The 57671-nt window shown below is 66.5% G+C and carries 47 protein-coding genes and 1 pseudogene (2 of these 48 only partly in view); 24 read left to right on the plus strand and 24 right to left on the minus strand.

Annotated features, from left to right (window positions below; all coding sequences use genetic code 11):
- Positions 1-3806, minus strand: partial view of a fibronectin type III domain-containing protein gene (locus OXG79_08685; GenBank protein ID MCY3783846.1) — the 5' portion only. 310 nt of this gene lie to the left of the window's left edge; the window shows 3806 of its 4116 coding nt (coding positions 1-3806); it begins with the start codon at positions 3804-3806; the stop codon falls past the left edge of the window.
- Positions 3807-4301: 495 nt separating this feature from the next.
- Positions 4302-5129 (minus strand): aldolase/citrate lyase family protein, encoded by an 828-nt coding sequence (locus OXG79_08690; GenBank protein ID MCY3783847.1) that lies wholly within the window; start codon positions 5127-5129, stop codon positions 4302-4304.
- Between the two features lie 113 nt (positions 5130-5242).
- Here OXG79_08690 and OXG79_08695 point away from each other — a divergent pair, with 113 nt between their 5' ends.
- Both OXG79_08695 and OXG79_08700 read left to right on the plus strand, forming a co-directional pair.
- Positions 5243-6184 (plus strand): D-2-hydroxyacid dehydrogenase, encoded by a 942-nt coding sequence (locus OXG79_08695; protein MCY3783848.1) that lies wholly within the window; start codon positions 5243-5245, stop codon positions 6182-6184.
- A 73-nt stretch (positions 6185-6257) separates the two neighbouring features.
- Positions 6258-7289: a Gfo/Idh/MocA family oxidoreductase gene (locus OXG79_08700; protein ID MCY3783849.1), complete on the plus strand. Its 1032-nt coding sequence runs from the start codon at positions 6258-6260 to the stop codon at positions 7287-7289.
- Positions 7290-7297: 8 nt separating this feature from the next.
- Here the strand turns inward: OXG79_08700 and OXG79_08705 are convergent, their stop codons facing one another.
- The 3 genes from OXG79_08705 to OXG79_08715 form a co-directional block, all read right to left on the minus strand.
- Positions 7298-8950, minus strand: coding sequence for a sulfatase-like hydrolase/transferase (locus tag OXG79_08705; protein ID MCY3783850.1), 1653 nt, complete (start codon positions 8948-8950; stop codon positions 7298-7300).
- Positions 8951-8961: 11 nt separating this feature from the next.
- On the minus strand, positions 8962-11547 hold the full coding sequence (locus OXG79_08710) for an alpha-L-rhamnosidase N-terminal domain-containing protein (protein ID MCY3783851.1): 2586 nt from the start codon (positions 11545-11547) through the stop codon (positions 8962-8964).
- A gap of 79 nt (positions 11548-11626) precedes the next feature.
- Positions 11627-13231 carry a sialidase family protein gene (locus OXG79_08715; protein ID MCY3783852.1) on the minus strand — a complete coding sequence of 535 codons (1605 nt, stop codon included), beginning with the start codon at positions 13229-13231 and terminating at the stop codon, positions 11627-11629.
- Between the two features lie 111 nt (positions 13232-13342).
- Between OXG79_08715 and OXG79_08720 the strand changes: the two genes are divergently transcribed.
- Positions 13343-14281, plus strand: coding sequence for a dihydrodipicolinate synthase family protein (locus tag OXG79_08720; protein ID MCY3783853.1), 939 nt, complete (start codon positions 13343-13345; stop codon positions 14279-14281).
- Between the two features lie 143 nt (positions 14282-14424).
- Here OXG79_08720 and OXG79_08725 read toward each other — a convergent pair whose 3' ends face one another.
- Both OXG79_08725 and OXG79_08730 read right to left on the minus strand, forming a co-directional pair.
- Positions 14425-15396, minus strand: coding sequence for an ABC transporter permease (locus OXG79_08725; GenBank protein MCY3783854.1), 972 nt, complete (start codon positions 15394-15396; stop codon positions 14425-14427).
- Positions 15397-15415: 19 nt separating this feature from the next.
- Complete coding sequence (locus tag OXG79_08730) at positions 15416-16384, minus strand: ABC transporter permease (GenBank protein ID MCY3783855.1); 969 nt, start codon at positions 16382-16384, stop codon at positions 15416-15418.
- Positions 16385-16632: 248 nt separating this feature from the next.
- On the opposite strand from OXG79_08730, the gene OXG79_08735 reads away from it, so the two are divergent.
- The 8 genes from OXG79_08735 to OXG79_08770 all read left to right on the plus strand — a co-directional run bounded on the left by OXG79_08735 (position 16633) and on the right by OXG79_08770 (position 25777).
- Entirely contained in the window at positions 16633-17841 is a 1209-nt protein-coding gene (locus tag OXG79_08735) for a sialidase family protein (GenBank protein MCY3783856.1), read from the plus strand.
- Between the two features lie 12 nt (positions 17842-17853).
- Entirely contained in the window at positions 17854-19053 is a 1200-nt protein-coding gene (locus OXG79_08740; protein ID MCY3783857.1) for a sialidase family protein, read from the plus strand.
- A gap of 54 nt (positions 19054-19107) precedes the next feature.
- Positions 19108-20274, plus strand: a complete 1167-nt coding sequence (locus tag OXG79_08745; protein MCY3783858.1) for a sialidase family protein — start codon at positions 19108-19110, stop codon at positions 20272-20274.
- Positions 20275-20557: 283 nt separating this feature from the next.
- Complete coding sequence (locus OXG79_08750; protein MCY3783859.1) at positions 20558-21757, plus strand: sialidase family protein; 1200 nt, start codon at positions 20558-20560, stop codon at positions 21755-21757.
- A gap of 32 nt (positions 21758-21789) precedes the next feature.
- Positions 21790-22788 (plus strand): sugar phosphate isomerase/epimerase, encoded by a 999-nt coding sequence (locus OXG79_08755; protein MCY3783860.1) that lies wholly within the window; start codon positions 21790-21792, stop codon positions 22786-22788.
- Between the two features lie 120 nt (positions 22789-22908).
- A complete protein-coding gene (locus tag OXG79_08760) occupies positions 22909-24036 on the plus strand; it encodes a Gfo/Idh/MocA family oxidoreductase (protein MCY3783861.1) in 1128 nt (375 codons plus the stop codon).
- 60 nt (positions 24037-24096) lie between these two features.
- A complete protein-coding gene (locus OXG79_08765; protein ID MCY3783862.1) occupies positions 24097-24708 on the plus strand; it encodes an ureidoglycolate lyase in 612 nt (203 codons plus the stop codon).
- A gap of 43 nt (positions 24709-24751) precedes the next feature.
- Positions 24752-25777 carry a Gfo/Idh/MocA family oxidoreductase gene (locus OXG79_08770; protein MCY3783863.1) on the plus strand — a complete coding sequence of 342 codons (1026 nt, stop codon included), beginning with the start codon at positions 24752-24754 and terminating at the stop codon, positions 25775-25777.
- A gap of 173 nt (positions 25778-25950) precedes the next feature.
- Here the strand turns inward: OXG79_08770 and OXG79_08775 are convergent, their stop codons facing one another.
- Positions 25951-26703 (minus strand): ankyrin repeat domain-containing protein, encoded by a 753-nt coding sequence (locus tag OXG79_08775; protein ID MCY3783864.1) that lies wholly within the window; start codon positions 26701-26703, stop codon positions 25951-25953.
- A gap of 617 nt (positions 26704-27320) precedes the next feature.
- Between OXG79_08775 and OXG79_08780 the strand changes: the two genes are divergently transcribed.
- Together OXG79_08780 and OXG79_08785 are read left to right on the plus strand one after the other, a co-directional pair.
- Positions 27321-28553 carry a pentapeptide repeat-containing protein gene (locus OXG79_08780; protein MCY3783865.1) on the plus strand — a complete coding sequence of 411 codons (1233 nt, stop codon included), beginning with the start codon at positions 27321-27323 and terminating at the stop codon, positions 28551-28553.
- A gap of 13 nt (positions 28554-28566) precedes the next feature.
- Positions 28567-28914: a type II toxin-antitoxin system HicB family antitoxin gene (locus OXG79_08785; GenBank protein MCY3783866.1), complete on the plus strand. Its 348-nt coding sequence runs from the start codon at positions 28567-28569 to the stop codon at positions 28912-28914.
- Positions 28915-28932: 18 nt separating this feature from the next.
- Here OXG79_08785 and OXG79_08790 read toward each other — a convergent pair whose 3' ends face one another.
- Both OXG79_08790 and OXG79_08795 read right to left on the minus strand, forming a co-directional pair.
- Positions 28933-30699 (minus strand): family 10 glycosylhydrolase, encoded by a 1767-nt coding sequence (locus OXG79_08790; protein MCY3783867.1) that lies wholly within the window; start codon positions 30697-30699, stop codon positions 28933-28935.
- A 13-nt stretch (positions 30700-30712) separates the two neighbouring features.
- A complete protein-coding gene (locus OXG79_08795) occupies positions 30713-32506 on the minus strand; it encodes a family 10 glycosylhydrolase (GenBank protein MCY3783868.1) in 1794 nt (597 codons plus the stop codon).
- Between the two features lie 122 nt (positions 32507-32628).
- On the opposite strand from OXG79_08795, the gene OXG79_08800 reads away from it, so the two are divergent.
- The 3 genes from OXG79_08800 (at position 32629) to OXG79_08810 (ending at position 36140) form a co-directional block, all read left to right on the plus strand.
- On the plus strand, positions 32629-34134 hold the full coding sequence (locus OXG79_08800) for an MFS transporter (protein ID MCY3783869.1): 1506 nt from the start codon (positions 32629-32631) through the stop codon (positions 34132-34134).
- 253 nt (positions 34135-34387) lie between these two features.
- A complete protein-coding gene (locus tag OXG79_08805; protein ID MCY3783870.1) occupies positions 34388-35185 on the plus strand; it encodes a site-specific DNA-methyltransferase in 798 nt (265 codons plus the stop codon).
- Positions 35163-36140, plus strand: a complete 978-nt coding sequence (locus OXG79_08810; protein MCY3783871.1) for an XcyI family restriction endonuclease — start codon at positions 35163-35165, stop codon at positions 36138-36140. The genes OXG79_08805 and OXG79_08810 overlap by 23 nt, the downstream gene beginning before the upstream one ends.
- A 181-nt stretch (positions 36141-36321) precedes the next feature.
- Here OXG79_08810 and OXG79_08815 read toward each other — a convergent pair whose 3' ends face one another.
- The 5 genes from OXG79_08815 to OXG79_08835 form a co-directional block, all read right to left on the minus strand.
- Positions 36322-37722, minus strand: a complete 1401-nt coding sequence (locus OXG79_08815; protein ID MCY3783872.1) for a hypothetical protein — start codon at positions 37720-37722, stop codon at positions 36322-36324.
- Positions 37723-37881: 159 nt separating this feature from the next.
- Positions 37882-38769, minus strand: coding sequence for a dihydrodipicolinate synthase family protein (locus tag OXG79_08820; GenBank protein MCY3783873.1), 888 nt, complete (start codon positions 38767-38769; stop codon positions 37882-37884).
- A 17-nt stretch (positions 38770-38786) separates the two neighbouring features.
- Entirely contained in the window at positions 38787-39674 is an 888-nt protein-coding gene (locus OXG79_08825; protein MCY3783874.1) for a dihydrodipicolinate synthase family protein, read from the minus strand.
- Positions 39671-40528, minus strand: a complete 858-nt coding sequence (locus OXG79_08830) for a dihydrodipicolinate synthase family protein (protein MCY3783875.1) — start codon at positions 40526-40528, stop codon at positions 39671-39673. The genes OXG79_08825 and OXG79_08830 overlap by 4 nt, the downstream gene beginning before the upstream one ends.
- A gap of 128 nt (positions 40529-40656) precedes the next feature.
- Entirely contained in the window at positions 40657-41655 is a 999-nt protein-coding gene (locus OXG79_08835) for a GDSL-type esterase/lipase family protein (protein ID MCY3783876.1), read from the minus strand.
- A gap of 150 nt (positions 41656-41805) precedes the next feature.
- On the opposite strand from OXG79_08835, the gene OXG79_08840 reads away from it, so the two are divergent.
- The 3 genes from OXG79_08840 to OXG79_08850 are packed head-to-tail and all read left to right on the plus strand — an operon-like array spanning position 41806 to position 44628.
- Positions 41806-42882, plus strand: coding sequence for a hypothetical protein (locus OXG79_08840; GenBank protein ID MCY3783877.1), 1077 nt, complete (start codon positions 41806-41808; stop codon positions 42880-42882).
- Positions 42883-42888: 6 nt separating this feature from the next.
- Entirely contained in the window at positions 42889-43530 is a 642-nt protein-coding gene (locus tag OXG79_08845; GenBank protein MCY3783878.1) for a dienelactone hydrolase family protein, read from the plus strand.
- A 51-nt stretch (positions 43531-43581) separates the two neighbouring features.
- Positions 43582-44628, plus strand: a complete 1047-nt coding sequence (locus OXG79_08850; GenBank protein ID MCY3783879.1) for a Gfo/Idh/MocA family oxidoreductase — start codon at positions 43582-43584, stop codon at positions 44626-44628.
- A 178-nt stretch (positions 44629-44806) separates the two neighbouring features.
- On the opposite strand, the gene OXG79_08855 is transcribed toward OXG79_08850, so the two are convergent.
- The 3 genes and pseudogenes from OXG79_08855 to OXG79_08865 form a co-directional block, all read right to left on the minus strand.
- Complete coding sequence (locus OXG79_08855; GenBank protein MCY3783880.1) at positions 44807-45301, minus strand: VOC family protein; 495 nt, start codon at positions 45299-45301, stop codon at positions 44807-44809.
- A gap of 101 nt (positions 45302-45402) precedes the next feature.
- Positions 45403-46188: pseudogene (gene moeB, locus OXG79_08860) on the minus strand (molybdopterin-synthase adenylyltransferase MoeB).
- Between the two features lie 45 nt (positions 46189-46233).
- The gene (locus OXG79_08865) at positions 46234-46575 is read right to left on the minus strand and encodes a rhodanese-like domain-containing protein (GenBank protein ID MCY3783881.1); all 342 of its coding nucleotides are present in this window, start codon (positions 46573-46575) and stop codon (positions 46234-46236) included.
- Positions 46576-46779: 204 nt separating this feature from the next.
- Here OXG79_08865 and OXG79_08870 point away from each other — a divergent pair, with 204 nt between their 5' ends.
- Positions 46780-48351: an AAA family ATPase gene (locus tag OXG79_08870; protein MCY3783882.1), complete on the plus strand. Its 1572-nt coding sequence runs from the start codon at positions 46780-46782 to the stop codon at positions 48349-48351.
- Between the two features lie 211 nt (positions 48352-48562).
- Positions 48563-49438 carry a DUF3179 domain-containing (seleno)protein gene (locus tag OXG79_08875; protein MCY3783883.1) on the plus strand — a complete coding sequence of 292 codons (876 nt, stop codon included), beginning with the start codon at positions 48563-48565 and terminating at the stop codon, positions 49436-49438.
- Between the two features lie 83 nt (positions 49439-49521).
- Here the strand turns inward: OXG79_08875 and OXG79_08880 are convergent, their stop codons facing one another.
- The 3 genes from OXG79_08880 to OXG79_08890 are packed head-to-tail and all read right to left on the minus strand — an operon-like array spanning position 49522 to position 52528.
- Complete coding sequence (locus OXG79_08880; GenBank protein MCY3783884.1) at positions 49522-50127, minus strand: GNAT family N-acetyltransferase; 606 nt, start codon at positions 50125-50127, stop codon at positions 49522-49524.
- A 55-nt stretch (positions 50128-50182) separates the two neighbouring features.
- On the minus strand, positions 50183-51247 hold the full coding sequence (locus tag OXG79_08885; protein MCY3783885.1) for a Gfo/Idh/MocA family oxidoreductase: 1065 nt from the start codon (positions 51245-51247) through the stop codon (positions 50183-50185).
- A gap of 57 nt (positions 51248-51304) precedes the next feature.
- A complete protein-coding gene (locus tag OXG79_08890) occupies positions 51305-52528 on the minus strand; it encodes a Xaa-Pro peptidase family protein (protein ID MCY3783886.1) in 1224 nt (407 codons plus the stop codon).
- Between the two features lie 166 nt (positions 52529-52694).
- Here OXG79_08890 and OXG79_08895 point away from each other — a divergent pair, with 166 nt between their 5' ends.
- Complete coding sequence (locus tag OXG79_08895; protein ID MCY3783887.1) at positions 52695-53294, plus strand: hypothetical protein; 600 nt, start codon at positions 52695-52697, stop codon at positions 53292-53294.
- 286 nt (positions 53295-53580) lie between these two features.
- Entirely contained in the window at positions 53581-54183 is a 603-nt protein-coding gene (locus tag OXG79_08900; GenBank protein ID MCY3783888.1) for a hypothetical protein, read from the plus strand.
- A gap of 47 nt (positions 54184-54230) precedes the next feature.
- Here OXG79_08900 and OXG79_08905 read toward each other — a convergent pair whose 3' ends face one another.
- The 3 genes from OXG79_08905 to OXG79_08915 form a co-directional block, all read right to left on the minus strand.
- Entirely contained in the window at positions 54231-55322 is a 1092-nt protein-coding gene (locus OXG79_08905; GenBank protein ID MCY3783889.1) for a sialidase family protein, read from the minus strand.
- 268 nt (positions 55323-55590) lie between these two features.
- A complete protein-coding gene (locus OXG79_08910) occupies positions 55591-56691 on the minus strand; it encodes a phytanoyl-CoA dioxygenase family protein (protein MCY3783890.1) in 1101 nt (366 codons plus the stop codon).
- Positions 56692-56735: 44 nt separating this feature from the next.
- Positions 56736-56963, minus strand: a complete 228-nt coding sequence (locus OXG79_08915; GenBank protein ID MCY3783891.1) for a hypothetical protein — start codon at positions 56961-56963, stop codon at positions 56736-56738.
- Positions 56964-57067: 104 nt separating this feature from the next.
- Here OXG79_08915 and OXG79_08920 point away from each other — a divergent pair, with 104 nt between their 5' ends.
- Positions 57068-57671, plus strand: partial view of an aldo/keto reductase gene (locus OXG79_08920; GenBank protein MCY3783892.1) — the 5' portion only. 404 nt of this gene lie beyond the right edge of the window; the window shows 604 of its 1008 coding nt (coding positions 1-604); its start codon is at positions 57068-57070; its stop codon lies beyond the right edge, outside the window.

Below are 57671 nucleotides of genomic sequence, written 5' to 3' on the forward strand. Positions count from 1 at the left end.
CTTGTCGTAGATCCGTACTTCTCCGCCTGCGCACACCCGCCCTCGCAGCCGCCGAGGCCAATCTGTCCGCCAAATTTCAAGAATGCAAACACCACGTGATCTTCGTCAGACCAATCACCATCTCGTATCATCATAATTTCACTCATCTGTGCATCAGACACAGAGTCTTGACCGAGCTTGGTTCCATCGATACCAGTGTCTTTGAAGCTTTTAATAAGCTCTTTGCCATCTACAGTTATCCTACTCCTAATAGCCTCAACTATCTGTTCTGGCGTAATTCCCCTTGGTGTCAGCGCGGCAACTAAGTCATCGGCAATGCCGCGCGCTTCCTCTACTAGATCATCAAGGAAAATAGTGTAGTCGATACATTCATTTCTCGCATATTTCATCTTCACCAACTCGTCAGTCGCATGCTGCCATTGGAGCATGGCGTGATTGATAAACGGCACCCAATCGTCTTCTGGATCAGACGAAGGGAATGTATCAGTACAGATGTGATAATGGAATTCCATACTTCTGCCATCACTCGACTTGGTCGTAAGCGGATAGTCATCAACCGGAAATGTCGCAATGCCTTCTGACCCAAACGAATCGTCCGATGGCCACACATAGCTATCGCGCACGGAAAATACCGTGCGACCATCTTTTTCGTAGAGGAGCTGAATGGCGTAGATGGAATCACGCGTGAGACGAGTGAAGGTGTGTGACGTGGGTGAGCTGGCCGCTATTTCTCCACGACTTGCCGGATCAGCAGCGGAATCAAATGCTCCAGGATCCCATCCAGAAAAGAAGTATGGGTACATGGATCGTCGATACCTTAGCTTATAAGTTCCTCCAGAAAACAAAGACCCGGTATGCAACGTATCCAGACTTGTCCATGTGATAGCCGCCTTACCTGATGTGGCGCCGGTTCCGGGGCTATGTCCGTTGGCGGAAGTTATCGGCGTGTCGATGATAATCACATGCCGGCTGTGACCACTTGGGGCAAAGTTGTTAGCCGTTGCTTGCACCCTGAACTCAAAGGCCGGCTCATCCCCGAGGCCCTTATGCGGGACAATCTTGGGGTTCAGAGGATCCGAACGATCGATTATCTGCAAGATGCCATCGAGATCAATCTCGATAGAAGATGTGGCTACGGTTCGGTTGTCAACTGTCACTGACGCGGGCCACGCCGACCCACGTTCTCGAAGCTGAACGATATATCCGGTGGCGTCTGGGACCGCGTCCCATTTCAGGAGCGCTTTACGCTGGGGCAACGGCACCACGTCGAGGTTCACGGGCGTCGGTAACTGACGTTCCGACGGCGTGCCTTTCGCTTTGTCGGATGGCGCGGACCAGTCGCCGCATTGGTCGTTGGCTGGTGTTCTGGCCGTGTTGCAGGCGCGCACCCGCACCAGATACGTGGTGCCATTGGTCAGCGATCCCAGTTCCTTCTCGGTGGTGCCGGCGAGAACCTCCTCGCCGCGAATCGGCCACGCCGGCGACGCCGGTGGGGTTGGGTCTTCTGCCGCCTGCACCTCGTAATGCGTGAGCGCCGAGACGCAGGCCGGCGGGGCCCACGTCACCGTCAGAGTCTCACTGCGGCTGGTGACACTCTCAACGGCCAACTGCTCCGGTTTCGTCGTGGTTCCCGGCCTGCCGCAGACCGGCCCCGTCCATTCGCCGCAATCGTCCCCATTGCAGGCTTGCACCTGCACGTCATACTTCGTGCCATTGGTGAGCCCGGAGATGTTCTTTTCCGAGGCGGTGACGGGCGTCGAGGTGCTCGGCCAGGAGCTGCCGGATTGCCTGGACTGCAACTTGTAGCCCGTCACCGCGTCGCTGGGACTGGCTGGAGGCTTCCAGTCCACGGTCAGCGTGCCGTCCCCGACACCCGTGATCTCCAGATCGCGCACCGGCCCCGGGGTGTCGTCGGGCTCGCTACTGGTGCCAGTCGTCTCAAACTCGAGTGCGTCGGTCCAGGGTGAGCAGCTATCCGTGCCGTTGCAGGTCTGGATGCTGACTTCATACATCGTGCCGCGCACCAGCCCCGTTATGACGTAGTTCCGCGCGTTCTGGTCCACCACTCCCTGGGCCTCGGTCGGCCAGTCGTCGCCCACCTCCCGCCACCGGATGCCGAAGCCGGTGATCGGGCGCCCCCCCGTGTCCGCGTCGGGACTCCAATTGAGGCGCGCCGTGGTGTCCGTCACCTGATCCACGCCGATCGTGTGCTTCCCCGTCGGCGGGCCCACCGCCCGGGTCGTCACCTTGTTCCCGTCCACCCACCCCGAGCAGCGGTTCTCGTCGTCGTCGTTGCAGGCCCGGATGCGGATCTCATAGGTCGTGTTGGCACTGAGCCCGGTGAAGGTGTACTCCCGGCGGTCGGCCCCCACCACCGCCCGGTGGGAGTCCGGCGGCCACGACGTGCCCTCGGTGCGCCGCATCAGCAGGAAGCCGGTCAGCGGCGCGCCCCCCGTGTCCCCGGGGGCGCGCCACGTCACCGTGACCTTCGTCGGCTTCCGCTTGTCGTCGGGAAACTCGATCGTATGCGGCTTGCCGGGGGGACGCACAGGCAGCGTCTTGAACTCAAGCTTTTGGGTCCAGGCCGAGCAGCTATCCGTGCCGTTACAGGCCTGGAGGCTGACTTCATAGGTCGTGTCGGCGGTCAGCGGGCTCATGGTGTAGCGCTTGTCGCCCGGGGGGACATTCGGCGCTTGGGCCCGGCTCGGCCAGGACGTCCCCTTCACCCGCCACCGGATGCCGAAGCCGGTGAGCGCGCGTCCCCCCGTGTCGGCGTCCGGGCTCCACCTGACCCGCGCCGAGGTCTGCTCGATCTCATCCACGCGGATCGTATGCGGCTTGGCCGGACGCCCCACGTGCGGCTTTGTGGTCACCTCCTTGGCCGGGTTGGTCCAATAGCCGCAGCTGTCCCGCCCGTTGCACGCGTGGATGCGGAACCGGTAGGTCGTGGCGGGCTGCAGCCCCGTATACGTATGGCTCCGCGCCCCCGCCCCCTTCACCAGCGCGCGGTTGTACGCCGGCGGCGTGTCGCCTTTGCGCCAGAACAGCAGCCCAAACCCCGTCAGCGCCCGCCCGCCGTTCGGGGTCTCGCCCCACGTCACCTTCACCGACGTGGCTTTGCGGTCGGCCTCGGGAAAGCTGATCCCCCGCACAAAGTCCGGGCGCCCCACCTGCTGCGCCCCCTGCGCCGTCGCCGCCTGCGCCCCCTGCGCCGCCGCCTCCGTCGTCCGAATCCGCTCCCCCGTTGGCCCAATCACGATCTCCGGCAGCGCCTCCACCGTCACGCCCCGGCTCACCGACGCCTCCGCGGCATTGGCCCCCGCCCGCCGCACCGCCGCCGTCACCGTCCCCTCACCCACCGCGCAGGCATGCATGATGAACGTGAGGTCCCGCGCCGTCGCACCCGTCACGGTCCGCATCTGCACCGCCCCGCATCCGCCGATCCCGAGGGCGGCGCTGTCGCTCGACACGAGGACCTGATAGTCCTCGGTCGCGGTCAGATTGGTCAGCTCCACCGTGAATTGGTGGATAATCGTTCGGGTGATCCGGTCGACCATGCCGCTGAGCCGGATCTCGGCCCCCGCGCCCTCCGTCTCCTGCGCCCCCGCCGGCGCCCCACCGCCGATGACGACCACGGCCAGCAGAAGCAGCGCCGCCGGCGCCGCGCCGGTCACCCGCAGCGCCCGCCCGTGGCGCCGGATCAGGCTCCGCATCCCCGCCAGCCACAACCCAAATGCCGCATGGCGGGCCCGCTCCAGAACGGGACGCACGGCGTTTCGGCCCCAACGACGATCAATGAAGAACATTACATATCAATTCTTATACCTGAATTGATCGACATGATTGTTCTGGAATGCCGCGGATGTCAACTGGCGATGTCGTCGCAGGTGTGGCGGTCCTGAGTGGCCCGCGGCGCTCATCGGGGTCACCGTCGTGATCAGCGTCAAGCGGCGGCCGCTGCCTGACCTCGACCAGACCGCGGTGCGGTGTCTCCCAGGTGGGCGGCAGTGCGACGTCGCTGGCGACCACCGCGGGACTGGGTCGTGGAGCCTGGTTGCGGCCCCGACGTCTGATAGTGAAACTCTTAAATGTCAGCGAAGTGACGCGAATATTTCAGCATATTCATCCGCAATGACTTCAGGTGTTATGCGCAGGGATCGCCGTAGGCCCCCATGTCCCGGTACGCCTGCCGCAACCCGCTCACGTTGGCGATGCGCGGGGTCGCGTGCGCGTCGCTCCGGGGTTGCAGCACCTCGCCCCATGCAGGTCCGTGTCAACCGGCATGTAGGCAAGACATCGAGCTAGCCGTCCAGCAGCCGGTCTCCCAGCAGGTCGCGCACGCCGCCGACGAACTGCTTCGACGCCTGCATGAGCATGTCGCCGTCGTACCCATAGCTCATGAAGGTCGCGCCCTTGTCGGCCCATTCGAGCGACTCATCGATCGACCCGATGTGTGGACCGCCGGCGATGCCGTGGCGCTTGACCGCGTCGAGCATACGCTCGACGGAGTTCCTAACTTCCGGGTGGTGAATCTGTCCCGGAATACCGATGGTGGCCGAAAGGTCGGTGCGGCCGATGAGGATGGCGTCCAGGCCGGGCGTCGCGGCGATCTCGTCAATGTTCTCGATGCCGAGGCCGCTCTCCACCTTCACGGCGGTCAGGACCTCGCGGTTCTGCCCTGCGGTCAGCTCGGCGCAGTCCGGCTCGGCGAACTCCGTGTGCACGCCGGCCGTCAGCACGCCGCGCTTCCCCTCGGGCGGGTACTTGCTGTAGCGCACGGCCATGGCCGCATGCTCGGCCGTCTCGACGTGCGGCACGATCACCCCCATGGCCCCCGCGTCTAGCGGGCGGGCGATCAGGTGGTCCTCCACGCAGGTCGTGCCGGCAATCGGAACCATCCCGGTGAGCTTCGACGCCATGCAGATCGTCGCCAGCTCCGGATAGCCCGGCTGCCCGTGCTCCATGTCGATGTAGTAGAAGTGGAATCCCGCCGACCCGAAGATCTGGGCCACGGGCGGGGACGCAAACGAGATACTGCACGCCCCCAGGACCACGCGGCCTTCGCGCAGGGCCCGCGTCACGGGGTTTGATTGATGGTTGATCGCGGGTCGGACGGCGTAGCTGCTCATGGAGGTCCTCGACGGCAAGGGCTCAAACCGCGTCAATGTATCGCAGCACCGCAATCGGGCAGCGGGCCACCACGCGATACGATCATGCGTGCCTTCTCATCCCGGGGTCCCGCATGATTGATCCACCGCTCCAAGTCGTCGCCACCTTCGATGCGCACGGCGTGGCCGAGGCGCTGGAGGACGTGCCGGGCGTGCGTCTCGCTGCCGTGGGGGATGTGGACGCCGTCGGGCCCCACGTCCCGACGGCCGACGTGCTGCTCGTCGGGGACTTCGACGCAGCCATGCTCGCCCGGGCCGAACGGCTGCGCTGGGTGCACGCGGCCTCGGGCGGCGTCGAGAGCATGTTGTTCCCGGCGTTTGTGGACAGCCCCATTCCCTTCTCCTGCTCCAAGGGCGTGTTCGACACGCCGGGCGCCGAGCACGCCCTGGCCTCGATGCTCGGCTTCGCCCGCAACCTGATCTACGACGTGCAGCACCGCCCCGCGCGCGACTACGTCTACGGCTCGCCGACCGAGCTGCGTGGCAAGACTCTCGGGATCGCCGGGCTCGGTCGCATCGGGCGCGAGCTTGCCCGCCTGGCGCAGGCCTTCGGCATGCGCGTGATCGCCCTGCGTCGCTCCGACGGTGTCGAGCATCCGCACGTTGACGAGATGCTGCACCGGGACGAGTTGCCGCGCCTGCTCCGCGCATCCGACTACGTCGCGGTGGCGGTCCCAAACACGCCTGAGACCCGGCAGTTGATCGGCGCGGCGGAACTCGCGCTGATGAAACCCACGGCCTATCTGATCGACGTTTCCGGGCGCGACGCCATCTACGACCTGGACGCCCTGGCCGACGCCCTGCGCGGCGGGCGACTCGCCGGCGCCAGCCTGCAGATCGCCCCGCCTCCGGACGACTCGCCACTCTGGGACATCGACACGTTCCACCTCTCGTTCCACCGGGCCACCTCGTCGGAAGAAGAGCGTCGCTGGCTCGATCTCTTCACCGAGAACATCCGCCGGTTCCAGGCTGGCGAGCCGCTGCACAGCCTGGTCGACAAGCACGCGGGGTACTGAGCGCCTAGCTCCGGTTGCCACCGCGGGGGCTGGCCGACACAATCCGCCAACGTCACCGCAAGGATCCTTCCTCATGAGCGACCAACTCCGCCTGGCCATGCTCGGCGCCAAGCACGGGCACGCGCGCACCAAGACGCGTTGGCTGCGAGACACCCCCGACATCGACCTGGTCGGCATCTACGAGCCCAGCCTCGAGTTCCGCGCCGACCGCGAGACCACGCCCGAATACCAGCACATCACCTGGATCGACGACATCGACGACGTGCTCGGCGATGCGTCCATCGATGGCATTGTCATCGGCGGGGCCGAGGTCGAGAATCCGTCCTACGCCCGCCGGTCCCTCGCCGCCGGCAAGCACGTCCTCATGGAGAAGGCCTGCGGCTGGACTAAGGCCCACGCGGACGAGCTCATCGGCACGGCCCAGCAAAAGGGCCTGCTTTTCCAGGTCGGCTACAACTTCCGTCCGCTGCCGCCGTTTCGCCGCGTGATCGACATGGTCCGCGCCGGCGATTTCGGCACGGTGCACCTCGTGCGCGCGCACATGGGCTCGCCGTTCAGCGCCGACGTGCTCCCGCGTCAGCTTGGCGGTCCCTACTTCCGCGGCGGCGCCTTCTATAACCTCGGCTGCCACGCGCTCGACATGGTGATGGCCGTCGCCGGCACGCCCGACGCCGTCCACCCGTTCAGGCGCCAGGTGCGGTCCGAGTCCCAGGCGCAGGACTACTACGACCTCAACATCGTCGTGCTGGAGTATCCCAAGACGCTCGCCTCGATCGAGCTGAGCTTCCTGGAGACCGAGAACCGGCGTCCGCGCAGCTTCGAGGTCTACGGTTCGGAGGCCCAGGCCATCGTGACGCCGTTCATGATCGCCGGCGACCGCGTGCCGTCAGCGGCGATCCACACCGGCGGCCCCGGTGCCGGTGCCGACGGCTGGCACATCCACGGCGCCGATCCCTTCGAGCCGTTCCGGGCCGACATCGACGAGTTTGCGGCGTGCATCCGCGGCGAGAAGGAGCCGTGGATCGACTACGCGCACGACCTGGCCGTGCAGCACACGCTCATGGACATTTGCGGCGAGAGCGACGTGGAGGAGCTCCACAGCTAGCGCCGCGTCTACATGCCGCGCGTGCGACCCTCCAGCGAGGCGCGCGCCTCGGGCTGGCCCTCGACGAGGCGCTGATCGCGTAGCGCCCCGCCCAGCGCCTGCGCCTTGCGAATCGCCGCGGCGTCGCCCAGCTCCGAGTCGATCAGCTCCGCCAACAGGCGGTCGGTTAGCTCGCGCCGCACGTCCGCGTACTCGGGCTCGTCCCACAGGTTGTTGATGTCCTCCGGGTCGTTGACCACGTCGTAGAGCTCGCCGTAAGGCTGCCCGCCGTAGTGCAGCAGCTTCCAACGGTCGGTCACCAGCATCTTGACCCGAATCTCGAACGGCTGGTCGTGGCTCTGCGGCCAGCTGCCGACGCCCGGACCGCGACTCGGTTGCTTCGAGTCCAACAATCGCCGGCCGCCGCCGCCCATCACCGTGATGCGCTCCACGATCACCGCGTCGCGGTGGGTGTCGGTTTCGCCGCGCAAGAGCGGTGCGAACGAGCGGCCTTCCATTCCGAGCAACGGTTCGGCCCCCGCGAGATCGAGCACGGTTGGGGTGATGTCGAGGTGCGTCGTCACGCTGTCGTACTTGCTGCCCGCAGCCACCGTCGGTGGGTGCCGCCAGAGGAAGGGCACCCGATTGACGGCCTCGTAAGACATCATCGGCTTCGCCGCCACGCCGTGGTCATTGAGACCTTCGCCGTGATCCGAGGTGAACACGACGTGGGTGGAGTCGCGCAGACCCAACCGGTCGAGTTCCGCCAACACGCGGGCCATCACGTCGTCGATGAAGGTGGTGAGACCGTAGTAGTGCGCCACGATCTCGCCGAAGTGGTCGCCCGACCAGCCGACGTGAGTGTTGTAGCCGCCGTATGGCATGCCGTCGCGGGCCCACTGATAGGCCGGCGGCTTGCGGCTCACGTCCTCGCGCGGCACCGCCGGCGGCATCGCCGCCGGGTCGTACATGTCGCAGTAGGGCTGCGGCGGAGCGAACGGCTGGTGCGGGTCGGCAAACGACATCCAGAGGAAGAATGGCTGATCGTCGTCGCGCCGACGCAGCCACTCGATGGTGCGATCGGCCGTCCAATGCGTGTAGTGCCACTCGGCCGGAATCGAGTTCTTCCAGCTGGCGAAGGCGCCGCTGGGCTCCTCCAGCGCCTGGTCCTGCCGCCAGAGGCGCAGGCCCTCGGGATGATTGCGCTCCAGCCACACACGCCAATGACCGGCGGGGTAGGCGTGGCCGGTGTGAATCTCCGTGTAGTCGAAGCCGAAATACGGCCCGTACCACAGCCCATCCTCGTCGCTGACCGGCGCGCCGGGCGGCGGCTCGTCCGGCAACACGTCCTCCAGGTCGGCGGTCTTGAAGTGCGCCTTGCCGATCAGGGCCGTCGTATATCCGGCCGCCCGCAGCGAATCGCCCAGCACCGGGATCGACTCACTCATGTTCACCGCGTGATCGAACACTTGGTGCCCGCGCTGGCTGCGGCCCGTGATCATGCTGGCCCGGGCCGGCATGCAGATGGCGTTCGTCGGATAGGCGCGGTCGAACCGCATCCCGTCGCGCGCCAGCGAGTCCATGGCCGGCGTGCGGATATGGGGGTTGTTGTGCCCCATGGCGTCCCAGCGTTGCTGGTCGGTGGTGATGAAGAGGAAATTCGGACGCTGCTGATTCGCCATGGCTGCTCCTGCTAGTTCGCTGCTCGAAGGTGAAACTCGTGCGCACCGGCCCCGACGGACGCAATCGTGACCGTGTCCGCCGCCACCGCCACGCCCACCGGCGGCCGCTCCAACGACGACGCCGCGCCGTCGATCATCAGCTCGGTCTGTCGCGCATCGGTTCGCGGCAGCACGACCTCCGCGGATACGCCCTCGGGCACGGTGACCTGAAGCTCGAAAGCGCCACTATGCCGCTGCCAGGCGACCTCGATATCCCCCTGCGGCGCGGGATGCACGCCCCGCGCCCATTCCAGCCCGCCCGGCCGAGGGCGGACCTCGCAGGTCGAGAAGCCGGGACCGGTGGGATCCACACCCAGCACCCGCGCCAGCAGCACCGTGCCTGTGAGCACGCCGCCGCTATGCACCAGGCTGCGGACGCCCGCCGGACGCACGCGCTGCTCGGTGGCCCAGGTGGCCATCTGCTCGTCGCGCACGATGCCGTTGCCGGCCGTGAAGTTGTCCCAGCCTTCCCAGATCGTGGGTTGGTCGGACGCGGCCATCATGTAGGCGTAGCGCTCACTCAGCCGCTCGGTGCCGCCCGGCCGCGGCCCGGCCAGCATCAGCGCGTCGGCAACGTAGCCGTAGAACAGTGGGGACGTGGGCACCATGTCCTCCGGCGGATTCGCCAGGTGATCGGCGATGCTCGCGGCCTGCTCGGGCGTCGCCACGCCGTACATGACCGCCAGCGAGTTGCCCAACTCGCTCACCACCGGTGATTGCGCGCCGTCGCGCACCGCGTCGACGAACAGCCCGCGCGACTCGTTCCAGAATTTCTCCCGGACCGTCGGGCGTACCTGCCGCGCGATCTCGCGCCAACGCGCGGCGTCGTCGTCCCGACCGACATCGTCGGCCAACGCCGCCGCGTCCTCCAGGCTTGCGACGTAGAGGCAGTTGGTGATGACGCTCGCCCCGCGGAAGTCGTTGGGCGTCCAATCGATGTGATAGAGCGGGTGCACCCACGTCAGCAGGCCGGTGGTCCTGTCCCGGTGCGGGACGAACCAATCGAGCTGCTTCCGCACGCTGGGATACAGCTCCTCCAGCACCCAGCGCCGCCCGCCGTAGAGGTAGATCTCCCGAATGCGCGTGCTCCACTGCAACATGAAGTGCTGGTTCACGTGCGTCGGCCAGAAGCTGGGCGGGAAGGCCATCATCAGGTTCCCGTCGCCGCGGTCGCTCAGCGTGAACAAGCGGAAGTAGCGATCCACCACGGGCAAGTCGCCCCAGGCGACGTGAGTAAACCGCCCCCCGTGGCTGCCGTCGCCGGCGCTCCAGGGCACGCGCTCGCGGTAGGAGTCGCAAACGATCGTGTCCTCGATGTGCGATTCCATGGTGTCGACGCACGCCGTCCATACCTTGGTCAGCACCTCGTCCGAACACTCGAAGCGCCCGCGGACGTCTGCCGGATAGCGATACTCGTTCAGGCCGATCGACTGGAGCCGCACTGCCTCGTGCCGGCTCCGCACCGTCACGTGCAGAAAGCGGAACTGTCGATACTCGCCGACCTGCCACGTTTGTCGGCCCTCGCGGGTGATGACGCGGTCGCCGTAGCGCAGCGCGGCCGGGATGCGCCCGCCCAGCAGCTGCTGGCCGTAGGTCACGTCCAAGATGGCCCCCGCCGGTGCATCGAACTCCAGTTTCGGGTAGCCAAAGAGCTGCCGGCCGAAGTCCACCACGACGTACGGAGCCCGAATCCCCTGACCAGGCGCGAACACGCTTTGCAGCGTTGCCGCCGACCCGTCCGGTGTCAGGGCCGCCGAAATCTCGTCCGCGATCGCGTGCTCCAGCGGCAGGTGCGGCTCGCTGTACAGCAGCTCGGGAATGTCGATCTGTCCCGTCCGGCCCAGGTCAATGGTCTCGCCGACATCCGCGACCTCCCGCGGATAGACCATCCGCTCTTCCATCTGCGGAATCTCGCGCTTCTCGAAGACGAACCACTCCACGTCGTTGCCGGTGATCTCGACCGCAGGCGCCCAGTCGCCGTCATCGAAGTCCAACTCCATCCAATCCGCCGGGGCGGCCCCGGCGTCGTAGACCTCGATGAAGCCCACGAGGCTGTTGATCAGGTCAACGTCGGTGCGCCAGCCCTTTGCGGGCTGCAGCACCCAGTCCGAATCGGTGCCGATGGTCTGCGCCGAGCCGTTCGCCAGGGTGAGATCGAGCTGCGCCCAGAGCCCCGCACGCTCGCCGACCGAGTAGCTGGAGCCACTGCTGCTACCCCAGCCCGTGCCGCGGCTGCCTTCGATGCCGTAGTGATAGACCTGCACGGCGATGACGTTGCGGCCCGACCTCAGGTGCGCCGACACGTCATGGGTGTCGTAGCTCTTGCGCCGCGGATCGCTGCGCGCCGGTCCGCGGCCTACATAGCGTCCGTTGACCCACAGCACGTAGCGGTCGGCAGCCGATATGTGCAACTCCGCCTGCGCGGCGTCGCTGCCCAACTCGAACGTCCGCCGGGCCATGAGATAGCAATTGCGCGGCTTCGGGTCGCCGTCGGTCCAGATCCACCGAGCCGGCCAGTGCGATACCGCCGTCAGTTCCGGCGGGGTGGTCGAATACATGGCTCACTCCCGGCAACGCCCAATCGCCGCATGGTAGCGCCAGCGGCGGCGGTCGACGGCCGCGAGGCGCGAGTCTGGCCTACTCGGGCGTCACCTCGACCGACAGTCGCCGCACGTCGGTACCGGCAAGCTCAGGGCCCGACGCGCGCCCGTACAGCGTGAGGTAGCACAGCCCCGGCGCATCGCCCCGGATCGGCAAGCGGCGCTCGGAGCCGTTGGCATTGACAATCGCTTCGCCGCGGCCGATGTCCCAGGCCACGGTCACCGGCGTCCAAATGCCCGCCGGCAGCTCCGCGATGCCCAAGGACACATCCAAGGCGCCGTCCGTGCGGCGATCGTTTGGGCGCCAGAACGCCTCGTCCAGCACGAGGTCGACGCCGATGGCGTCCGCCGCGCGCCGAATCTCGAAACGCAGCTCGCCTTTCGGACCGAACGGGAAGTTTCGCTCGGCCGCCGTGGGACGTTCGTCCACGCGCTGCAAGTGCAGCATCGCCTCGCTGCCCTCGTGGGCCACGCTCACTCCGCCGCAGCCGTTCGTGGACCATCCGCGCAGCCCGTGGGTGAAGTCGTCGGCGTCGGTCGTTTCGGTCAGCACGTCGGGGTCGAACACCACGTAGTCCGTCTCCACCCGCCGCCAGCCGGCAATCACATGCGCGAACTGGACCAGGACGCGTCCGTCGGACAGCGGGTTGATGATCGGATAGCTCACCTGGTCGTCCACGTTGTCGTGGTCGATCTGCCGCGCGAACTCGCGGTAGCCCTGCCAGGTGGCCCCATCGTCATCTGATATGGCGGCGTTCATGACATGCCGGGACGCATGCACCTGGCGCGTCTCGCCGCCGAAGGGCGGGCCCTGCGTGTTGTTCCAGACGAGCATCAAGCGTCCGTCGGCCAGGCGCGCGGCCGAGCAGGGGGAATTCGGCGCCCGGAAGCGCGTCGGTTGTGGCGGACTCCACGTCCGGCCGTCGCTCGAGAACGACTCGTACAACCGGCGGAACTGGGTGCGAATGACCATCCAGACCCGACCGTCGCCGAGCTCCGCGGCCGTGGGCTCGACCGCCCCGGAGTGGCTGTGACGCCCGCCCGAGGGCACCGGCAGCTCCGTCGAGTCGGCGTGCCACGTGCGCCCGCCATCGTCCGAATAGCACGACTTGGCCACGTTCTTGCCCGCCTCGCGGTCGAAGTCATAGAAGTGCAGCGGCAGCAGCAGCCGCCCGCTGGAAAGCTGCGTGAATCCCAGCAGCGCACCGGTGTACTCATGGCCGTAGTCCACCCGGTGCGGCGGCTCCCAGGTGGCGCCGCCGTCCCGCGAGGCGACGTGGAAGACGTCGCAGCGCATCTCGTCGCGGCCGGGACGCTCGATGTCCTTGGGCCACTTGAGAAACCGCATGCCGATCCCGTGCAGGTCGCCGTTGCGGTCGACGAGAGCGCGACCAAGCGTCCAGAGACCCGCACTGCCGGGCATGGTGTGCACCACCTCCGGCTCGGACCAGACGATGGGTATGCCGCGACCGCGTCGCATCACCAGGCGCTCCGGCGTCCAAGGATCGTCGAAGGCCGCGCCCCCCAGCGTCTCTTGAAAGGGCGGCTTGCCCTCGGCCGTCAGCGTGAAGAACTGCCCGTCGGGCAGCTCGACGATCTGCCCGAGCCTGGTGCCGGCGCGGTAGCGGGGGGTAGCGAGCATCTGGTCTTCCTTGCCTGAGCGGATCGAGACCGGCGAGCGGCGCGCAAGCCTACCAGCGGGGCAGGGAATCCTTGGGATACGCTGCGGAGTCCCCCGCCGGGAGCACCGCGCATGGTCAAGCCGCACCGAATGACGCCCGACGAGATCAAAACACAGCTCGAGGGCCCGGTGATGTCGATTCCCACCAGCTTTCTGGCCGACGGCCCGATCGACTACGACGGCGTCGCCAACATCATCGAGACGGGCATCGCGGGCGGGACGCAGGTCGCGCTGCTCACGATCGGCGACAGTCAGTTCGCCTACATGCGCGAGCAGGAGGTGGCGGACATCACGCGCTTCGTCGTGGAGCGCACGGCTGGACGCGCGATGGTCGTCGCCGCGACCGGTCTATGGGCCACGACCCAGTCCGTCGAATTCGCGCACTACGCGCGCGAGGTCGGCGCCGACGTGGTAATGGCGGCGCCGTCGGGTCAACTCGGCGATCCCGTCGGCATGGCGGCCCACTACAAGGCCGTGGCGGCGGTCATGCCCGTGATGGTCGTCGGCTTTCCGCCGCACGAAATGCTGCATCGGTTGGTGGACGAGCCGAACATCTGCTGCATGAAGGAGGACGGCACGGACGCCTACGCCGTGCAGACCATCGAAGAGTTTGACGGCCACTGGAAATTCATGAGCGGCGGCAAGCTCGGGCGCCACATGCTGCAGTGGACCTACGGCTGCCGCAGCTTCATGGACTGGTCCACCAGCTTCGCGCCGCACGTCGGTCGGCGGTTCTGGGAATCGCTCCAATCGGGCGACATTGCGGACGCGGCAAGTGTGGTGCGGGACATCGAGACGCCACTGTTCGACTTGTCCGGCCACCCCAAGGTCGTCCGCATTGGCAAGGCATTCCCCGGAGGGTGGCAGTCGCTCTGGCGCGCGTGCTTGGAACTGAATGGCATCGCGTCGCGGCACCTGCGGCTGCCGCACACGTCGGCGGATGAGTCCGACCTCGAGCAAGTCAAGCCAGAACTCGAGCGACTGGGGCTGGTGGGGACCTCCGCCGGCTAGGAGACATCGCGGCAGCCCGACGAATGAGCCGGGTATTGCCGAATTGAACGGCACCCAGGCCACAAGAGCGTCACGGGCACAGGACCACTGACCTCGGTGGGAAGGCCTTCGGGCTCGGACGATCGAGCGTCTGGAGCTAGCGGCTACTCGCCCGACTGGCTGCGCCCGCGCACGTCGAAGGCGTCGCGCAAGCCGTCACCCATGAAGTTGATGGAAAGCACCGCGATGCTGATCGCGGCACCCGGAGCGATCCACAGCCACGGGAATCCGGCCAGGAAGGCAATGCCACGCGCGCTGTTGATCATGGATCCCCAGCTTGCGGCGGGTTCGGTGACGCCGAATCCGAGGAAGCTCAGCCCGGCCTCGGCCAGAATCGCGCCGGCCACGCCCAGGGTGATGGCCACGGTTACCGGACCGACGATGTTCGGCAGGATGTGGCGCGCGATGATGTGCCGTTGACTGGCACCCAGCGTGCGCGACGCCATGACGTACTCCAACTCGCGCATCACCAGGATGTTGCCGCGGAACAGCCGCGCCAGGCCGGGCCAGCCGAAGATTCCAATAATTACCATAATGTTGAAAATATTCGGTCCAGTAATACCGGCCAGGATGATGATGAGAATGAACGTCGGAAAGGTCATCACGAAGTCGGTAAACCGCATCAACGCATCGTCGATGTAGCCCCCGGCAAGCCCTGCAATGGATCCGATGATGAACCCGATGACGACGTAGATGGAAACCGCCACGATGCCCACCGACAGCGAAACGCGCGCGCCTTGCAGAATGCGGCTGAACACGTCACGTCCGACTTGATCGGTCCCCATCCAGTTCACGGTGTCCGGGGGCCGGTTCACTTTGAACAGGTGCGGCTTCTCGGGGTCAAACGGCGAGACGACCGCCTGGGCGGAGGCCAGCAGCGCCATGTTGATCAGACAAATGAATCCTGCGAGAGCCAGCTTGTGCGAGAGGAATCGACGAATCGCCCGCCGAAACGGCGACAGCTCCGGCGGAAGATGGATCAGGTCGTCGTCGGCCGCGAGATCGGCAGCCGCCTGGGACATGCCCGCGCCACTCTGCGAGGCGGCTGCGCCCATGGATCGGCTCTCGGTGCTCATGCGCCCCTTCGCTCCTGACTCACGTGTGGCGCACCCGCGGGTCGACCCACGCGTACGCAATGTCCGTAAGGAGATTTGCCGCCAGCGTAATCACCGACGAGATGATCAGCACGCCCATGATGACCGGGTAGTCACGCTGCAAGAGGGCCGTGTAGCCCAGCAAGCCGATGCCCGGCCAGCGGAAGATCGTTTCGACAATCAACGCGCCGCCGAACAGCACCGGCAGCCGCAGACCAATCAGCGTGACGATGGGGATCAGCGCGTTGCGGAAGACGTGCTTCCAGAGAATCAGCCGCTCGCTGAGGCCCTTGGCCCGGGCCGTCGTCACGAAGTCGGCGGAGATCGTGTCGAGCACGGACGCACGCGCATAGCGCATCAGGCCGGCGATGTCATTCATCGCCAGCGCGAACACCGGCAGCACCGCGTGGTGCAGCAGGTCCCAGTTAATGCCGGTTTCGCCACCGGGCGTCCACATGCCGAACGTCGGGAACCACCCCAGCGTCACCGCGAAAATGAACATGCCCATCAGGGCGAAGAAAAACTCCGGCACCGACAGCATGAAGAACGCGCTGATCGTGAGCGTGTAGTCCAGGCGCGAATACTGGTAGAGCGCGGAAATCACGCCAAACAGCAGACCAAGGGCCAGGCCCACCGCCACCGTGGCCGTCATCAAGCTGATCGTCGGCGGCAGCCGGTCGAGGATCAGTTCAAGGACGGGAACATTGTGCGTCTGGATGGAGTAGCCCAAGTTGCCTTGGATGGCTTCCTTCAGCCAGAGGAAGTACTGCACCGGTACCGGCTTGTCGAGTCCGTACTGGGCGAGAAGCTCGTCGATCTCGTGCGGGCCCATATAGAGCATCTCTTCGGGATCGATCAACGCCTGAATCGGGTCGCCCGGTGCGAGCTGGAAGACGATGAACGAGGTCAGCGACAGCAAGAACATCAGCGGAATCGAGATCAGAACGCGTCGGATGATGTATTGGGTCATGTCATCCCTTCACGCCGAAGCGTGGTCCCTGAGTAGCGCGTCCGCTGCACGCAAGAGTCGCGAGTACGGGCATGCTACTCAATTCACGTTGTGACCGGCAACACCGCCGACGGCACGCCTGACAACCAGAGGATTCTCCGGGACGCGATCACCCTCGCACGCTTAGGATTCGCGCGGCGCGAGCCGTCGTGGTGTACTCGGGCTGCGAAGCCTCCGCAGCCCGGCAGGGCTCGAAGGAGCTCAGGCCCATGCTGACCACGGCCACCTACGCTCGCGACGGCCGACGCGCCTCCATCTCGGTCGAGCGCATCGACACGCTTCTCGAATACACGGACACCATCGTGAACTTTCCGGGAATCGTCGTGCTCGACGGGGATCGGCTGGTGCTGAGCGCCAACCATGCCCGTCACGGCGACTGGGACGGCGAGCCGCTCCGCACGTTCCTATCCGAGGACGGCGGCGCTTCCTGGACGCTGCAGGGGCTCGACAGCCCGTTCCTCGACGCCCACCCGCTGACCGGTGAGAACTACCTCACCTTCGCCGGTGGCAACCGCGGCTATATGCGGGACGGCACCATCACCCACATCGACGTTCACCAAGCCGACCTCGAAAAGCGCGCGTGGAGCCGGCGCGAAGGCCCGATGCACGCGATCATGCAAACGCCCGACCCCACGTTTCGCTGGCGTCGCTGGAGCGCGTCCGGCGAGCCGCTGGAGAACCGCCTCATCACCCTGCAGAACACGCCCTGGGAGACGGGGTCGTACGAGAACTACGCCAGGATTCTCGAGCTCGGCGACGGGGAGCTGCTCACGGCCATGGGCGTGCTCGCCGGCGCGCCGCCGCGCCTCCCCGGCGTGGACCGCCGCGGCCGCCCTCACTACAACATGCGATTTTCGGCGTGCATCGTCCGCTCCCACGACAACGGCCAGACCTGGGAAGTCACGGAGGCGTTCCATCCGTGGGAGCACGAGCAGGTCTACGGCCCGCACGACCGGTCCGTCGATGAAGGATTCGACGAAGCCGACCTGGAGATCGCGTCCAACGGCGACCTGGTGCTGATCATGCGCAGCGGCTCGTACTCGCCGATATTCCAGACGCGCTCCACCGACGGCGGCGAAACCTGGTCCGAGCCTGAAAACATGGGCTGGCCCGCCGTGAAGCCACGGCTTCACCTTTTGTCGAACGGCGTATTGGCGGCCGTCTCGGGTCGGGGAGGCTATGGGCACCCGCAGATCACGCACGTGTCCCTGAGCCTCGACGGCACCGGCAACCACTGGGAGGCGCCCTTCGCCTTCCACACGGGACCCGGGTGCTCCTACACGACGACCTTCGTCAAGGACGACCAGCTGCACGTCGTCTTCTCGCACTCCGACTTCACCCGCGAGATGGGCGCCCACCAACTGCCCTCGCAACGCATCCGGCGCGCAGTGATCAATGTCGAAACCCACGATGGCTAATCGGAGGCACGCATGATTGAAAGCGCCATATACACCGACGGCTCGCGCTCCGTGCGCATCTCCGTCGATCGGATCGACACCTGGCTGGAAGACCGCGAATCGATCATCAACTTTCCCGGCGTCGTCGAGCTCGACGGCGACCGGCTCTTCATGACCATCCACCACGGCCGCCACGGCGGCGAGGAACCCACGTGGGCTTACCTCTCCGACGACGCGGGCGCGAGCTGGCGGCGCTTGCCCAACGACTTTCCCCTGCTCTCACGCGATGCGCGGACCGGCCTCATCAATGAAACCCATGACTCGGGGGTAACCGGCCACCTGCGCGACGGCTCCTTCGTGCGCATCAACCACAGCACCGAGCACGCGCTGTCCGTGGGATACGACCGCGCGCACGGGCCGTATCACGACCAGTTCCAGGAAGAAGACCCCACCTTTCGCTTCCATCGCTGGACCGGCGACGCCACGCCAATCGAGAGCTTCCCGTTCAAGGTGCGGGGGATCCCGTGGAAACGAGCGTCGTACCAGTGCTACTCGCGCCTGCTCGAGCTTGACGACGGCGACTTCCTCACGGCGTTGGAGTGGGTCAGGATCGTGCCCGAGTCCGAGTGGCAGACCCTGCCCAATGGCCGTGTGCGCAAGACGATCACCAGCGTCTTCATCGTGCGCTCCAGCGACCGCGGCAAGAGCTGGGATTTCGTCCACGCCTTCGACGCCTATGCGCTCAAGCCGACCTACGGCCTCGCCGACCGACCCTTGGACGAAGGCTTCAACGAGGCCGACCTGGTCAGGCTCGCGAACGACGACATCCTCTGCATGTTCCGCACCGGGTCCTACTCGCCCATGCACATGTCGCGCTCGGAGGACGGCGGGCGCACGTGGTCGACGCCGGTCAACACCGGCTGGCAAGGCGTCAAGCCGCGCCTGGAACTGCTGCCGAACGGCGTCCTGGCCTGCGCCGCCGGTCGCGGGGCCTACGGCCATCCGCAAGTGACCCATGTGACCCTGAGTCTGGACGGCACCGGCCGTCACTGGGAGGCGCCGTTCGCCTTTCACACCGGTCCGGGCTGCTCCTACACCTCCACCATGCAGCGCGACGACCGGCTGCACGTGGTCTACTCCCACTCGGATTTCACCCGCGACATGGGCACCAATCAGCTGCCGTCGCAGACCATTCGCCGGGTCGTGTTGGACGTCTCCGTTCTCGATGATTGATCGACTGGATTCCGGGACTACGCCGCGCCGTCACCGCGCAGGAGGTTCATCCCCATGATCGAGTCCGCCACCTACACCGATGGCCAGCGCACCGCGACCCTGAGCGTCGAGCGCATCGACACCTGGCAGGAAGACACCGAGGTCATCCTCAACTTTCCCCACGTCATCGAGCTCGCCGACAACTGCCTCTTCATGCGCTTCAGCCGCTCGCAGCACGCCATCGCCGACGTGGAGCCCAAGCGCGACGTCTTCTCGACCGACGACGGCGAGACCTGGGGCGACCCGCCGCCCGGCATGGACTTCGGCGGCGGCAGTCTGGGATATCTCCGCGACGGCACGATCATGCGGCTGGAGCACAACACGGTCGAGGCCAACCGGCGCACGTGGGACAAGCACGTCGGCCCGTTCCACCTGGTGATGCAGGAGGACGACCCGACGTTTCGCCTGCGCACCTGGCGCTCGAATGGCGATCCCATCGACAGCCTGGAGTTCAAGATTGACGGGCTGCCGTGGGACACCGCCTCCTACCAGACCTACGCCAAGATCCTCGACCTCGACGATGGCAGCCTGCTCGCCGCCATGGAGGCCCAGGTCGGCCCACCCAGGAAGACCGACGAAATCCGGGACGACGGCCGGCACCGCTGGGCAATCACCATGACGACCTTCATCGTCCGGTCGCGCGACCGCGGCCGAACCTGGGACTTCGTCACCGCCTTCCGACCCGAAGAGTTGAACCTGGTCTATGGCGGGGGCGACCGCCCCGTCGACGAGGGGCTCACCGAAGCCGACCTCATTGTCGCTGCCAACGGCGACATCCTCTGCGTCAACCGCACCGGCTCCTACTCACCCATGTGGCAGACGCGCTCGACCGACGGCGGGCACACCTGGGGAGCGCCGCATCCGGTCGGTTGGCAGGGCGTCAAGCCGCGGCTCAACCTCTTGCCCAACGGCGTGCTCACCTGCGCCGCCGGCCGTGGCGGCTACGGCCATCCGCAGGTCACGCACGTGATGATCAGCCTCGACGGCACCGGGAGTCATTGGGAAGCGCCCTTCTGCTTCCACACCGGTCCGGGGTGCTCCTACACCTCCACGCTGGTCCGCGACGGGCAGTTGCACGTTGTCTTCTCCGACTCCGATTTCACCCGGCCCTTCGGCACGCACAACCTTCCGTCGCAGCGCATTCGACGCGCCGTCATCGACGTGCGCCTCCACGACAGTTAGACGGAGACTCAGGCGGCGCAGTCGCGCCGCCTCCGTCATTCCCGCGAACGCGGGAATCCACCCCTCCGTCACCTCCGTGCCGACACGAACTCTTCGTGTGCGTCCCCTCCCCACCATTCCGAGCCCAGCGAGGAATCTAGAGCCGCGATAACCGTCGCCGGAAATCAAGCACCCGCGGCTCCGGCCTGATCGCCGTCACAAGCCCGAATCGACGCTTCCGAGGTTCGACACGCACCGAGCCCCGGGGCTAGCATTTCCAGGCCCAACATCCGGAGCTGCATCCATGCTGCGGCAAGCCACCTACGAGCGAAACGGCCGCACCGCGTCGATCAGCGTCGAGCGCATCGACACCTGGTTCGAGACCACCGACTCGGTCATCAATTTCCCGGGCCTGGTGGAGCTCGAAGGCGACCACATGTTCCTGAGCTATCACCACGGGCGTCACGGCGGCCACGAGCCGCTGGAGCTCGCCGTGTCGGACGACGCCGGCGCCACCTGGCATGAAGCGCCCGACGATCACCCGATGGTCTACGTCCACCCGGCAACGGGCCGCAAGGGCATCGAGTTCGCATCCGGCGTTCTGGGATACCCCCGCGACGACACCATCGTGTACATCGACCACGACACGGTGGAGATGTCGGATCGCTGGAAGGACCGCACCTCAGGCTCCTATCACGAAGTGGGGCAGGTCGAGAACCCGACATTCCTTTGGCGGCGCTGGTCCACGGCCGGCGAGCCGTTGGAAAAGCACACCTTCAAGGTTCGAGATCTCCCGTTCGAGCGCGCCTCGTATCAGTCCTACAGCTCGCTCATCGAGCTGGACAACGGCGACTACCTGACGGCGCTGGAGTGGGTTGACCTGCTGCCGGCCGACGAGTGGTCCACCGACACCCGCGGACGAATCCGCAAGACGCGCATCGGCGTCTTCATCGTGCGTTCGAGCGACCAGGGCTACACCTGGGATTTCGTGCACAAGTTCGACGCCGGCGAGGTCAAGCCCATCTACGGCCACGCCGATCGCGCCGTAGACGAGGGATTCGACGAGGCCGACCTCGTCGTCACGGCCAACGGCGACATCCTCTGCGTGATGCGCACCGGCAGCTATTCGCCGATGTTCCAGTCGCGCTCCACCGACGGCGGCCGCACCTGGTCCGAGCCCACCAACACTGGCTGGCAGGCCGTCAAGCCGCGGCTGACGCTGCTGCCCAACGGCATCCTCGCCTGCGCCTCCGGGCGCGGGGCCTACGGACACCCGCAGGTCACGCACGTGATGCTGAGCCTGGACGGCAACGGCGAACACTGGGAGACGCCCTTCGCCTTTCACACGCGCGGCGGCTGCTCCTACACCTCCAAGATGTACAGGGACGACCGGCTGCACGTGATCTACTCGGACTCGGACTTCACCCGCGAGCTGGGAACCATCGGCTTGCCGTCGCAGCGAATCTGCCGCGCCGTGATCGACGTGCAGAGCCCGGCGTCCTAGCCGCCCCTGCTGCACCGAGCGGAGCGTTAGCCATGCGGCTGGGCCTGTTGGTTCGCCTGTTCACGGCGACGCATGGGCGGATCGACGTGGAGTCGAGCGCCGGCGCGGCCAAGCCGCGCTGGGAACGATCCACCGTCACCCGGGCCGAATTCGAGGCGTCACTGGACCTGGCGGCCGAAATTGGCGCCGCGGTGGTCGAGATCACGCAAGCCGGTCAGCCGGCGGCGGCCGAGCTACTCGTGGCGAATCCTCGCCTGCGGCGCGAGCTGGCCGCCATGGTCGCGGACCGTGGACTCTCGATCGCGGCGCTCAATGCCGCCGGCATGCCGCTGCACCCACGCATCGGCGGGCGCGCCCGGCGGCTCATCCGGCGCACCATCGAGCTGGCCAGCCTGCTGGACGTTCGCACCGTCATCAGCATGTCCGGCACGGGCGGCGACGGTCCGGCGGCCAGCACGGTCAACTGGGTCAGCTTTCCCTGGCCCGAGGAGTCGGTCGCCCTGCGCGAGCGCCACTGGCAAGCGTCCGTGGGCCTCTGGCGCGACCTGGCGGGCTATGCGACCAGCCGCGGGATCGAGCACGTGGCGCTGGAGCTGCACCCCATGCACCTGGTCTACAACGTCCCGACGTTCAATCGGCTGCACGAAGCGGTGGGACCCGTCATCTCCGCCAACGTGGACCCCAGCCACCTCTTCTGGCAGGGCATGGATCCTTCCGCGGTGGTGCGCGCTCTGGGCAACTCGGTGGCGCACGTGCACGTCAAGGACACGCAGCTCGTGACCGACGAGCTCGCCACGGCAGGCGTGCTGGACGGACGCGCATTCGGCGCAGACGCCCCGCGCGCCTGGGTGCACCGCACCGTGGGCCGCGGGCACGGTGACGATGTGTGGACGGCGTTCTTCCAGGCGCTGCGGGACGTTGGCTACTGCGGCGCGCTGAGCCTCGAGAACGAGGATCCCTATCAGAGCTACGCGGAGGGCGTGCGGGAAGCCGCGGCCTACGTGAAACCAATCGTGGCGACCCTTGAGTAACCCCTCCGTCATTCCCGCGAAGGCGGGAATCCACCCTTCACTGAACCGGGAAGTTCGCGGGATTCACACGGCAATCCTTCGCCTGTCTGGATTCTGCCAAGGCCTCCGGCGAAGACACGCATGATCCTCCAAGAGCCGGAAACGCCCCCGCCGGCTGCTCTCGACGAAATCACAGCCGTTCCGCTGACGCCGCCCTCGCTCGGCAAGCCGATCCCGCAAGACCTGCGCATTGGGCTCATCGGCGCCGGTCGCGTGGTGCACAACTCGGTCCTCCCGGCCTATCGCCAAGCCGGGATCACCCCCGTGGCCGCCGCCGATCCCGACCCCGAGGCGCGCGCCGCCGTGCAGCGGCGCTGGGGCATCACGCACGTGTTCGCGGACTTTCGGGAGATGCTCGACGCGGTCGATCTCGACGTGGCGGACGTGAACATTCGCTGGGACGTGGGGCTCTCTCCTGCGCGCGTCGCCGCGGTCGAGGAAGCCGCCCGGCGCGGCATCCACGTGCTCATGGCCAAACCCTTCGCCGCCACCTACGCCCAGTGCCGGGCCATGGTCGAGGCGGCCCAGGGCGGCGGCGTCACCCTCGCGGTCGACCACAACACGCGCTTCGCGCCGGTGCCCTTTGGCATCCGGTCGCTGATCCGGGCCGGCGTGACGGGACCGCTGATTTCGGCCTCATACCTCTACCACTCCGCCGTCGGGCGTCAGCACACCAACGCCTTCGACGCGGCGTACGACAACGTGGTCCACGCCGCCGACACCCTGCTGACCTGGTTCGAGCAGGAGCCGGAGGAGGTCTACGCGCATTGGAGCCGTCGGGTCGATGGCGTGGGCTCGGTGTTCAGCGGCACGCTCAGGTTCGCCGACGGCGCCAACGCCACGATCCTCTTTGACTTCGCCACGCGCCACCGGCGCCAGATGGACTTCGTGGCCGTGGGCGAGCGCGCCAGCGTCGACGGTCGCCAGGACGCCGGCGCGCCGCCGCCCGCGACGATGCGGCGACCGACGCTGCGCTACGGGCCGCACACCCCACGCGGGCTCGTGGTCGAGCTGCCGCTGCACTACTCCCTCATGCCGGACTCCTTCCTGGCCTCCCGCGCCGACTTCCTGCAGGCCATTGCCGAGGGACGCGAGCCGTGGGCGAACGGGGCACAGGTGCTGCGCACCATGCGCACGCACATCGCGCTGTGCCGGTCGGCCGCCGAGGGTCGCCCCGTCCGGCCGGCGTCAATCGAAGAGTCGGCCTAGGCGACACACCGGTCCACCTGTGGCAAGGTGCCGAAACGTTGCCGGCCGGAGGACTCACCGGTGCCCGACTTAACCGTGCGCCCGCTCTCCGTCCGCCCGCTGGAAGCAATGGCGTTCCGCCCGTTCGGCGCGGTGATCGCGCCCGAAACGGCCGACGCCCCGAGCCTGAACCGCTCGCCGGGCAATCTGGGCTTTCTCTGGGTGCACAAGGAGCTGGAGTTCCCCAAAGCGGCCTATATGTGCAGCCTGCGGTACTACTACCGCGGCAACCGCTGCGAATTCCTCCAAAAGCACCCGGATAGCACCGTCACGCTCATTCCCGTCAGCGGCGTGAGCGCGATCGTGGTCGCTCCGGATGATCCGAGCGGCGGACCGGACGTGGACGCCGCCCAGGCCTTTCTGCTGGAGCCGGGACGCGGCGCGGTGATTCACCGCGGCGTGTGGCTGCGCTATGCCTATCCCCTCACGCCGTTCGCCGATTTCGCCTACGTGACCCAGCGTGTCGACCCCGCCACGGCCAACGTCAGCGACGACACCGTGCGGGCAAACCTGGACACCGACCTCGGCCTGGTGTTCGACCTGGTGTTCGACGTGCCGGCGGGCGAGGGTTACGCCCACACGCCCAGCGGCGCGCTGGCCGCGGCGCCTGATCGCAACCCGCCGCACGCCTAGTCGCGCGTACACTCGCGCCCTCGCCGGGGGAAAGGCACCCAGAATGCTCCAGATCGGGCTGATTGGACTGGGCGGCATCGCCTCCGCGCACCTGGAGGGCCTCGCCCTGCTCGAGGCCGAAGGCCTGGCCCGCTGCGTGGCCGGTGCCGAGCCTGTCGCCGAGCGACGCGAGGAGCGCCGCACGGCCTTCGGCATTCCCAAGGTCTACGCCAGCCACCGCGATCTGTTGGCCGACCCGGACGTCGAGGCCGTGGGGATCCTCTTGCCCCATCACCTGCACGCCGGCGTCACCGTCGAAGCCCTGGACGCCGGCAAGCACGTGCTGGTCGAGAAACCCATGGCCGTCACCATGGACGAGTGCGACCGCATGATCGAGGCCGAAGCGCGAAACCGTCGACTCCTGCAGATCGGCCTCACCGGCCAATATCGGCCGGCGATGCGCACGGCGCGGGCTTTCCTGGACACCAACGCCCTCGGCCCCGTCATCCAGGTTCTGGCGCTCGTGAGCGCCAAGCTGCCCTATGAGCACCGCGACCGGCGCATGCGGACCCGCGCCATGGGCGGCGGCCAATGGCTCGGAGACGGCGCCCACATGGTCGACTGGGTGACGCATCTGATCGGCGCCAAGGCGGTGTCGGTGAAGGCGGTTCTCGGGGCGTACATGCACTACCTGTCGGGGGAGGACACCGCCACCGCGCTCATCCAATACGCCAACGGGGTCGCCGGCGTGGTGATCATGGTGGCCCATTCACGCGGTCCCGAAGAGACGGGTCTGGTCGACGTCCACGGCGCCCAGGGGCGGCTGCAACTGGATTGGATGAGCGACCCCGGACGGCACGGCCGGGTGCGCGCGGGACAGGACGGCGCGTGGCGCGATCTGGACATCGAGCCCATCAACGACTTTGCCGAGCAGTACCGCGACTTCGCCACCGCGATCGCGACGAATGACCGGCCGCCGGCCAGCAGCGCCTACGGCCGCCACATCATGGAAATCTTGTTCGCGGCCGAGCGCTCCAGCGTCACCGGCCGCGAGGTCGTGCTGGAGCCGCTGGAACGGGAGCCCTGGTAAGAGCTGGCGGCTTGGCATCAATCTGCGAATCGTGGTGCGAGGGTCGGCGGCCTTCGCCGCGGTCATACGGATTCGAGGCCTCCGAAGGATTTCCCAGCTTGATGCAGATCGGCCCTACGGTCCGGCATTCCTTCTTCCGGCAGGCCGTTTGGCTGAGCGTCCGCGGCGCTCGCCTAACCGCCGGCGCCGAATTCCCGAAAGATATTCAAAGCCGCTGAGTTGTTGCTGGAGATGGCGATGCGTACGGGGGTGCTGCCGGCGTTGTCCACGGCCGCCATGTTCGCTCCGCGTTCGAGGAGCGTGCGAACCACCCACGGATTGTCGTTCACCGTCGCCCAATGCAGGGCCGTCCAGCCGTCGTTGTCCGTTGTATCGATATCGGCGCCGAGATCCAGCAGCAGGGTGAGAATGGTGATCGAGGTATTCAGGGCGGCGGCCTGGTGTAAGGGCACCTCACCGGCATTGGTTCTTGCTTCGAGACTTGCGCCCCGGTCCAGCAACTCGGTGATGACCGCCGGGTCAGTGGTGAGGGCGGCTGCAAAGTGCAGGGTGGTCCAGCCGTCATCGTCCGCCGCGGCGATGTCGGCGCCGCGATCCAGCAGCACCGCGATGTTGGCCGTGGACGACTCGTTGAGGGCTGAGTAGTGCAAGGGCACGTTGCCCTCTGCCGTTCGCGCTTCGATGTTGGCGCCGCGGTCCAGCAGTTCCACGACAACCGCTGGCACGCTGGCGTGTGCCGCGGCCGCGTGGAGGGGCGTCCATCCCTCGTCATCCGTCGCCTCGAGGTCGGCGCCACGGTCCAGCAGCAGCGCGACGACCGTTGGTTTGTTGCTCCATGCCGCCGCCTTATGCAACGGCGTCCAGCCATCGCGACTTGTCGCCTCGATGTCCGCCCCGCAATCCAACGCGGCGGCTACTTCGGACACGACGGCAAAGCTCCAGAATGAGTCAGCTACCCAGTACCCCTCGGCCACAGCGCCAGAGCAAGGCGTTGGCGTGGGCGTGCCAGCCGGGATACCAGTGGGTGTGGGGGATAGTCGGGGCGTCGCCGTCGGGGACGCGGGAGGTGTGGGGGACGGTTGAGGCGCAGCCGTGGGAGCCACGGTAGGCGTGGGCGACGGCTCAGGGGTCGCGGTCGGCGTTGGCGAGGGCTGCGGCGTGGCTGTCGGCAAAGCTGTCGCCGTCTCGGTCGTTGCCGTCGGCGCAGCTGCCGCATCCGTCGTTTCAGTTGGGCTTGACGCATCACCGCAGGCCGCCAGCAGGACGATCGCAACGCCGACAACCGCACACCGCGTGGCGATTCGCAAAGCGGATGGGATCGTTGACACAGCGAACTCTCAACTCCCGGCGGTCATCGCAATCGCACCAGCGCGGTCAGGGTGGCGCTGGCGGCGCGAGATCGGGAGCACAAGCATACTCGCGAGGGCAAGACGGCACCGCGCGTGACGTCGTGTTGGAGCCGCTGGAACGGGAGCCGTGGTAGCGCTCTCACTCGGTCCTCGGTGAGTTCCCTTTCGATCCGAGGGACGGCATCTCGCTACCATTGACGCGTGCGGCGCTGCCGCCTGGGAGGACTTCGCTGCCCATTCGCCGCTCCGTCGCGTTCGTCGCCGCCTACCTGGCCTTCGCGCTGGCCGTCCTGGCGCTTGCGGCCCTCGCCGTGGGCCTGGTGATCAGCCAGCCGTTTGCCATCGTCGGCACTTGCACCATTGAGTCCGAATTCACGGCGGTTTGGCGTGATGAGCCCACCAACTGTCCCGACCGCGACCTGGTCGACGTTGACCTTTCAGGCGCGTACCTCCGCGACTCAATCTTTTCCGGCGCAGACTTGTCCGGAGCCAACCTGAAGGGCGCGGACCTTCGGTTCGCCGACTTCATCGACGCCACGCTGGACGGCGCCGATCTTTCGGACACCAACGTCTACGGGGCCACCTTCCGGGACGCCCGGCTGATCGCCGCTCGGTTTGACGGCGCCACCATGACTGGCGCGAATCTGCAGAACGCCGACCTCAGCGAAGCGAGCCTGCGCAATGTCGACGCCGCCTGGATCGAACTGGATAACTCCGTCGCGGCCAATATCGACATGCACGGCGCCTCGCTCAGCCGAGCGCGGTTCTATAGGACGCAGCTCCCCGGCGCCGACCTGAGCAACGTCGAGCTCACGAACTCCAGCATGATCCGCGTCGACATGTCCGGAGGCGCCTTGCGCGACGCGATGATCATCAACACCGACGTCTATGCCTCCAACTTCTCGCAGGCGCAGTTGAGCGGCATGCGGGTGTATGGGTCCGAATTTCGCCGCACCGACTTCAGCGGCGCGGTGCTCACCGACGTCACCGTTTCGGGCACCCTGCTCATGGATTCCGACTTTTCCGGGTACGAGGAATACGGCGCCAGTGCCGACTTTCGCGGGGCCACCATTCGCGCCTCGGTCTTCGACGATGGTGACCTTTCACACGCAAACGTGACCGATACGGAAACGTTTGCCGTGGGATTCCGCCGGTCAAATCTCCAGAATGCCGACTTCAGCCGCGCCGAGCTGATCCGCGCCTCGTTCACGAATGCCGATTTGCGCAGCGCGCAGCTCACCGACGCCGACCTCACGAGATCGAATCTGGACGGCGCGCTGCTGCAAGACGCCGACCTGACCAACGCCAACCTTACCGGCGCCGAGCTGATCGGCGCGGACCTGACCGGCGCCGTGCTCGAAGGCACGAACCTCACGGACGCACTCTTCAGCGAGCGGATGCGGCAACGAGGCGACGGGCAGCGCTAGGAGTCGAACCGTGATGGAGTACAAGGGCTACCTGGCCGAAGTCGAATACGACGACTCCGTCCAACGGCTGCACGGCCAGGTGATCAACACCGGTGCCTATCCCATCGCTACCTTCGAGACCGCCGATCCAGAGCGCCTGCGGGAGGAGTTCCACAGATCAATCGACGAGTACCTCGCGTCGTGCGTCGAGGACGGCGTCGAGCCCATTCCTCCCTTTTCCGCCAAGCTCCAACTGCGACTCGGCAGCGACCTCCATCGGCGCGTCACCGTGGCCGCCGCCGAGAGTGGCCAGAGCATCGATGGCTGGATTACGCAAGTGCTAGACGAGCGGGTGCGGTCGGCCGCCGGCGACGCTCCTTAGAAGCTCCCCAAACTGCCGCTATCCCGGCGCGATGACCGTCATGTCCCAACCGGCGAGGTCGTTCAATGGCACCGTCCAATCGCCCAGCGCCGGCTCGCCGGCCGCCACCCACTCGGCGATTTCTTCGCGGTGACCCAGCCGCCGCAACGCGTTCCACATCGGCAGCGAGTTGGCGCGTCCGCCGGGCCCCGCGCAGTCCCAGAAGAACAAGTGCTCGGCCCCGGTGCCGTAGATCAGGTGCGCCTTGCGCCGGAAGTCCTCGGGGCTCATGTGACGCGGCATCACATTCGGCGCCAGCGTGCAGGCGGTGCCGCGCGTGGCCTCCACGAACGGCGTCAGCTGCTCGGGCGCTGACCACGTGTCCTCGTTGGTGGGCATGGCCAGCGGCGCGGCGCTGTAGGGAATCAGCGCGTCGATCAGTCCCTCCCGCGCCCAGGTGGCCACGTCGCAGCCGAAGAGCACGTTCTCCGCCATCAGTCCCTGCACGCACGCCGAGACCTCGATTCGGCGCCGGCCCTGCTCACGCGCGACGGCGTCCATCTCCTGCCGCACCCGGCGCATGAATCCCGTCAGCACGCCCCCGCGATAGGTCAACCACTCGGGATCGTCCTCGGGCAGCTCGCGCGGATCGGCGCCGTGGCTGGCGGCGAATCCCTCGATCAACGGCTGCTCGTACATCAGGTACGGCGGCCGGCGGTTGAACAGCAGGCAAATGCCGTCCAGGTCGAACTCGGCCATCTCGCGCAGCGCCGCCAGGCAATAGTCCTGCACTTCGGGAAATGCGTAGGACATGCGCGGCAGCTCGCGCCCGTCGCGGTCCAGGCAGCGCCACTGGGGATGGTCCTGGAAATACCCGTCCAGGTATTCCTGGTTCATCGGCGGCGGATAGGTCCAGGCGGCGAGCCGGTAGGCGGCATGGAACTCCATCCCCAGCTCGTGGGTGTGCTCGAGCGCCACCTGAAACGGGTCGATGCCCTGTTCGTGATAGCTGCGCCAGCTTTCGGCCAGGAGGCGATCCCCGACGCGCGGAAACATCTCGACCCCGTGCGCGGTGGCCGTGCGCCCGATCTTGGTGAAGTAGCGCATCAGATCGCCCGCGCCCGACTCCCAGTACATCCGGCTGAAGTCCGTGTCGCGGTACGGCTCGATCTCGCGCCTGACCTCCGCGGCAGTCGTCATGCGATAGGTGTAGTGCGGACCGTGCGCGTCGTTGTGCGCCCACAGGCGGCGGTCCCGGCCCGACGTGCGCTCACCGACCAGTTGCTGCACCTCGTCCTCCGCCAGCGGCACCAGCTTCAGGTAGGCGATGCGCGCCGAGCCGGACTGCACGGACGCGAGCCCATCGCCCGAATCGATGCGCCGGTGCAACTGCGAGAACACCACCTCTTGGCCCGTGAGATCGGCGACCTTCCAAAAGATCTCCTGCAACTCCTTGCGGCGCAGGTGGTGGCCCTCCGTGCTCCAAGTGAGCGTTGAGAACGCGGAATCGCCGCTGAGCATCACCTGGACCAGCGAGAAGTCGCTTTCGCCTCCCGCGGTCGGATGCACGCCCACCGAGATCGCGTGCCAGCCCTCGACACGGAGCGGATAGGTCACGTCCGGAGCCAGAGTCTCCGGGCCGGCGAAGAGCATCGTCCCGGAAACGCCGTCGGCCTCGAACGACAGCGTCTGCCAGTGGCCCCGGGTGGCGTCCGTTGCCAGTGCCTCGGCCGGCGTGCAGCGGTCGAAATCGGCGACGTAGCGCGGCGCGGCGCGAAATCCACGGTCGGTGATGGCATCGGACATGGCGCTTACCTCCCTATCCCGGGGTCACGTACGAAAGATCCCATCCAGCCCACTCGCGCAGCGGCATTGTCGGCTGCGGCAACTCGGGCTCGCCGGCTTCGATCCACGCCTGGATTTCGTCCACGTGGCCCAGCCGGCGCAGCGCGTTCCACTCGTGCCCAAAGTTTGCGCGGCACCCGCCGCCCGCCGAATCCCAGAAGAACAAGTGCTCGGCGCCCGCCGCATAGATGGTTGCCGCCTGCCGCCGATAGTCCTCCGGCGACATCGACCGCGGCATCACGTTGGGCGCCACCACGCACGGCGAACCCGCCACTGTTTCCACCAGGAATCTGAGCTGCTCGGAATCGGTCCACACCATGCCGCCGGGCTCGTTGAAGAATGGGCGGAAGTTGGTGCGGGCGCTGTAGGGAATCAGCGTATCCACGAGGCCCTCGCGCACCCAGGTCGCCAGATCGAGGCCCTGCATCAGGTTCTCCGCCTCGGACGCGGCAACGATGGCCGAAACCACGATCCGCCGCGGACGATCCCGCGACGCCTCGTCCATCGCCGCGCGCACGTCGCGCATGAATGCCGTGAGCGTACCCGCGCGATAGGCCAGCCAGTCCGGGTCGTCCTCCGGCAGCGTTCGGGGATCGCACCCGAACTCTCGCGTGAATCCCTCAACCAGCGGCGGTTCGTACTCCACCACCGGCGGGCGGCGGTTGTAGAGCAAACACACCCCGTCGATGGGTCGCTCGGCCATCTCGCGCAGCAACGACACCACGAACTCGCGCACCTCCGGATAGCTGTAGGAGATGCGCGGCGTCCGGTTGCCCTCCCGGTCCTCGCCGTAGAACTCCGGATGCCGTGCAAAGTACGTGTCGCCGTGGTTGTGGTGATCCAACGGCGGCGGATATTGGAATCCGGCCACCCGATAGCCGGCGTGAAACTCCAGGCCCACCGCGTGCGACTGCTCGAGCGCCACGTCGAACGGGTCGACGCCCGCGTCACGAAACACCCGCCAACTCTCGGCGTGCATGCGATCGCCGCGGCGGCCGTAGTCCTCCAAGCCGTCCAGCGTATGCCGCCGCCCAATTGAACTGAAGTAAGACATCAGGTCGCCGCCGCCGGCTTCCCAATACATCCGCGAGAAGTCGCTCTCGTGGTACTGCTCGATCTCGCGCCGCACGTCGTCCGCCGACGTGAGCCGGAAGAGGTAGTGAGCGAAATGGGCGTCGTTGTGCGCGAACAGGCGTCGCGTGTCGGCACGAGCTTGATCGGCGCGCCAGGCCGCGATTTCGGCGTCAGTGAGCGGCACGAGTTTTATGTAAACCACCCGCGCCGCCGCGCAGGCGAACGACCCGGCCTCGTCGCCCTCGCCGACCCGTGCGCTCGCCTGTCCGATATCCAGTTCTTGGCCGGTAAGGTCCGCGATCTTCCAATACATCTCCACGACGTCAATGCCGTGATCCGGCCGCCGGTAAGCCTCCATCGTCAGAAATGAGAACGTGTCATCGCCGCTCAGCTTCAGTGGCATCCCCAGCGTCAGTCCCTCGGCGGGGGTCCGGATCGGCACCGTGCCGATCGAGATGGCGTGCAGGCCGCGCGCGTCGAGCGGCAAGCGCACCGTGGGCGCCGCCGTCTCGAGTCCGGCGGCAAGCATGGTGCCGCTCAGCGAGTCGGTGCGATACGACATCGCGCGCCAGTGCCGCAGTTCGGGCGTGGGACTGATCGCGGAGGCCGGCTCGGCGCGGTCCAGTTCGGTGAGATACCGCGGCGTGCTGCTGAGCCACGAGTCGCCGATGCGGTCGGTCAAGGGAACGGCCATCGGCCAGGCGCGGAAACGGGAACATTCACCGGCATCGGCGGCCCATCCACATCTCCCGACCGGTGAACGTTGGTGTACCTTACGCCGCGGCCTATCGGACCATCAATCGCTCGGCGCGAACCATGCATGAGCGGCGACCGTCGGTGAACGACGCGGCGGCATCCGAGGGCGACTCCGGCGGCTGGCTGATGCTGGTGCGCGATCCCAAGTGGCGCGGGCTGAGCGTCATCCTCATCGGCACCTTCCTCAGCGTGATCGTGCACAACATCGCCACGGTCACGCTGCCCAGCATCGCAGCGGACTTCGGCGCCACCCTGGCCGAGGTGCAATGGGTCGCCATCGCCGTGTCGCTCACGACCGCCGCCGTGGTCATGCCCGCGGGTTACTTGGCCGACCGGTTGGGCCGCCGCGCGTTCTTCATCGGCGGCATGGCGCTCTTCGCCGCCGCCTCGCTCATGGCCGGCTGGGCGCCGTCGCTCGAATTGCTGGTCGCGGCACGCCTGCTGCAAGGCGCGGCGACGGCCATCGTGGGGGCCAACGGCATCGCCATCGCCGTCACCCTCTTCCCGGAGGAAGAGCGCGGCAAGGTGCTCGGGCTCTCCTCCGCCACGGTCGGATTCAGCGCCCTGGTGGCGCCGGCGGTCGGCGGCATCGTCGTCGAGGCGGGCGGCTGGCGCTGGGCCTATCACGCCTTGGCGCTGCCCGCGGTCGTCGGAGCGGTCGGCGCCTGGCTGGTGTTGGAGTCCGGCCGGTCGCCGGAATCCGCCGACGGACCGGGCCGGTTCGATTGGTTCGGCTCGAGCGCCATCGCCGGAATCGCCGTCACGCTGGTGCTGGGTCTCACCATGGGTCCGGTAGTCGGTTGGACCGAGCCGCTAGTCTGGAGCTCCATCGCAGCCGCCGCAGTCTTGGGCGGCGCCTACGTCTGGTGGGAGCTGCGCACGCCCCATCCGGTGTTCGACCTGCGCCTGCTGCGCCGTCGCGCCGTCGTCACGCCTCTGGGCGCGCGCATCGTGCTGCTGATGGGCCTGTCGGGCGGCGGGTTCCTGGTGCCGTTCTACATCCAGGGCGTGCTGGGTTTCAGCGCGCGCGATCTGGGGTTCATCCTCGTGCCGGGCTTCGCCGTCTACACCCTCGTCGCCACGCTCGCCGGACGATTCTCCGACCGATGGACGCCCCGTCCCTTCCTCATCGCCGGGCCGCTGGTGGGCCTCGTCAGCGTCCTCGCGCTGGCGAGCTTCGGTTCGGACACGCCGCTGGCCGTGGTCGTGCTGGTGCTGGTCGTCAACAGCGCCAGTCTCTCGCTCGTGACCTCACCCAGCACCAACGCCATGCTCGGCGCCGTGCCCGAGCGGGTCTATACGGTCGCCGTCGCGTTCATGAATCTCGCCGGCACCATCGCCGGCATCGTGGCTCTCGCCCTGATCACCGCCATCGTCACCGCGGTCATGGCCGCCGCCAGTGCCGAAGCCAGCGTCAGCGCCGTCGCCTCGGACCCCACCACCACCAACGCCTTCCTCGACGGCTGGCGCGTCGCCTTCCTGGTCCAGGCCGCCTTCATGCTCGCCGCCGCCGCGATCGGGCTGATGTATCGGCCGGCAATGCGTGCAGCGGGTCAACGAACCTGAACGGTGATTCCCCACGAGGCAAGCGCTGCCGGTTGTATGCGTTCAGACCCACCGCACGGGCTCAAGATGCTCAACAGCGCAGCTTAGTGGTAGCGTGGCGTGGACACGACAACGCCATCGCCACCGAGAGCCCGTGCTGGCGCAGAACAAGCTATCGATTCCCGAGCCTGAGGTCTTGGTCCTGACCGAGTACGGCGATCCAGACGCATATTCTGAACTGTTCTCGGAGTACGCCAGCGAGTCCGCCATCGCAATTGGTGATGCATCGAAAGTCTTGAAGCGCTTCCCGACGGGCGTCTTTCAGGCAGCGGTCACCTCGCCTCCCTACTGGTCCCTTCGCGATTACGAGATAGAGGGCCAGATAGGACTCGAAACCTCGCTTCCCGCCTATATCAATCGTCTTGTCAGCGTGTTTCAGGAAGTCTTTCGGGTTCTGAGAGACGATGGAGTCCTTTGGCTCAACATGGGTGACTCGTACACGTCCGGGGGACGCACCTGGAGAGCCCCGGACAAGAAGAACCCTGTACGTGCCATGGATGTCCGACCACCGACCCCCGACGGGTTGAAGCCGAAGGACCTAATCGGCGTACCTTGGAGGCTTGCATTCGCCCTGCAAGAGGCTGGTTGGTATCTGCGATCGGATACTGTGTGGAACAAACCCAATTGCCAGCCTGAGAGCGTCAAGGACAGGCCTACTCGAAGTCACGAATATGTGTTTCTTTTTAGCAAGTCAAAGCGGTACTACTACGACAATTCCGCTGTACGTGGACCAGGTGGGAGGAACCTCAGGACAGTATGGGATATCCACACTGAGCCATATGCCGACGCCCATTTCGCCACTTTCCCCACAGCACTAATTGAACCCTGCATCGCGCTCACTACCCAAACCGGAGACTTGGTGCTGGATCCATTTGTTGGATCGGGAACTACTGGCCTCGTTGCCCGAAAGCTTGGACGCCGCTTCATTGGGGTCGAGCTGAATCCGGCATATCTCTCAATTGCCGAGGATCGGCTGCGAGAATCCCCTGATGTCGAGTACACGCACGAATAGCAAGTCGTTCGACCCGTCCCGGCAGGTCTCATTTCACCAGCTGTTGCTAGCAGCCCGGCGCCGATGGCTCATCGACGCACTCAGTGAGGCCCTTGCAGAGATCGATCCAAACCGCCTCAAGCAGGAGTTGATGGTGTATGTGCCGCCCGATGTTCAGAGCATCCTTGCTTCCGCAGGCATTCGGGATGAGCATGTGTTTCCCACGCCAGCGGTTTTGGCAGCAAAACCGACGCTGGTCGGCTACTACCGGCTGGTCCTGGGAGTCCCGCAGAAGAGCTTCTATGGGTCCGGAACAGGGATGGGGCGATTCAAGAGCATGGAGGCCCGCGGCACCATAACTGAGCGCCAGAAATCGGCTCTGCCGAGGTTGTGCGAGACGCTTAGCGAAGGACTGGCACACTTAGTGCGCCAGCTCTCACCGGCTCCAACCCCGCGCGATATACGCGAGCTTCCTCTCCTTATCCTTGGCTCGCAGTTCCAGGGAGGCGCGAACAACAGAATTGGCCGTGAAGCCATCCTCGAGGTCTTCAGAGCCATTGACGAGCTCGTCAGCGACCATGTGGTCGAGAGAACGGCTCGTGAACTTAGGGTCCGAAATGCTTCCGATCGCATAGTGGCCATTGCACTCGGCTCAGATCCCGACATCGTGATTCGAGAGCATTTCGACGATACTCCCCGAAACAAGGTCGCGCTGGAGGTCAAAGGCGGGACCGACGTGAGCAACGTGTACAACCGGGCCGGCGAAGCCGAGAAGTCTCACCTGAAGGCCCAAGCAAGCGACTTTCGCGACTTCTGGACGGCGATAGCCATGAAGGGGGCGGACGCGAATCGCCTGCGCACGGACTCCCCAACAACAAATTCCTGGTTCGACATCGCGCAACTGCTAGCCCGCGAAGGACCGAGTTGGGACGACTTCCGCCGCCGCATTGCTCAAGAAGTCGGTATTCCTCTATAGAGTCACCGTGACTTCCGATTAGTCCGCTGGGTGTCGCACTGTCCGCCGTCGGGCCGCTCAGTCCTCCGCCTCGCGGTTCCACATGCAAGGATTACAGTTCTATTCCGATCGCATCTCTATTTCCAATCGCAACCACACTAAGGCAAGTCTTGGATTCACATCTTCAATCTAAATGATGCGCCTATCCTTGTGCAGTGCGTTCCAGCCACTCTTCAAGACTTCGTTTTAGAATCCACACATCCGATCCGATTATCGATACTTTCTGATTCTCAACATCTCCAACTATGCCATAGAGCACCGACGCCGAGGCATCATCTTCATTCCACGAAATCCCAATTGACACACGATCACCGCGTTTCACTCCATGACATGCGTCCCAGAACTCTACGTCATATGTCGCAGCGTCCGTCTCAGAGTCCGTGCTATTCCATACGTGAGCCGACGAGGTAGACCAGAACCCGAAACGATCGTAGATACAAAGCCGCATCTCTCTGCGCTCGCCATTGACAACGCACGACGCCACCCTTGTGAGCCGGCTAACGAGATAGTGCTTCGCGTCAGCCAGAGCTTCCGCAATGTCGGTGATCTGCACCAATCCTTCTTCGCTCGGGGTTATTGCCCATGCGCCGTCTGCACACCTCTGGACTATCCCCAACCAGCTTCCACCAAGCGACATGACTACACCCGAGGTCATGTCCGCGTTCGCCCATTCAACTTCCGGCGTCGCGTCACGATTGCGTCGTTGTGAGCCCCTCGGAAGGTATGTGAGCGTACCGAGGTAGTATCGAACCGCAGGGTCTGCCGATTGCCGAAGGTCGTCATAGGATTTCCGTAGAGCCGTCTCGAGGTAAGCGTCCCCGATCGCCGCAAATCCTACTCGCACCAGAAACTTGAGGGCAGCGCAGTGCGTCCTATGCTTACCGGCCATCCAGTTCATGTACCGTGCTATAGGGAGTTCCGTGCCCTGGTCTTCGGTGGTGAAACTGATTTGCCTTTCGATTGCTCTGGTGACCTCACGCTCAACCCTGATTGACACGGTGTCACGTCGCTTAGGCCAAAAGCCGACCCATAAGGCCCAAAGCAATTCCCTATGTATTTGGAGCGAAATATACGATATAGCGCTGTTTTCTTCGGTGGATTCTTCAATTGCCCAATACCGCAATTGCTGATACGTCCGTTCCGTCCCTACCTTGGCCAAATACTCCTCAATCGACCGGAATTGCCGTAGTCCCTTCACATTTACGTTATAACCAAAGAATCCAACAGCGTCATTAAATGCTTTGGCGAGATATTGAAATATCTCCTGATTACAGTCGCCTAAACATCGGTAGAGCTTGTTGAGCCCATGCGTATGACCATACGTTCCGCCGGCGTCACTAATGAGCGCCTTGAGCGCTCTTTCAATAGCGAGATGGGCCGTGGATAGGGGGTCAATCAGGTTTACCGTATTCGCCTCGGGAACTAAGTCTCTCTGGGGCGGAATGGAATCTAGAATCTCAATAGCTCGCTTTATTGATCCCTGAATCTTAAATCTTTCCATATGATCCATAGTTATCCATTCTCCATTCAAGGCGCGGTTCACAGAGAATCGGCTCACGCCTAGCATCCCAGTCAAAGGTAGCCCAGGAGAGATGCGATCTTCGATCCCGAAGAGGCTACGGCCGCCCGAGCCGGCAAACCAAGGCTTTTGGACGACCCACTCCGCACGCAGCGTGGGCCACCGAACCCGGGCGAGTGCCCCCTACAGCAGCTCCAGCCCGCGCAGCATGTCCCGCACCCGCTCCATTTCCTCGTCGGTGGCGTTCGGGGCCGGTGAGCGGCGCCAGCGGGGGGCCACGCCGCAGACCTCGATCATCGTGTGCACCAGGCCGTCGCCGCCGGCGGGGAACACCGGCCACAGATCCCAGATCGGCTGCTCGTAGTGCCGGGCCAGTCGCCACGCTTCGGGCAGGTCGTCGCGCTTGATGGCGTCCCAATAGAGCTTCTGGGGCAGCAAATTGCAGTAGATGAACACGTCCAGCCAGGAGTTGCAGTTGCCGTGGGGCCACAGCACGTAGTGGCGCTTGATGCCGCCGCCGCCGGCCATGGGCCAGCGGTCGCCCCAGCGCATCAGCACCTCGTGCGCGTAGTCCAGACCAAGGTCCTCCTTGAAGGCCCACATGTTCGGGTCGTCGGCCACCAGCTCCAGCGTCCGGATCGGCACGTCGCCCACGAACATCACCGGGGCCACCTGGCCGCAGGCCTTGTAGTAGTCCGCCAGGGATTCGGGCGTACCCTTGGCCCAGTCCGCCGGGCGCACCATGTAGAGGTCGTAGCCCAGCTCGCGCACGAAGCGCCCGAACTCAATCGCCTTGTTGAGGCCCCACTGGTTGTCGCAGGCGATGGTGAGCGCGCGGCCGTCCACGTGGTCGATCACCACGCGGTGCAGCTCCGCCACCTCGTCGTCGGTGAGCAGCGAGATGAGGCTGTCGCCCCAGGTGAGCATGATGACGTTGCAGTTGCCTTCCAGGGACTTATCGATCACCGCCCGCGTGCCGTCCCAGTCGATCTCCCCAGATTCGGTGAAGATCGTGGGCAGCGAATTGATCGGGCCGTCGAGCAGGGCGCGGACTTCGTCGTGGTCACGCATCGGAAACCTCCGGGCGGCTACATCAGGCCGATGCCGCGCAGCCAGTCGCGCAGCTCGTCGAGTTCTTCATCGGTCGGATCGGGGGCGGGTGAGCGGCGCCAGCGCGGCGCGACATCGTAGACCTCCAGCAGCGCGTGGGCGAACAGCCCGTCCTTTTCGTAGCGGACCTGCGCGGCGAGTTCCCAGAGCTTCTGCTCGTAGCGCATGGCGATGTCCCAGGCCGTGCGCGTGTCGTCGCGCTTGAGGGCGTTCCAGTAGTCCACCGTCGGCTGCGGGTGAAAGCGGATGAAGATGTCCAGCCACGCCCGCGGGCCGTGGGGATGGAACAGCACGTGCCGCTTGTGCGCGCCTCCGGTGACCATGGCCCAGCGGTCGCCCCAGCGCATCTGCACCTCGTGGGCATAGTCGATGGCCAGGTCTTCCTTGAACGCCAGCACGTTGGGCACGTTTTCAATCAGCTCGCACGTGCGCAGCGGCACCATGCCCACCAGCATCACCCGGGTCACCTGGGCGATGGCCCGAAAGTGCTCGGCCAGGGTCTCCGGCGTGCCCTTGGCCCAGTCCGCCGGTCGCACCATGTAGAGGTCGAATCCCAGCGCATCGACGTAGTTGCCGAACTCGATGGCCTTTGGCAGCGCCCACTGGTTGTCGCAGCCGATGGTCACGGCCCGGTTGCCTACATGCTCGATCACGTTCCGGTGCACCTGCGCCAGCTCGGTGTCGGTGAGCAGCGAAACCAGACTGTCGCCCCAGGTCAGCATCACGATCTGGCAACCGGCGTCCAGCGCCACGTCGATGACGTTGCGCATGCCCTCGTGATCGACATCTCCGTCGCGTTTGAACACCGTCGGCAGCGAGAGGCAGGGCCCCTCCATGAGGCCGCGGATTTCGTCGGGAGACTTCATGACGCCACCGGCTGCGTCTGCGGACCGAGCCCGGCCAGGAACTCTCGCAACTCGTCCATCTCTTCCTCCGTCGGATTGGCCGCCGGCGACCGCCGCCAGCGGGGCGCCACGCCCGCAGCCTCCACCATCGCATGCTTGACGAAGCCGTCGGGTCCATATCGCACGCGCTGCGCCATCGCACGCAGCGGAACCTCGTATCGCATCACCTGCGCCCAGGCCCCGGCAATGTCACCGCATTGCAGCGCGCGCCAATAGTCCTGGGAGACCGCCGGGAAGGTTCGGCAAAAGCCGTCCAGCCACGTGTCGCAGTGGCCGTGGGCCCACAGCAGGTGGTGGCGCTTCATCCCGCCGCCGCCCACCATCGGCCAGCGGTCGCCCCAGCGCATGATGATCTCGTGGGCGTAGTCCAGGCCGAGGTCCTCCTTGAAGGCCCACATGTTCGGGTCGTCGGCAAGCAGCTCGAGCGTGCGCAGCGGCACGTCGCCCACGAACATCACCGGCGACTCGCGCCCGCAGGCGGTGTAGAACTCCGCCAGCGACTCCGCCGTGCCCTTGGCCCACTCCGCCGGGCGCACCATGTAGACGTCGAAGCCGAGCTCACGCACGTAGCGCCCAAACTCGACGGCCTTGTTGCGGCCCCACAGGTTGTCGCAGGCGATGGTGACCGCGCGCTCGCCGGTCTGGTCGATGACGACCCGGTGCAGCTCCGCGACCTCGTCGTCGGTGAGCAACGAAATGAGGCTGTCACCCCAGGTGAGCATGATCACCTCGCAGCCGCCCTCGATGCTGAAGTCGATCAGGTTGCGGATGGACGGATAGTCGATCGCGCCGTCCTCATGAAAGATCGTCGGCACGGAGTTGCACGGCCCAACCAACCGCGCGTCGAACTCATCCTTCGACTTGATGGCTCAGGCTCCGTGTCGCGCTGTCCTGAGCGTCACGATATCCGAATGGCCGTCCGGCCGCCCGTAGAGTCAGCCGGTCAGGACACCCCCCACGCCTGCCCGATCATCCGCGTGAGCCCTTCCGCTATCGCCGCAAACCCCTCGTCGTTCGGATGCACCAGATCCGCCAGGCGCGACTCGTCGCCGGGGCCGATGAGGCTGCACCCTTCCAGCACGACGAGGTTGGCATCGCCGGCGGCAACCCGCGCGGACACCGCATGGCGAATGACCTCCCGGTACTCCTCCACTCTCGCGCCGGCGGCGTTTCGGTGGTCGCGTTCGGGCAGGTACCAGGTGGGCGTGATGACGACGATGGGCGTCTCCGCGTGCGAGGCGCGCACGACCTCGAGGAAGTCGGCGTAGATGCGGCCAAACTCGGTCGGACCCGGACGGCCAATCGCGTAGGTGTTGATGCCGTAGTAGAGCGAGATCGCGTCGGCCGGCAGGTCGGCCACGATTCGCGCCATGCCGGGCTCGCCTCTGGCAGATCCGCCAAAGCCCAGGTTGATGAAATCGGCGCCCAGCGCGCGAGCCACCCGTGACGGATAGGCCAGCCCCGACCGCGTGGTGATGGCGCCGTGCGTGATCGAGTCTCCGTGGAAGGTGATGAAGCGGGACGGTCGATGGGCGGGCGCCGCCAGGCTGGCGCCGGGCGCGAGCCCCAGCGACTTGAGCCGCACCTTGGAGTAGGGCGGCATGTGCAGCTCGATTTCATGGGTACCCGTCAGGCCTTCGAGGAGAGCGGCGGTGCATGGACCCGGATCGTCACCGCCGTCGGTGCCTGCGAACTGCCCGTCAACGTAGGCGTCGACCTTGCTGGCGCGGCTCGGCCGGGCCAGATACTCGAAGTGCAGGGCCACTCGCGAGCTGTTCGTCTGGAAGACCAGCCGCACGCCCGAAGCCATCTCCGATCGCTCCCAAGTGTCGCCCGGCAGGCTGTTTCGGTGCTCCTCCGGAATCCGATGGAGCAGCGCCCGCGGCGCACCCACCAAGCCCCGCATTTCGACATCCGGCGACGGCAGCGCGATCCATTGCATGTCCGGTTCCTCTGGCGGCAGTCAGCGGCATAGTAGGCGCCCGTGACTACGAGGGGCGCTATTGGCTTCGCCGCCCGACCTGCCCGGCATAATCGACGCGGATGCAGGCCGCCGGCGCGGATTCGCCGGCCACTCGGAGGAGCCGCGCCAATGGCGACCCAGTTGCGCAAGATCTGGCTCTCGGTTCACTCGCTGACCTGGCTCGCGCTGCCGCCCGACAGCCGCGAGCGCATGGACCGCATGTGGAATCAATTCACCGAGCGGATCCCATTGGCTTATCCGCTCGAGCAGAAGCTGCAGCGGGACTACCAGCGCCTTGTCGACGACGCCGGTGAGGACGAAGCCTTCTATTTCCTCCCCACGCACTTCGAGGCCGCCGACGAAATCATCGAATACGCCGACGCGCGGCTCGGCGAGCGGTCGATGGCGTCACGCGTCGAGGGCGGCGCGGAGGCCAAGGAGCGCGCGCTCGGCAGGGACTTCTTCCAGGGTGTCGAAGACGATCAGCGTGCGGCCGTTCGCAACCGCGGGCTCGTCGACGGCGTGCTGACGGCCGACCAACTGCGGCAGGACGGCGCGGCTCGCGACAACCGCCCCGACCTGCCCGCGGGCGGGTTGCAGCAGACCGAGATTCGCGGTTGGATGCAGGCCAAGGCGTGGGGACTGGACCTGCTGGCCCAGGCTGAGAGCCGTGGACTCGAGTTCGACCCCGCGACAGTGGAGATGGAGGCATTCGGCGGCGACTGGTGCTATTGCGCCGCGAGCTTTCCGATTCAGATTGGGCGTGCGATGGGACGCGCGAATCCCATCGAGCGGCGCTTCGATCTCATCAATCCGGCCGAAGGCCCGGTGCTACTGCAATCTGAAGTGGTCGAGCAGAACATTCGGCTGGCCGACAACATTCGACTCTTCATCTGGGAATACACCGATTCGCATGGTCCGCGCTACGTGGCGCAGTTCTGGGAGGGCATCCGCGGGATCATGGATCGCACCCACGAGGCCGTCGTCGACCTGCCGGCCGACTCCGCCGAGATCGTGAACCTCTGGGGCTTCCCGGAGACCCGCGCCCGCGGCGTGGACACCCCGCCGCGACATGGGCCGCTGCGCCTCAGCGTCGGGTCCGGCGGTCACACGCCGATCGCGTCGTCGATCGTCATGACCGACGGCCACCTGCCGCTCGCTGAATTCCGGGACGCCCTGACGTCAGCCGAGATTCGCCTGACCTGAGCCCAAATGAGCGAGCTGTCCTTCCTCACCGACGGACCTGCCGACGCGACGGACCGCTTCGTGCTGGCCCACGGCGCTGGTGCGCCCATGGACAGCCCCACCATGGAGGCCATCGCTACCGAAGTGGCCGCCGCCGGAATCCGGGTCGTTCGCTTCGAGTTCCCCTACATGCGCCAGCGGCGCAGCAGCGGTCGACGACGGCCGCCCGACCGGCAGCCCGTGCTCCTCGAGACCTGGCACGAGGTCATCGACGCCTTGGGCGGAGCCGAGCGCCTGGTGATCGGCGGGCGCTCCATGGGCGGCCGCATGGCCAGCCTCATCGCCGACGCGGTTGGCGCCAGGGGTCTTGTCTGTCTCGGCTATCCCTTCCACCCGCCCGGCAATCCGGAGAAGCTCCGCACCGAGCACCTGGCCGCGCTGCACACGCCTACGCTCATCGTGCAGGGCGAGCGCGACGCCTTCGGGTCCAAGGCCGAGGTCGGCGGCTACGCCCTCTCGAACGCCATCCGGGTCCACTGGCTCGCGGACGGCGATCACTCGTTCGTCCCGCGAAAGAGGTCCGGTCACACGACAGCGGATCATCTCGCGGAGGCCGCGGCGGTCACCGCCGGGTTCATCCGATCACTGGGCCACGCAACGCGCAGCTAAGGCTGGCACCATATCGGGCAGCGAGCACGACGACCTGAGCAGGAGATCGACATGAAGACCTACCGCGCCGCCATTCTGGGCCTGGGCCGCATGGGCAACACCATCGACGACGAGATCCCGCCGTCGCGCGACTTCATGCTGCCCTATGGCTTGCCCGGGGCCTGCCAGGCCGTCGAGCAGCTCGATTTGGTGGCGGGGTGCGACCTGCTGCCCGAGAAGCGCGCCAACTTCAGCGAGCGCTGGGGAGTGCCCGCGGTCTACGAAGACCTCGACGAGATGATTGCCAAGGAGCAACCCGACCTCGTCGCCATCTGCACGCGGGCCGACGTGCACTCGGAGCTGGCGGTCCGGGTGGCGAACGCCGGCGTGCCCATGATGTATCTCGAAAAGGCCATCGCCTGCTCGCCCCGCGAGGCCGACGACGTGCTGGCGGCGTGCCAAGCGCACCGGACGGTGTTCAACTCGGGCGTCCTGAACCGGTTTTCGAAGACCTTCGGCGCGGCGCGAGACCTGATCGTGCAGGGCCGCATCGGCGAGCCGAAGGCCGCGATCCAATTCCCCGCACGGAGCCTGCTTCACGGCCACATTCATTCAGTCGACGCACTGTCCTACCTGCTGGGCGACCCCCGCATCACGCGCGTGCGCGGTGAGCTGCATCCCCGCGATCTCGAGATTGTCGACGGCAGGCTCGACGACGACCCGATGGCGTCCTATCACCTGGAGTTCGAGAACGGGGTGGAGGCGTGGAGCATTTCGGCCGGGCAACACGAGTTCGAAATCGTGGGAACCGAGGGCGTGGTGCGCACGCTCAACAACGCCGAGGGATTGTCGCTGCGCGTCAACCGACCCACCGACTCATCGAGGCACCGCGAGTGGCACGCGGAGCCGCTGCCAGAGGTCGAGAAGTCAAGCTCGGTGGTGACGTGCCTGGAAGACTTGATCGAGGCCCACGAGACGGGACGACCGACGCTCAATCACATCGAGCAGGCGCACCACGTCACCGAGGCCTGCTTCGCCATCGCCGAGAGTCATCGCCGGGGCGGAGCGTGGGTGGACCTGCCGCTCACCGACCGCGATCTCTACATCTATCACGTGTAGCGCCTACCGCCGTTCGTGGTGAGTCCTTCGACTGGCTCAGGAGAGGCCCCGTCGAACCATAAACGGTGCCCTTCGACTTCGCTCAGGGCGAACGGAGATTGCCCACAGCGCGCTCTCCGCCGTTTGTTGTCAGGCCCCGCGCCGTTCGTGGTGAGCCTGTCGAACCATGAACGGGGCTCTAGCCAGCCTCCTCAGCCGCTTGAACCGAGTCACGCACGCGCCGCGCAAACTCCGAGTCCATGTCCGCGTTTAGGTCCGGCTGCGTGAACACGACCCAGTGGCCATCGGCGTCGCGGAAGAGCAGGTCGCGGGTGTTCCACGGCGTGCGCGCCGGTCCCTCGACCGCGCCACCGGGCTCATTCGCGGCGATTGCCGCCCGCGCGTCCAGGTCCTCGTCCCCAGCGGCGAACGAGACCCGCACGCCCGACGCCTTGTCCTCGGGATCGCGCCCCGGCACCAGCAGAATGTCCTGATATCGAAACCGCCGCAGGTGGACCAGCACCGGCTCACCTTCCGGGCCGGGCAGCACCGCCAGCTCCACGAATCCGAGCCCGTTCACATACCAGCGCCGCGCCGAGTCCATGTCCGAGACCTCGAACGTGACGAACTGCGGCATCACGTAGATGCCGCGGTCGATGGTCGTGCTTGGCGGCGCGGCGTCGGGCGAGCTCATCAAAGGACTCCGGCGGCCCATGCTGCGTGCAGCATGGGAACGCGCTCCTACCCCGCAACCCCCGCCGCGACCGGCTGCGAGGCGCGGTCGCCGCCGGCGAAGCCGCAGAACTCCTCGTAGTCGATCAGCTCGGTGACCGTGGGCGAGTCCCCGCACAGCGGGCAGCTGGGGTCGCGCCGGAGCTTCAGCTCGCGGAACTCCATGGCCAGCGCGTCGAACAGCAGCAGGCGTCCGGCCAGCGTATCGCCGGTGCCCAGGATCACCTTGATCGTCTCCGTGGCCTGGATGAGACCCACTAGGCCCGGCAGCACGCCCAGCACGCCGGCCTCGGAGCAGCTTGGCGCCATCTCCGGCGGCGGCGGGGTCGGGTAGAGGCAGCGGTAGCAACCTTCGCCCGGAACGAAGATCGTCGACATACCCTCAAAGCGCAGCACGCTGCCGTCGACCACGGGCTTGCCCAGCATGTAGGCGGCGTCGTTGACCAGGTAGCGCGTGGGGAAGTTGTCGCAACCGTTCACGATCACGTCGTAGCCGCCCAGAACCTCCATCGCGTTTTCGGACGTGAGCGGCTCGTTGTGCTCGATGACTTCCACGTCCGAGTTGAGCCCGGTGAGCGTTTCGGCCGCCGACCCGGTCTTGGGCAGCCCCACGCGGTCCTCGCGGTGCAAGATCTGCCGCTGCAAGTTGGAGCGGTCGACGACGTCGAAGTCCACGACGCCCAGCTTGCCTACGCCCGCCGCGGCCAGGTAATAGAGCACGGGCGAACCGAGTCCGCCGGCCCCAATGGCCACGACGCTGGCCTCCAATAGCTTCATTTGACCGGCGACGCCAACCTCCGGCAGCAGCATGTGCCGGCTGTATCGCTGAACCTGCTCGACGTTGAACACGCGCCTACCCTCGTTCCCTAGACCTCAACATGCGCCGTGCCGACCCTAGTGGCCGGCGGGCGGCTCCTCGGTGTCGTAGCCGGCGGCCTCCCAGGCCTCCATGCCGCCCTGCATGTTGTAGGCCTGGTTCAGGCCCAGGGCGGTTGCCATCTGCGTGGCGACGCCGCTGGTCTGGCCGACGTTGCAAATGAATAGGATCGGCTTGTCGGTCGGGATTGCCTCGGTTGGTCGCGCCAGGATGTCTTCGAGCGGCACGTACTCCGCCCCCGGCATGGCCGGAAACGGGAACTGTGTCCGAACGTCGATCACCCGGACCTCGTCCTGCTCGACCAGCTTCTTGGCCTCATGGACGTCGACTTCGTTGGAGGGCATTTGTGCTGCAGCCACGTTAAACCTCACCGCCGGGAAACCACCCGCCTCTTGCTGCGATCTTCGCGCCGCGTCCGCCGCGAGTCAATCCCTGCGGAACTCAGGAGCGCATGCGCCGATCATTTATGACGCTCTTGCTCCGCTTGCAAAGTTTCTCACCGACGGCTACCAGTCGGACCCGGCTATGATTCCAACGTGCGTGTGGCCGGGGTGGAGTGCACGGTGGATCCAGCCGACCTGCGGAGTCGCCTCGCCGAGGCTGGCTTGCCCGACGAGGCAGTCGACGCCCTCTCCGCGCGCCTGGACGATTCCACCAGAAACTCGGCCAGCGTCTCGCGCGCCCTCGGGTTGCCGTGGACGCCCGGGCACGCGCGACCGCTCGCGATCGCCCCGGTGCAAAACGCCCTGGAGTCGGAGCATTTGGCGCCGCCCCAAGCCGTAGCCGCCATCGTCGAGCATGTGACGGCTCACGACGCGCGAGCAACCGCGGCTCAGTCCTCGCACGCTCCACTGCGTCTCCTCTGTCTGCACGGACCCAACGGCGTGGGCAAGACGGCCGCGGCACGAACCATGGCGCGCGCCCTGGACCGACCCTGCGAGGTCATCGACCTGGCGCAGCTCGGCGCCGCCGAGGAAATCTGGCGGCGCGACGGCCAGCCGGGCGCGCTCATGGGCGCCGTCGAGCGGGCGCAGTCCGCAGAGGCCGTGGTCGTGCTGGCCGGGATCGATCGCGCGGCCGAGCGTTGGGGCGCCCAGGCCAGCACGCTTCTGGCGCGGCTGACCGATCCCCACCGCCGCGCCAGAGTCGTCGACCCATACTTCGGCGTTCCATTCGACCTGTCGCGCTTGCTCCTCGTCGTCACCTGCCGCTGGACCCAACCGTTGGCGACGGACGATTTGTCGAGACTCGATCGCGCGGAATTTCCCGGTTTGCTGATCAATCAGAAGGCCGAGTTGGCCCGGCGAACCCTGATCCCGGCCGCGCTCGCCGACCATGGGCTGTCGCCCGACGCCCTGACGTTTGACGGCAACGCCCTGCTGGTACTGATTCGGAGCTACACGGACGAGGCCGGCGTCGCGCACCTGGACGAGCTTCTGCGGCGCGTCGTTCGCCGGTCACTGGTCGCCGGCACTCTGAGCGGCGGCGACCAGGGTGTCGTTGCGAGCGAGCACCTCTTCGATCTGGCCGGTCGGCCGCCCGTCCCCGAGCGTCCCGACCGGCGCGCGCAGCGCCGCGGTCTCACCGCCGCGCTGGTGGTTGATGAGCGTGGCGGCCGGCACGGCGCCGTGATGGCCGTGCTGATGCCGGGACTCGGCCACGCGTTGGTTTCGGGGCTGGGTCGGATCTCGATGCTGGACTCGAACGGCGCCAACGTCTCAGGGGAGCTGGCCGTCGTCACGGCAGCCATCCGCTCGCGCCTGTCGGACCTCGATGTGTCGGCGCGCTTCATGCAGGAATTCGACATGCAGGTGCATGTTCCGGCAAGCCGGATTGCCGACGACTCCGGTTCGATCGGCCTCGCCGTGTCCATCGCCATTGTGTCCCTCGCCCGCGATCGCCCGGTAGACCCGGAACTCGCCGCCACCGGCAGCCTGTCGGTCGACGGTCGGATCGAGCCCACCGTCGCCATCGCGCCCAAGATGCTGGCGGCCCATCGCGCCGGCGTGCGCCGGGTCCTGCTGCCGCGCGGCAACGAGCGCGACCTGGACGATCTCCCGCCCCGGATCCACGACGACATCACCTTCATTCCGGTGGACGACATCGCGCAGGCGCTGCACGTCGCGCTGCGCTGAGTCTGGGTACGGCCGCCGGCTGCGCAAACGCCGGCTGGCATTGGCCTGAATTGGCATGCGGCATCGGCTAGGAATCGCAGGGTCGCTCGCGTTCGGGATGGCCCTCGTCGTGCTGGGCGCCCTCGCGCTGGTGTGGGCGATTCGAAGCTCCGCGGAAGCGCCCGAGACAGCGCGGCCCCCCGCCGACCTGCCCGATCCGCACGAGCGGATGATGTTCGACTCGGCCTACGACCAACGCCTCAGCCGCGACGCCATCCCACCCATCTACCAGCCGCACTTCGTGGCCGCCGCCGAGGCGCCGCTCCAGCCGGACGAGCTGGTCATTGGGCTGGTCATCGACGGCGAGGCGCGGGCCTATCCCGTCACGACGCTCAATCGGCGCGAGATGGTCAACGATGTCGTCGGCGGTACACCGGTGCTCGTCACCTGGTGACCGCTCTGCTACACCGGTCTCGTGCACGACCGGCGGTTCGAGGGCCGGACCCTGGTCTTCGGCAATCAGGGCGCGCTGTACAAGACGGCCATGACGTGGTTCGACCACGCCACGGGCACCATCTGGAGCCAACCAATCGGCCGAGCCCTGGTCGGCGAGCTGCGCGGCGCGACGCTCACCCAGATCCCCTCGACCCTGGACACCTGGGAGGGGTTCCGCGCCCGGCACCCCAATGCGCTGGTGCTGTCCAACGGCCTCGACGGACCGCGGCTCATCCTCGCGTCGCCGCGGGAGAACTGGGTGATCGGCCTCGCCTTGGGGGACGCGGCCGCGGCCGTTGACTTCAGCCACGCACGGGCCGCGGGCCTGGTGCAGCTGACGGTGGGTGATGAGCCGGTGGCGGTCTGGGTCGACTCCACTACCGGAACCGTGCGGGCTTATCTGCGGCGGGTGGCGAATCGCCTGCTGGAGTTCGAGTCGGCGGGCGCCGGTACCTTGCGCGACCGCGAGACCGGATCGCTGTGGAGCGCGACGAATGGCCTGGCGCTCAGCGGTCCGCTTGCCGGCCAAGCCCTCAGCCCGGTGCCCTGGACGTCCGCGTTCGACTGGGCCTGGCGCGATTTTTACCCAAAATCCACATTCATTGAGGCCTGATTCCGCCTGAAGTCGCCGATTTGGCGGTGCGGCCCGAGCAATCGCACACCGAGTGAGCGGGAGTTTTTTGGCATGTTCGGCGTTTAACTTCGACTCCGAAACAACTCCGTGACGACTGGGATCTCGACGCAATGGTCGAGCAGGGGACACACCGCGCAGTCGATGATGAGCTTCGCCGGGGGCCGGGTCGCGCGGCAGAAGCCGGCCCGCTCGAACAGCCCCACCACGTCCCGGTTCACCAGCGAATAGAGCTGCCCGAACCCCCGAGACCTGGCTTCGGCCTTTGCCGTTTCGATCAGCTGCAGGCCGAGTTGCCGACCTCGATAGTCGCCGCTTACCGCCAGGGAGCGCAGCTCCGCCATCTGGCCAACGTCGTCGTTGGCATCGTGCCGAATCCCAAATTCGTCGGCCGGGAGCCTGTCCGCCAGCCAAGCGATGATCTCTTGGTGGTTCGACGGCATGCCGTAGACAGCCACCGAGACGCAGCCGACGACCTCACCCGAGGGCAGGACGGCCGAGAAGAAGCGACCCAGGCTCTCGTCCCCCAGCATCCGGAGGATTTGCTGCGGACTCACCGGGAGCAACGCTCCCGAGCCGTCCGACCGAAACCGGTTAGCCGCGATGAGGGCCGCGATGCTCGGGATGTCGTTGAGCGTCGTAGGGCGAATCACGGCCCGCTTGGAGCCCATTGAGGATTGGCTACCGGTCATGTCATGCCGTCTCGATCGGTCGGTGTGACCGGAGCTACGCTGAACGGTAGAGGTCGGCGATCGTGACCGGATCGCCGCTGGCGGCCGAGCGATAGGCCGCGTCGACGATCTCCACCGACCACTGCGCAATCGAGCCCGGCGACAGATTCGGCGCCCGGCCCAGCACCACGTCGGCCAGATTCTTCACCGGCGCCCGCAGCGGATAGTGCAGCGAGGCATCGTCCTCGCGCATTTCCTCGCCGCCGCCGTCATAGCGGTGCAGCGTCAGCCTAGGCGTCCGTTCCATGTCGATCTCCATCCAGCCCTTGGAGCCAAAGATGCGCAGCTCATTGTGGGGGGTGTCGTCGTTGGGTTTCGTCCCGATGCTGGCCACCGTGCCCAACGCGCCTCTGGTGAAGCGCACGCTTAGCACGTCAACCGCGTCGACAGGCACTTCGAGATTCGACATATACCCGTGGACAGACTGCGGCCCGTCGTCGATCACAAAGGCCGCCAGCGCCGCTGAATGCGTGAGCTGATTCTGCCCTTGACCAGAGGCGCTGAAGTTCTGACCCGTGGGGCCGTGCACCGGAAAGTCCCAGCCCTCGAGCACGTCCGGCTGCCGCACGAGCTGGATGGCGGAGCTGGCGAAAAGGCTATGAACCAATTCGACCTCGCCGATCGCTCCGCCGGTTACCAGCTCGCGGGCGCGGCGAGCCAGCCGCGTGTAGTGAAACGTGTGGCCGACCACGATTTCCGTTCCCGCGCGCTCGGCCGCTTCCAGCAGCGCCCGGCCCTCGGGCGCGATTTCGGTCATGGGCTTCTCGATTAGCACATGCAGCCCGGCATCGATGGCCCGGCGCGCCAGCTCGAAATGCGTGGCGTTGCTGCTGGCGACGACCAGTCCGTCCAGCGACTCCCGCGCCAGCATGCGGTCGAGGTCGTCGTAGACCGCGGCCACGCCGTAGTGCTCGGCCGCCCGCGCCGCGCGCTCCACGTCCAGGTCGCAGAGGGCCGCGACCTCGGCCCGCGGATGCTCGATGAGCCCGGGAATGTGCGCCTCCGTGGCCCACCATCCCGTGCCCACGACCCCGATCCGTGCTCTGTCCAATGCGCTCATCACACCCGGAATACCTCCACTCCGCCACGGGCAACATAGCGCACGGTCGCGCCCTCGCTATCCGAGGCGAATCGGGTCGCGGGGATAGTCGGTCAGCACCTCGCAGCCGTCGGCGGTGACGGCCACCGTCTCGCTCACGCCCACGCCCGCGCGGCCCACGTCGCGCGCCACCGCCCGCACGTGAAACACATGACCCGCCTCAAGCGTCGAATAGGTGGCCACCGACCGCTCGGTGCGGCCGCTGCGCGGGCAGATCTGCAGACCGGGCACGTCCATCCAGTCCGGCTCGAAGCTCAGGCCCACCGAATACCCGCGATTGCCGTCCCTGAAAACACGCGATGGCAACTCGTTCAGCGGCTCGGATGCGTGCTCCCCAAGCTCGAGCGTGGACACGCCGGGCCGCATGCCGGCGATGGTTCGCTCCACCGCCGCGACGCACGCCGCGTACATCGCGTCCCAAACCGGGTCGGCCAGCGCGCCGACTACGCCCGTGCGGATCATGGGCGCGGTATAGCGCTTGACACACGCGCCCCACTCCAGAATCGCCGGATGGCCGGGTGTGAGCCGCGAACGCCCGAACGTCGTGTGCGGAATGCCGGAGTTTCGGCCGGCGGTGATGATGGGCTGAATCGACATGCGCTCGCTGCCGGCGCCCACCAGCGCCCGATAGGCCATCGCCGCCACGTTGGTGTCGGGCGCGTCCGGGCGCAGCTCGGCCCTGGCGGCGTCGAACCCGCGCGGCGTGATTGCCCCGGCGGACCGGATGGCGGCGAGCTCGGCCGCGCTCTTCCGCGCCCGCACCCCGTCCACCAGCCAGTGCACGTAGCTCCACGAGGCGCCCACGGACTCCGCGGCGCGGAGATAGCTCTGGTGCGCCCCGCCGTGCTGATGGTGCTCCCAGCCCAGCCTTGCCTTTGCCCAGCCGCGATGGCGGAGCACGTCCACGAGCACGGCGGCGGGGTCCTCCGACCACGGATAGGTGACCACGTCCTCCACCCAACTCGAGACCAACGCGTTGAAGACCTCGAAATCGTCGACAAGCAGCGTGGGATCGCGGTCGATTCCGACGATGAGAAACGCGGGCACGAACGACGCCAGCGTCTCGTAGCCGCTGACATAGCAGACGCTGGGCGCAAAGGTGCACACCAGCGCGTCCAGGCCTTCGGCCGCCATCACAGCTCGCAGCGCCTCGTGCCGACGTTGAAACTCGTTTTCGTCGAAGGTCAGCGACCGGATGTCGCCGGCATCCGCCGGGCGCTTGAGCTCACCAAACAGCGGCATGGGCCTGTTCCCTCGGCAGCTGGCTGCACCGCCTGAAGATCGCACAGCGGCCACGAGCGTGCGTTACGGCGCGGGAATCGCAGTGCCCCGGCCTGACGTGGCACGATAGCGGCGAGGTTTCGGCGCCGATGCCCGTCAGTCGGCTCAGAGTGTGAGGTGTGCGCCAGTGCCCTACGACCTTGCCGAGAACAAAATGCTCACCGACTGGCTGCGTGGCCGAGGAGGGTTCAAGGTTGGGCTCTACATCGGCGCCTTCGTCTCGATCATCTACCTGGCGATCTCATATGCCTCGCCGCTGTTCTACGTGGGCGAGTTTTACGGGTTCTCAATGGCCATACCGGTTCCCATCGCCGCGATTCTCGCCGCCGGCGTGATTTGGGGTCTCCTGTTCCGCCTGGCCGCCGGAGTTGCCTGGCTGCTTGGCTTCGGCCTGGTCATGGGCGTCGGCGCCGGCATGTCCGAGGGACTGGCCGCCGGCCTGGGCTGGTCCCTGGACTGGGAGTTCGGCGTAAAGACGTTCTATAACCCCATCGATGTCGAGCCACAGGGGTTTGCCGTCGGTACGGTCAAGGGGCTCATCCATCTGGGCGCCGTGGCAGCCACCACCATCCTCCTATCGTTTGGCGCCGCGATCGCCACCACATTGTTCCTCCGCCGCTACGTCGCCAAGCGAATGCGCAGCGTGGCGCCGGGCCTCGTGGCCCGGTTCCCCGTGCGCGTCCGGCAGGTGATCGATCCGGCCTACCGCTTCGGCGCCGGGGAATAGTCTTCCGAGCGGATCGCGTCCGGCTCGCGATCGCCATTGATTCATGCCTGCTAACGCTTGCACGCTGGAGGCCTGTGCACCGTCCGGAAAGGGCGGGACTCAGCTTGGCCCTTTACCGGGGCCCAGCGCTCCGCCAGGGTCGCCCGGACTGGATTCCGGCTTTCGCCGGAATGACGGAGAGGTTACGCGAGGACTTCCATGCTGAGAATGTTGCTCGTGCATAGTTCGCATTCGGTCCGGGCGGGCGCCGCGATGGCACGCGGCGGACCATAGGCAGTCGCCGACAGTGCTCTACGACCTCGCCGAGAACAAAACCGTCACCGACTGGCTGCGTGGCTGGGGCGGATTCAAGGTCGGGCTCGTTCTCGGGGCCGTCATCGCGGCGATCTGGATGCCGCTGGTCTTCACCGCGCCCCAGGTCATTGAGGAGGGCGATCTCTACGACCTCTCCATGACCGTGCATATCCCGGTGTTCAGCTTCATTGGCTTCGGCCTCGTGTGGGGGCTGCTGTTCAAGAACGTGGCGGGAGTGACGTGGGCACTCGGAATTGGACTTGGCGTGGCCGCCACCGCCGGGATGGTTGCCGGCATGGACGTATCCCAAGGATGGGGCGTGGACTGGGGCTTTGGTTTCAAGTCGTTCTATACCCGCGTGGACGTGGTGCCGCTCGGCGCCGCAAACGGCACCCTGGCGGGCCTGATGTTTGGCGGCGCCCTGGGCGCCATGACCGCTCTCGGGTCACTGCTGGCGATGGTCGTCAGCATGATCTACCTGCGTCGACACGTCGCCAAGCCGATGCGCCGCGTGGCGCCCCGCCTCGTGAGCCGGCTCCCCGGCCGCGTGCGAAACGTTGTCGATCCGGCCTATCGGCACGGCCTCACCCGCTAGCCACCCGAGAAAATCTCAGTCCAACTCGGGCCGGTGACCAGCGCCGGCTAGGTCGGCTTCACGGTTATCCAGCTGCCGAGAATGGCGCTGAGCCGCGGATCGTTGCGGTCGGTCTCGGCGTAGGCCGCCAGCAGCGTGTCGGGCGCCACCTCAATGATCCAGTCGTAGTTGCCGCAGTCCCAGGCCTGCGTGCCCAGGTTGAGGCAGGTGTGCCCCATCCAGGTGTGGCCGTCGTCGAGGCTGAAGGCGAGCCAGTCGCCAGGCCTTCCATAGATCACGGCGAGCACGCCGTTCGACATGCGGCAGGCCTTGGGCAACACCCCGCGGTCGGCGACGGGCTCGGGAGCGCTCCACGAGTGGCCGTCGTCCGCGGACCGGCTCATGGCGAGCGCGGTGTGCAGCCCCTCGTATCGCCCGCCGGTGCGCATGAAGCAGAGCAGGTCGCCGCTGGGCAGCGTGAGCAAATCGGGCTCGGTGAAGCCCTCGATGTGATGCGTGTGGGTCGGGTTGAGGTCAAAGGCCACGGTCGCGCGATAGCGCCAGGTCGCTCCCCGATCGTCCGAGCGCATGACGAACACCCGATGCTTGACGTCGCCGGCAAACTTTCCGAGCACGGTGGCCAGGAGGCTCCCGTCGCGCAGCGCCACGAGCCCGTGATCCACATAGGCCCAAATGTGCCGTCCCCATTTCTCGCTGTCTTCCTCCGCCAGATCCGGAACACCCGTGATCAGCGCCGATTCCGGGGCGTGGGTCTGCCCGTCGTCGTATGAGCGATGGATCGAAAACCGATAGGCGCCCGGCGCGTCGCCGCGCCTGAGCCACGGTTCGCCCGGCGTTCCCACGTGCAGCAGCTCGCCGTCGTCGAACTGGTGCACGTAGAAGCTGGGCCAGGCAGGCGCGGCGTACCACGTCTCGCCGCCGTCACGCGACCGGCGCCAGGTGAGCTCGGGCTCGACGGTGCGAGGCCCGCCCACCACCAGCTCGCCGTTGGCAAGCTCGAAGAGGAACCCGCAGGGGCACTGGTTTTCGTGCGCCGGGATGAGCGTCTCCGTGCGCTCGACCTGCACGGTGAGGCCGGGAAACGTATAGGAGCCCCGGCCGAGCGCCTCGCGCCGGCCGTTGGGCTTGGTGATAGCCATGTGGCGACTCCACGAGCAATCGTCCGCGCACACCTTACGCGGTCTGGGGCGACGCTGATCTCGGCAGTCGAGGCAGCCAGAGGCTGGCTGCGACCCGGTGGCCGGGCGCCAGCGAGTCATCGGCGGGCGCGGGCGGCGCTCCCGGCCATGCCGCCCGCCTTGCAGCATTCCGCGTCACCCGCGTATCAACTCGAGCGTTGCGCGCACCGCTCCCCGGCGTCAGCTCAAAACGACTCCAGGTGTCCCGTCAACTTCCAAAGACGGCCGCCTAGCTCCACTCGTCGATCGCGCGCACTTCATCGGACCAGTCGCGCCAGATGTCGCCGCCGGCATTGTCCATCGCCATTGCATCGGATAGGGAGTCCACCGTCTTGAGGTACCCATAGATCGTGGCTTGGCGGATGACGTCGCTGGACGTGTTTTGTCCGGGGATGTGCAGAATCTTGGTGTGCCACAGGACCACGGTGCCCGCCGGTCCGTAGGAATCGACAGGTTCGGTCTCGGCCTTGATCTGCTCGAAGAGGGGATCGGGGAGATATTCGTAGCCTCCCGCCTCGCGCATCTTCTCACGCTCGCCCGTGTGCGTCAGTCCGTGTTCGTGAAAGGCCTTCCACTGGTTCTCCCAAATCTTTGTATGGCTGCCCGGCCACACGGTGAAGCCGCCGGACGCGGGCGGAAGGTCGTCGATGTAGGCGGCGAACTGTAGGCGCACCCGGCCATAGCACGGGCCGTCCGAGTGGGAGCCGCGCCAGTTCGGTCCTGGCGAGGGACTGTTGGGCAGCGTGCAATACAGGCCGCGCGTCCCCTGTCCGTTCATCCACACGGGTCCGGTCTTGGGCAGCCGCAGCTCCTCCGTCGCGTATGTCGCCTCGTCCCGGTAGTTCTTCACCTCCTGGCGCATGTGGCTGGCTAGTCCCTCCATGGCGCCGTCGTCCATCAAGCAGGGCCCGGTGGTGTATCCGGATTCGTCCACTCCGGCGGGCCATACCACCGTGTCCTTTCCGAGTAGTTGCTCAGCGATCGGCCACAGCGCACGGGGACCAAGGTCGAGCAAGAGCTCTTCAGCCCCATTGCGAATCGTCAACCGATGGCCCTTGCCGCTCAACAGCGGCTCGCCGCCGTTCGCTGGTCGCCGGGCGCTGAACCCGGCGGTCTCCTCCTCAGTGAATGGGCCCCATGTCGAGGGGCTGTCTCGCTTCATGCGGGGCAGGTCTGCCGCAATCGTCTCCCACATGTCGTCCCGGGCGCGGCGGCAAAGATCCGGGTCGAGCACCGCCGGAAGCACGATAACGCCGTCGCGCTTGAACTGGGCGATCTGACTGGCCGTCAAGGGCGCAACTTGCGGCACGCTCGGGGAAGGCGTCGGCATTGGATCTTGTCCTTGCTTTAGAGGCATTCCGCGCTGACGCTGAATTATCGGCCGCGGGCGCCCGCGGCGTAAAGACCACTGGTGCTCGTCGGCTCGAAGAGGCGGTCGTTCGGAACGGCCGCCACCTTGCGGCCAACGTCGCAGAAGCCCATCCCCAAGGACAGGGTCTGGTCGTGGCCGATCCCGGCGAGCGCCTGCCGACGGTCGCCGTGGAGACTGCATTCCTCGACGAGTCGGCCGTCACAGCTGACGTCCCGGAGCCACAATGACACCCAGGAACATCCTTGAAGGGCCGCACGACGCATCCACCTGCGCCACCACGGACGGCGTGACACACTCGCCCTGGCGGCAATGATGCGCACGGGGAGACAGGGCTGTGGAGTACCGCAATCTCGGTCGCACGGGGGTCAAGGTCAGCCCGCTGTGCCTGGGCTGTTGGAACTTCGGCCAGGTGACCGATCAAGACCAGACGCAGGCGATCATCGACCGCGCGCTGGACGCGGGTGTCAACTTCCTGGACACGGCCAATTCCTACGGCCGCGGCACCAGCGAGACCATGGTTGGGAAGGCGCTCGGTGGGTCGGGCCGTCGCTCGCGCGTGGTGCTGGCCACCAAGGTCCACTTCCCCATGGACGACGACGATCCGAACGCCCAGGGCAACAGCCGACGCCACATCATCGAGCAGTGCGAAGGCTCGTTGCGCCGCTTGCAAACCGACTACATCGACCTCTACCAGGTGCACCGGCCCGTGACGGACGTGCCGCTGGACGAGACGCTGCGCGCGCTCGACGACCTGATCCGCGCCGGCAAGGTGCGCTACGTGGGCACGAGCACGTTTCCGGCCTGGCAGGTGGTGGAATCGTTGTGGCTCTCACGTGAGCTGGGGCTCAATCGCATGATCTGCGACCAGCCGCCCTATCACTTGCTCGACCGCCGCGTCGAGCGCGAGCTGGTGCCCATGGCGCTGAACTTTGGCATCG

The organism is Chloroflexota bacterium (genome assembly GCA_026706485.1).
In the GTDB taxonomy this organism is placed as follows: Bacteria; Chloroflexota; UBA11872; order UBA11872; family UBA11872; genus JAJECS01.

What these genes read in the sequence shown, in the direction of transcription:
- OXG79_08690 (MCY3783847.1), bottom strand. Translation starts at nt 5,129, where the DNA reads ATGAGCAGCTACGCCGTCCGACCCGCGATCAACCATCAATCAAACCCC.
- OXG79_08695 (MCY3783848.1), top strand. Translation starts at nt 5,243, where the DNA reads ATGATTGATCCACCGCTCCAAGTCGTCGCCACCTTCGATGCGCACGGC.
- OXG79_08700 (MCY3783849.1), top strand. Translation starts at nt 6,258, where the DNA reads ATGAGCGACCAACTCCGCCTGGCCATGCTCGGCGCCAAGCACGGGCAC.
- OXG79_08705 (MCY3783850.1), bottom strand. Translation starts at nt 8,950, where the DNA reads ATGGCGAATCAGCAGCGTCCGAATTTCCTCTTCATCACCACCGACCAG.
- OXG79_08710 (MCY3783851.1), bottom strand. Translation starts at nt 11,547, where the DNA reads ATGTATTCGACCACCCCGCCGGAACTGACGGCGGTATCGCACTGGCCG.
- OXG79_08715 (MCY3783852.1), bottom strand. Translation starts at nt 13,231, where the DNA reads ATGCTCGCTACCCCCCGCTACCGCGCCGGCACCAGGCTCGGGCAGATC.
- OXG79_08720 (MCY3783853.1), top strand. Translation starts at nt 13,343, where the DNA reads ATGGTCAAGCCGCACCGAATGACGCCCGACGAGATCAAAACACAGCTC.
- OXG79_08725 (MCY3783854.1), bottom strand. Translation starts at nt 15,396, where the DNA reads ATGAGCACCGAGAGCCGATCCATGGGCGCAGCCGCCTCGCAGAGTGGC.
- OXG79_08730 (MCY3783855.1), bottom strand. Translation starts at nt 16,384, where the DNA reads ATGACCCAATACATCATCCGACGCGTTCTGATCTCGATTCCGCTGATG.
- OXG79_08735 (MCY3783856.1), top strand. Translation starts at nt 16,633, where the DNA reads ATGCTGACCACGGCCACCTACGCTCGCGACGGCCGACGCGCCTCCATC.
- OXG79_08740 (MCY3783857.1), top strand. Translation starts at nt 17,854, where the DNA reads ATGATTGAAAGCGCCATATACACCGACGGCTCGCGCTCCGTGCGCATC.
- OXG79_08745 (MCY3783858.1), top strand. Translation starts at nt 19,108, where the DNA reads ATGATCGAGTCCGCCACCTACACCGATGGCCAGCGCACCGCGACCCTG.
- OXG79_08750 (MCY3783859.1), top strand. Translation starts at nt 20,558, where the DNA reads ATGCTGCGGCAAGCCACCTACGAGCGAAACGGCCGCACCGCGTCGATC.
- OXG79_08755 (MCY3783860.1), top strand. Translation starts at nt 21,790, where the DNA reads ATGCGGCTGGGCCTGTTGGTTCGCCTGTTCACGGCGACGCATGGGCGG.
- OXG79_08760 (MCY3783861.1), top strand. Translation starts at nt 22,909, where the DNA reads ATGATCCTCCAAGAGCCGGAAACGCCCCCGCCGGCTGCTCTCGACGAA.
- OXG79_08770 (MCY3783863.1), top strand. Translation starts at nt 24,752, where the DNA reads ATGCTCCAGATCGGGCTGATTGGACTGGGCGGCATCGCCTCCGCGCAC.
- OXG79_08785 (MCY3783866.1), top strand. Translation starts at nt 28,567, where the DNA reads ATGGAGTACAAGGGCTACCTGGCCGAAGTCGAATACGACGACTCCGTC.
- OXG79_08790 (MCY3783867.1), bottom strand. Translation starts at nt 30,699, where the DNA reads ATGTCCGATGCCATCACCGACCGTGGATTTCGCGCCGCGCCGCGCTAC.
- OXG79_08795 (MCY3783868.1), bottom strand. Translation starts at nt 32,506, where the DNA reads ATGGCCGTTCCCTTGACCGACCGCATCGGCGACTCGTGGCTCAGCAGC.
- OXG79_08800 (MCY3783869.1), top strand. Translation starts at nt 32,629, where the DNA reads ATGCATGAGCGGCGACCGTCGGTGAACGACGCGGCGGCATCCGAGGGC.
- OXG79_08810 (MCY3783871.1), top strand. Translation starts at nt 35,163, where the DNA reads ATGTCGAGTACACGCACGAATAGCAAGTCGTTCGACCCGTCCCGGCAG.
- OXG79_08820 (MCY3783873.1), bottom strand. Translation starts at nt 38,769, where the DNA reads ATGCGTGACCACGACGAAGTCCGCGCCCTGCTCGACGGCCCGATCAAT.
- OXG79_08825 (MCY3783874.1), bottom strand. Translation starts at nt 39,674, where the DNA reads ATGAAGTCTCCCGACGAAATCCGCGGCCTCATGGAGGGGCCCTGCCTC.
- OXG79_08835 (MCY3783876.1), bottom strand. Translation starts at nt 41,655, where the DNA reads ATGCAATGGATCGCGCTGCCGTCGCCGGATGTCGAAATGCGGGGCTTG.
- OXG79_08840 (MCY3783877.1), top strand. Translation starts at nt 41,806, where the DNA reads ATGGCGACCCAGTTGCGCAAGATCTGGCTCTCGGTTCACTCGCTGACC.
- OXG79_08845 (MCY3783878.1), top strand. Translation starts at nt 42,889, where the DNA reads ATGAGCGAGCTGTCCTTCCTCACCGACGGACCTGCCGACGCGACGGAC.
- OXG79_08850 (MCY3783879.1), top strand. Translation starts at nt 43,582, where the DNA reads ATGAAGACCTACCGCGCCGCCATTCTGGGCCTGGGCCGCATGGGCAAC.
- OXG79_08855 (MCY3783880.1), bottom strand. Translation starts at nt 45,301, where the DNA reads ATGAGCTCGCCCGACGCCGCGCCGCCAAGCACGACCATCGACCGCGGC.
- OXG79_08880 (MCY3783884.1), bottom strand. Translation starts at nt 50,127, where the DNA reads ATGGGCTCCAAGCGGGCCGTGATTCGCCCTACGACGCTCAACGACATC.
- OXG79_08885 (MCY3783885.1), bottom strand. Translation starts at nt 51,247, where the DNA reads ATGAGCGCATTGGACAGAGCACGGATCGGGGTCGTGGGCACGGGATGG.
- OXG79_08890 (MCY3783886.1), bottom strand. Translation starts at nt 52,528, where the DNA reads ATGCCGCTGTTTGGTGAGCTCAAGCGCCCGGCGGATGCCGGCGACATC.
- OXG79_08905 (MCY3783889.1), bottom strand. Translation starts at nt 55,322, where the DNA reads ATGGCTATCACCAAGCCCAACGGCCGGCGCGAGGCGCTCGGCCGGGGC.
- OXG79_08910 (MCY3783890.1), bottom strand. Translation starts at nt 56,691, where the DNA reads ATGCCGACGCCTTCCCCGAGCGTGCCGCAAGTTGCGCCCTTGACGGCC.